This window comes from Microbacterium sp. NPDC089189 (assembly GCF_040685095.1).
GTDB lineage: Bacteria > Actinomycetota > Actinomycetes > Actinomycetales > Microbacteriaceae > Microbacterium.
Genome location: NZ_JBFBHG010000025.1, coordinates 1 through 50596, shown reverse-complemented (window position 1 = coordinate 50596; position 50596 = coordinate 1). Strand labels below are relative to the sequence as shown.

48 protein-coding genes are annotated in these 50596 nt (G+C 72.1%); 28 read left to right on the top strand and 20 right to left on the bottom strand.

Going from position 1 to position 50596, the window contains the following annotated elements; all coding sequences use genetic code 11:
- Positions 1 to 195 precede the first annotated feature (195 nt).
- The 12 genes from AB0N73_RS13685 (at position 196) to AB0N73_RS13630 (ending at position 12808) form a co-directional block, all read left to right on the top strand.
- Complete coding sequence (locus tag AB0N73_RS13685) at positions 196 to 594, top strand: hypothetical protein (RefSeq protein ID WP_363564377.1); 399 nt, start codon at positions 196 to 198, stop codon at positions 592 to 594.
- Positions 595 to 650: 56 nt separating this feature from the next.
- Positions 651 to 1871, top strand: a complete 1221-nt coding sequence (locus AB0N73_RS13680) for a S8/S53 family peptidase (protein WP_363564375.1) — start codon at positions 651 to 653, stop codon at positions 1869 to 1871.
- The gene (locus AB0N73_RS13675) at positions 1868 to 3205 is read left to right on the top strand and encodes a hypothetical protein (protein ID WP_363564373.1); all 1338 of its coding nucleotides are present in this window, start codon (positions 1868 to 1870) and stop codon (positions 3203 to 3205) included. Before AB0N73_RS13680 ends, AB0N73_RS13675 begins: the two co-directional genes overlap by 4 nt.
- A gap of 34 nt (positions 3206 to 3239) precedes the next feature.
- Positions 3240 to 3557 carry a WXG100 family type VII secretion target gene (locus AB0N73_RS13670; RefSeq protein WP_363564371.1) on the top strand — a complete coding sequence of 106 codons (318 nt, stop codon included), beginning with the start codon at positions 3240 to 3242 and terminating at the stop codon, positions 3555 to 3557.
- 2 nt (positions 3558 to 3559) lie between these two features.
- A complete protein-coding gene (locus AB0N73_RS13665; protein WP_363564369.1) occupies positions 3560 to 3850 on the top strand; it encodes a WXG100 family type VII secretion target in 291 nt (96 codons plus the stop codon).
- 178 nt (positions 3851 to 4028) lie between these two features.
- Positions 4029 to 5399, top strand: a complete 1371-nt coding sequence (locus AB0N73_RS13660) for a hypothetical protein (RefSeq protein WP_363564367.1) — start codon at positions 4029 to 4031, stop codon at positions 5397 to 5399.
- Positions 5396 to 6478, top strand: coding sequence for an RDD family protein (locus tag AB0N73_RS13655; RefSeq protein ID WP_363564365.1), 1083 nt, complete (start codon positions 5396 to 5398; stop codon positions 6476 to 6478). Before AB0N73_RS13660 ends, AB0N73_RS13655 begins: the two co-directional genes overlap by 4 nt.
- 47 nt (positions 6479 to 6525) lie before the next feature.
- Complete coding sequence (gene eccCa / locus AB0N73_RS13650) at positions 6526 to 10452, top strand: type VII secretion protein EccCa (protein ID WP_363564363.1); 3927 nt, start codon at positions 6526 to 6528, stop codon at positions 10450 to 10452.
- Between the two features lie 215 nt (positions 10453 to 10667).
- Complete coding sequence (locus AB0N73_RS13645) at positions 10668 to 10958, top strand: WXG100 family type VII secretion target (protein ID WP_363564361.1); 291 nt, start codon at positions 10668 to 10670, stop codon at positions 10956 to 10958.
- Positions 10955 to 11698 carry a hypothetical protein gene (locus AB0N73_RS13640; protein WP_363564359.1) on the top strand — a complete coding sequence of 248 codons (744 nt, stop codon included), beginning with the start codon at positions 10955 to 10957 and terminating at the stop codon, positions 11696 to 11698. The genes AB0N73_RS13645 and AB0N73_RS13640 overlap by 4 nt, the downstream gene beginning before the upstream one ends.
- Entirely contained in the window at positions 11695 to 12012 is a 318-nt protein-coding gene (locus tag AB0N73_RS13635) for a hypothetical protein (protein ID WP_363564357.1), read from the top strand. Before AB0N73_RS13640 ends, AB0N73_RS13635 begins: the two co-directional genes overlap by 4 nt.
- Positions 12013 to 12058: 46 nt before the next feature.
- Positions 12059 to 12808, top strand: coding sequence for a hypothetical protein (locus tag AB0N73_RS13630; RefSeq protein WP_363564355.1), 750 nt, complete (start codon positions 12059 to 12061; stop codon positions 12806 to 12808).
- A 15-nt stretch (positions 12809 to 12823) separates the two neighbouring features.
- On the opposite strand, the gene AB0N73_RS13625 is transcribed toward AB0N73_RS13630, so the two are convergent.
- Positions 12824 to 13252, bottom strand: coding sequence for a DUF1801 domain-containing protein (locus tag AB0N73_RS13625; protein WP_363564353.1), 429 nt, complete (start codon positions 13250 to 13252; stop codon positions 12824 to 12826).
- A gap of 147 nt (positions 13253 to 13399) precedes the next feature.
- On the opposite strand from AB0N73_RS13625, the gene AB0N73_RS13620 reads away from it, so the two are divergent.
- Positions 13400 to 14401 (top strand): hypothetical protein, encoded by a 1002-nt coding sequence (locus AB0N73_RS13620; RefSeq protein ID WP_363564351.1) that lies wholly within the window; start codon positions 13400 to 13402, stop codon positions 14399 to 14401.
- 4 nt (positions 14402 to 14405) lie between these two features.
- Here AB0N73_RS13620 and AB0N73_RS13615 read toward each other — a convergent pair whose 3' ends face one another.
- Positions 14406 to 15104, bottom strand: a complete 699-nt coding sequence (locus AB0N73_RS13615; protein ID WP_363564349.1) for a GNAT family N-acetyltransferase — start codon at positions 15102 to 15104, stop codon at positions 14406 to 14408.
- Between the two features lie 44 nt (positions 15105 to 15148).
- Positions 15149 to 15928 (bottom strand): alpha/beta hydrolase, encoded by a 780-nt coding sequence (locus tag AB0N73_RS13610; protein ID WP_363564347.1) that lies wholly within the window; start codon positions 15926 to 15928, stop codon positions 15149 to 15151.
- Positions 15929 to 15976: 48 nt separating this feature from the next.
- On the opposite strand from AB0N73_RS13610, the gene AB0N73_RS13605 reads away from it, so the two are divergent.
- From AB0N73_RS13605 to AB0N73_RS13595, 3 genes are read left to right on the top strand one after another with little or no spacing between them, the layout of a single operon-like run.
- A complete protein-coding gene (locus tag AB0N73_RS13605) occupies positions 15977 to 17293 on the top strand; it encodes a condensation domain-containing protein (protein ID WP_363564345.1) in 1317 nt (438 codons plus the stop codon).
- Positions 17294 to 17344: 51 nt separating this feature from the next.
- Positions 17345 to 18748 (top strand): MFS transporter, encoded by a 1404-nt coding sequence (locus AB0N73_RS13600; protein WP_363564379.1) that lies wholly within the window; start codon positions 17345 to 17347, stop codon positions 18746 to 18748.
- A gap of 23 nt (positions 18749 to 18771) precedes the next feature.
- A complete protein-coding gene (locus AB0N73_RS13595; protein WP_363564343.1) occupies positions 18772 to 20253 on the top strand; it encodes an oligopeptide:H+ symporter in 1482 nt (493 codons plus the stop codon).
- 136 nt (positions 20254 to 20389) lie between these two features.
- On the opposite strand, the gene AB0N73_RS13590 is transcribed toward AB0N73_RS13595, so the two are convergent.
- The 9 genes from AB0N73_RS13590 to AB0N73_RS13550 form a co-directional block, all read right to left on the bottom strand.
- Positions 20390 to 21565, bottom strand: coding sequence for a thiolase family protein (locus AB0N73_RS13590; RefSeq protein WP_363564341.1), 1176 nt, complete (start codon positions 21563 to 21565; stop codon positions 20390 to 20392).
- A complete protein-coding gene (locus tag AB0N73_RS13585) occupies positions 21562 to 22242 on the bottom strand; it encodes a 3-oxoacid CoA-transferase subunit B (RefSeq protein WP_363564339.1) in 681 nt (226 codons plus the stop codon). Before AB0N73_RS13585 ends, AB0N73_RS13590 begins: the two co-directional genes overlap by 4 nt.
- Positions 22239 to 22988, bottom strand: a complete 750-nt coding sequence (locus AB0N73_RS13580) for a 3-oxoacid CoA-transferase subunit A (RefSeq protein WP_363564337.1) — start codon at positions 22986 to 22988, stop codon at positions 22239 to 22241. Before AB0N73_RS13580 ends, AB0N73_RS13585 begins: the two co-directional genes overlap by 4 nt.
- Before the next feature lie 125 nt (positions 22989 to 23113).
- Complete coding sequence (gene pcaC / locus AB0N73_RS13575; protein ID WP_363564335.1) at positions 23114 to 23512, bottom strand: 4-carboxymuconolactone decarboxylase; 399 nt, start codon at positions 23510 to 23512, stop codon at positions 23114 to 23116.
- Positions 23509 to 24300 (bottom strand): alpha/beta fold hydrolase, encoded by a 792-nt coding sequence (locus AB0N73_RS13570; protein WP_363564333.1) that lies wholly within the window; start codon positions 24298 to 24300, stop codon positions 23509 to 23511. Before AB0N73_RS13570 ends, pcaC begins: the two co-directional genes overlap by 4 nt.
- Positions 24297 to 25697: a lyase family protein gene (locus tag AB0N73_RS13565; protein WP_363564331.1), complete on the bottom strand. Its 1401-nt coding sequence runs from the start codon at positions 25695 to 25697 to the stop codon at positions 24297 to 24299. Before AB0N73_RS13565 ends, AB0N73_RS13570 begins: the two co-directional genes overlap by 4 nt.
- The gene (gene pcaG, locus AB0N73_RS13560; protein ID WP_363564329.1) at positions 25687 to 26271 is read right to left on the bottom strand and encodes a protocatechuate 3,4-dioxygenase subunit alpha; all 585 of its coding nucleotides are present in this window, start codon (positions 26269 to 26271) and stop codon (positions 25687 to 25689) included. Before pcaG ends, AB0N73_RS13565 begins: the two co-directional genes overlap by 11 nt.
- Positions 26271 to 27089: a protocatechuate 3,4-dioxygenase subunit beta gene (gene pcaH / locus AB0N73_RS13555; RefSeq protein ID WP_363564327.1), complete on the bottom strand. Its 819-nt coding sequence runs from the start codon at positions 27087 to 27089 to the stop codon at positions 26271 to 26273. Before pcaH ends, pcaG begins: the two co-directional genes overlap by 1 nt.
- Positions 27090 to 27167: 78 nt before the next feature.
- The gene (locus AB0N73_RS13550; RefSeq protein ID WP_363564325.1) at positions 27168 to 27935 is read right to left on the bottom strand and encodes an IclR family transcriptional regulator; all 768 of its coding nucleotides are present in this window, start codon (positions 27933 to 27935) and stop codon (positions 27168 to 27170) included.
- Positions 27936 to 28090: 155 nt separating this feature from the next.
- Between AB0N73_RS13550 and AB0N73_RS13545 the strand changes: the two genes are divergently transcribed.
- The 3 genes from AB0N73_RS13545 to AB0N73_RS13535 all read left to right on the top strand — a co-directional run bounded on the left by AB0N73_RS13545 (position 28091) and on the right by AB0N73_RS13535 (position 31509).
- On the top strand, positions 28091 to 28843 hold the full coding sequence (locus AB0N73_RS13545) for an IclR family transcriptional regulator (RefSeq protein WP_363564323.1): 753 nt from the start codon (positions 28091 to 28093) through the stop codon (positions 28841 to 28843).
- A 107-nt stretch (positions 28844 to 28950) separates the two neighbouring features.
- Positions 28951 to 30138: a 4-hydroxybenzoate 3-monooxygenase gene (locus AB0N73_RS13540; protein WP_363564321.1), complete on the top strand. Its 1188-nt coding sequence runs from the start codon at positions 28951 to 28953 to the stop codon at positions 30136 to 30138.
- Between the two features lie 57 nt (positions 30139 to 30195).
- Positions 30196 to 31509, top strand: a complete 1314-nt coding sequence (locus AB0N73_RS13535; RefSeq protein ID WP_363564319.1) for an MFS transporter — start codon at positions 30196 to 30198, stop codon at positions 31507 to 31509.
- A gap of 13 nt (positions 31510 to 31522) precedes the next feature.
- Here AB0N73_RS13535 and AB0N73_RS13530 read toward each other — a convergent pair whose 3' ends face one another.
- Positions 31523 to 31984, bottom strand: a complete 462-nt coding sequence (locus AB0N73_RS13530; protein WP_363564317.1) for a MarR family winged helix-turn-helix transcriptional regulator — start codon at positions 31982 to 31984, stop codon at positions 31523 to 31525.
- Positions 31985 to 32075: 91 nt separating this feature from the next.
- Here AB0N73_RS13530 and AB0N73_RS13525 point away from each other — a divergent pair, with 91 nt between their 5' ends.
- From AB0N73_RS13525 to AB0N73_RS13505, 5 genes are read left to right on the top strand one after another with little or no spacing between them, the layout of a single operon-like run.
- On the top strand, positions 32076 to 33002 hold the full coding sequence (locus tag AB0N73_RS13525) for an SDR family NAD(P)-dependent oxidoreductase (RefSeq protein ID WP_363564315.1): 927 nt from the start codon (positions 32076 to 32078) through the stop codon (positions 33000 to 33002).
- A 59-nt stretch (positions 33003 to 33061) separates the two neighbouring features.
- On the top strand, positions 33062 to 33949 hold the full coding sequence (locus AB0N73_RS13520) for an amidohydrolase family protein (protein ID WP_363564313.1): 888 nt from the start codon (positions 33062 to 33064) through the stop codon (positions 33947 to 33949).
- A complete protein-coding gene (locus AB0N73_RS13515; protein ID WP_363564311.1) occupies positions 33946 to 35148 on the top strand; it encodes an acyl-CoA dehydrogenase family protein in 1203 nt (400 codons plus the stop codon). The genes AB0N73_RS13520 and AB0N73_RS13515 overlap by 4 nt, the downstream gene beginning before the upstream one ends.
- A 21-nt stretch (positions 35149 to 35169) precedes the next feature.
- Complete coding sequence (locus AB0N73_RS13510) at positions 35170 to 35622, top strand: MaoC family dehydratase (protein WP_363564309.1); 453 nt, start codon at positions 35170 to 35172, stop codon at positions 35620 to 35622.
- 40 nt (positions 35623 to 35662) lie between these two features.
- Positions 35663 to 37186 carry a long-chain fatty acid--CoA ligase gene (locus tag AB0N73_RS13505; protein WP_363564307.1) on the top strand — a complete coding sequence of 508 codons (1524 nt, stop codon included), beginning with the start codon at positions 35663 to 35665 and terminating at the stop codon, positions 37184 to 37186.
- 42 nt (positions 37187 to 37228) lie between these two features.
- On the opposite strand, the gene AB0N73_RS13500 is transcribed toward AB0N73_RS13505, so the two are convergent.
- From AB0N73_RS13500 to AB0N73_RS13470, 7 genes are all read right to left on the bottom strand, one after another.
- Positions 37229 to 38071 (bottom strand): PaaX family transcriptional regulator C-terminal domain-containing protein, encoded by an 843-nt coding sequence (locus AB0N73_RS13500; RefSeq protein ID WP_363564305.1) that lies wholly within the window; start codon positions 38069 to 38071, stop codon positions 37229 to 37231.
- A 7-nt stretch (positions 38072 to 38078) separates the two neighbouring features.
- A complete protein-coding gene (locus AB0N73_RS13495) occupies positions 38079 to 38879 on the bottom strand; it encodes an ABC transporter ATP-binding protein (RefSeq protein ID WP_363564303.1) in 801 nt (266 codons plus the stop codon).
- Positions 38872 to 39696, bottom strand: coding sequence for an ABC transporter permease (locus AB0N73_RS13490; RefSeq protein WP_363564301.1), 825 nt, complete (start codon positions 39694 to 39696; stop codon positions 38872 to 38874). The genes AB0N73_RS13495 and AB0N73_RS13490 overlap by 8 nt, the downstream gene beginning before the upstream one ends.
- Entirely contained in the window at positions 39693 to 40535 is an 843-nt protein-coding gene (locus tag AB0N73_RS13485; RefSeq protein WP_363564299.1) for an ABC transporter permease, read from the bottom strand. Before AB0N73_RS13485 ends, AB0N73_RS13490 begins: the two co-directional genes overlap by 4 nt.
- A gap of 74 nt (positions 40536 to 40609) precedes the next feature.
- Positions 40610 to 41593 carry an ABC transporter substrate-binding protein gene (locus tag AB0N73_RS13480; RefSeq protein ID WP_363564298.1) on the bottom strand — a complete coding sequence of 328 codons (984 nt, stop codon included), beginning with the start codon at positions 41591 to 41593 and terminating at the stop codon, positions 40610 to 40612.
- Between the two features lie 218 nt (positions 41594 to 41811).
- On the bottom strand, positions 41812 to 43437 hold the full coding sequence (locus AB0N73_RS13475; protein WP_363564296.1) for an FAD-binding oxidoreductase: 1626 nt from the start codon (positions 43435 to 43437) through the stop codon (positions 41812 to 41814).
- A 134-nt stretch (positions 43438 to 43571) separates the two neighbouring features.
- Positions 43572 to 44573 carry an AraC family transcriptional regulator gene (locus AB0N73_RS13470; protein ID WP_363564294.1) on the bottom strand — a complete coding sequence of 334 codons (1002 nt, stop codon included), beginning with the start codon at positions 44571 to 44573 and terminating at the stop codon, positions 43572 to 43574.
- A 191-nt stretch (positions 44574 to 44764) separates the two neighbouring features.
- Between AB0N73_RS13470 and AB0N73_RS13465 the strand changes: the two genes are divergently transcribed.
- The 4 genes from AB0N73_RS13465 (at position 44765) to AB0N73_RS13450 (ending at position 50453) form a co-directional block, all read left to right on the top strand.
- The gene (locus AB0N73_RS13465; protein WP_363564292.1) at positions 44765 to 46996 is read left to right on the top strand and encodes a LuxR C-terminal-related transcriptional regulator; all 2232 of its coding nucleotides are present in this window, start codon (positions 44765 to 44767) and stop codon (positions 46994 to 46996) included.
- 123 nt (positions 46997 to 47119) lie between these two features.
- On the top strand, positions 47120 to 47863 hold the full coding sequence (locus AB0N73_RS13460) for an alpha/beta hydrolase (protein WP_363564290.1): 744 nt from the start codon (positions 47120 to 47122) through the stop codon (positions 47861 to 47863).
- On the top strand, positions 47860 to 49356 hold the full coding sequence (locus AB0N73_RS13455) for an aldehyde dehydrogenase family protein (protein ID WP_363564288.1): 1497 nt from the start codon (positions 47860 to 47862) through the stop codon (positions 49354 to 49356). The genes AB0N73_RS13460 and AB0N73_RS13455 overlap by 4 nt, the downstream gene beginning before the upstream one ends.
- Complete coding sequence (locus AB0N73_RS13450; protein ID WP_363564286.1) at positions 49353 to 50453, top strand: NAD(P)-dependent alcohol dehydrogenase; 1101 nt, start codon at positions 49353 to 49355, stop codon at positions 50451 to 50453. The genes AB0N73_RS13455 and AB0N73_RS13450 overlap by 4 nt, the downstream gene beginning before the upstream one ends.
- The last annotated feature ends 143 nt before the right edge of the window (positions 50454 to 50596 follow it).

Here is a 50596-nt window from a genome sequence, read left to right as displayed (position 1 = left end):
CCTCGAACAGATCTCCTCCAAGACCGAAGAGATCTCCCAGGGCTACGTCTCCACCGACAAGTCCGCCGCAGGACGCTTCGCACTCTAAACACCACACCGCGCCTTCGCTGAAGGCACGGCTGCGGGTCGGGACGGCATCGCCGCCCCGACCCGCAGCACCCACATCACGACACACCGCACGACCACGGGGGAATCATGGGCCTTGGCGCAGAGATCGGGTTCACGCTCGGCATCCTCACCCAGAACATCAACCTGCTGCTCGAGCAGGCCGGGGCACTGCCCGACCCCGCGGACGTGCAGCGCGCCGAGGGCGCCTCCACGGAGCCTGCCCAGTCGGCCATGCGCGAGCGCCTGCGGATCATCGCACGGGGCATCGCACAGAACACCGAGACGGTGCGTGCGCTCGTGGAGACCAACAGCACCGCCTTCCAGCAGGCCGCAGCCATGCACGTCGAGAACGAGGACGCCGGCTCGCTGCAGAGCCGTCAGGAGGACGCCTTCGTCGAGGGCATCCTCGCGGCGCCCGCCCCGGCCGCCCCCACACCCCCACCGACGCCTGCTCCCGGCACCGGTGGCGCGCCGACGGCATGGTGACGCGGCCCTCGCGCGTCGCCCCACGCTCCCGACGCCTTCTTCTCCTCTCGGCCCTCGTGACCGCCGGCCTGGTCTCGGCCGTGCCGGCGTCCGCCGCCACCACCGCCGACGGCAACTGGTGGTACACGGCGTACGGCGTCGACGCCGTACACGCCGAGGGCTGGACGGGCGACGGCGTGACGATCGCCGTCATCGATGGCCAGATCAACCCGGACCTCCCGGATTTCGCCGACGCCGACATCACCGTCTCCGACACCACCGGCTGCACGAACATCCCTGCCGAAACGACCGAGTACAGCCTGTCGTCGTCGCACGGCTCGACGTCGGTGGGCCTGCTCGTGGCCAACGGCACCGGGCCGAGCGGCCTGCGGGGCATCGTGCCCGACGCCCGCATCATCTTCTACTCGAACCCCACTGAAGAGGCGTGCGACCCCAATCCCGCGATCGCGGCCGCCGACAGCGACCCCGCCATGTGGATGATCGGTCAGGCCCTCGACGACGGCGCCGACATCATCAGCGTCTCGCAGAATGGCGGCAGCCCGGACGGCAGCGCGACGGTCGCGCGCGCGATCGCGGAACAGGTGCCGATCGTGGCGGGTGTGACCAACGACGCATTGAACCAAGGCGGCGGCGTGCCCGCCTCGCTGCGCGGGGTCGTCTCGGTCAACGCCGTCGACGCGAACCAGCGGTTCCTGACGACGTCGACCGGTCTCGAGAACGCCGTCTTCGACACCACCATCGTCGCGCCCGGCAACGGCGTCGCCGTCCTCGGCGCGAACGGCAGCTGGGACGAGTTCGAGCTGGCCGACGGCTCGTCGCACGCCACACCGCTCGTCGCCGGCATCCTCGCCGCCGCGATGCAGAAGTACCCCGACGCGACCGGCAATCAGCTGCTCCAGTCACTGGCACGCAACACCGGGCCCGAGGACCACGAGCTCGCCTACGACGAACGCGGCGGCTACGGCTACGGCGTCGCATCGCTGCAGCACGTGCTGCGCACCGATCCCTCGGGCTACCCCGACGAGAACATCTTCCTCGAGCACGGTGCCGAGGTTCCGGACGACGAGGCGTTGGCGGCGGCCATGGCCGCGGTCGAGGCGACGCCTCCGGCCTCCGACGCCCCGGATGCTCCCGACCCGGGCGCCGCGGATGACGGCATCGCCGGCATCGTCCTCGTCGTCTCGATCGTCGGCATCGTCATTCTCGCGGCCGTCATCATCCTGACGATCGTGCTGGTACGGAGAAGCAAGAACGCACACCGAGAGGGGCAGTCATGAGCGACTGGGAACAGCGTCTGCGCAATCTGGCGGAGGGCGAGGCGTGGTACCTGCCCGCCCTCTACAACGTCACCACCGCGATGAACCAGCTGCGGTCGCTTCTCGATCGGGTCTCGAGCGAGACCGGACTGGTCGGGACGACGGATGAGGCTGCGACGATCAGCCTCCAAACGGTGAAAGCGTCGATCGATGAGCAGATCCGATATCTCGAGAACGACCTGCCCACGGCGATCACGAACGCGAACAACGTGCGCGAGAGCGCGCACCGGGAGCTCGCGGCACTCGGCAGCGGCGAGCTGAGCTCCGAGCAGCGCGCCCTGATCCGGGGGGCCGCGGCAGGTGCCGTCATCCCGTTCGGCCCGTTCTCGATCGTCGCCGGCGAGGGGGCGATCGCTCTCGCCGACTGGTACATGGGCAACCAGCGCGACGACCAGGCCCGTGACGCCGTCGAGCGCGTGAGTGACGAGTACGACATCGCTCGCCAGTCTCTGCCGAAGCCGCCGGAACTGTACATCCGCGACGGAGGAGACGACGCCCCCGGCGAACCCTCCTCTCCGTCGACGCCGTCGTATCCCGGCGGTCCCGGTGGCACGGACGGCGGACCCAGCTTCCAGCAGTACCCCGACTTCGACATGCCCCCGGCGGGACCTCCCGGTGGCGGCACCGGTGGTGTCGTTCCGACGTACCCCGGCCCGGGCGGGAACGGCATCTTCATCCCCGGCGGCCCCGGTGTTCTCCCCGGCGGTCCCGGCATCATCCTCAACCCCGACGGGCCGACGGACGGCGGCGTGCCGTCGTTGCCGGGTGGACCGGGCGTGGGCACGCTGCCCGGCGGCCCCGGCGGCGCGGGCGGCATCGGTATCGGCGGCTCCGGTGGCGGGGGCCTGGGCGGCGGGATGACCAGCGGCCTGGTCGCCGGCGGTGCGGGCGCGGCTCTGGGCGGTCTGGGCAAGGCGGCGGCCGGCGGTGGTCTCGGGCGCCTCGGCGGCGCCGGCGGCCTCGGTGGTCTGGGCGGTGCGGGCGGCGCCGGCGGTGCGGGCGGTCTTCGCGCGGGCGGCCTGGGCGGCGGTCTCACCGCCAACGCCGGCGGTGCCGCGGGCGGTCTGCTCGGCAAGGGCGGCACGGGCGTCGGAGTCGGTGCGGCCGGCGAAGCCGGCGGGTCGCGCGGCCCGGCCGGCATGATGGGCGGCGGTGGCGGTGCGCCCGCGGGCGGCGGCGGTCGGAACGAGAAGAAGGGTCGCGGCCTGGGCGGGCCGGTGGCTCCGAAGCTCGAGGACGACGCCGATTTCGGTCCCCGGTCGGAGAACGCCGGTTCCGGCGGACGCGACGAATGACCACGATGATTCTTTCGATCAGTGAGGGGCTCTCATGAGCGATCAGATCTCCGCAGAAGAGGGCGCACTGCGCCGAGGGGCGGAAGCCGTCTCGAACACGCACTTCGACATCGCCGACGCGACGCGACGCGTCGGGGCCGAGCTCGAGCAGATCCAGGCGATCTGGCGCGGGGACGCGTCGCGCTCCTACACCGAGATGGTCCACACCTGGACGGCGGGTGCGCACCGCATCAACCAGACTCTCGTGCATCTGGAAGAGGCCCTGCGTTCCACGGAGCGGTCGCAGGCTGCACTCGAAGAGCAGCACCAGTCCACCATCGGCGGGCTCGGCGCGATCATGGGAGGACAGTGACCATGGCAGACCTCAGCGTCTCCCCCGCAGCACTCAGCGCATCCGCCGCAGAACTGCGCCGCGAATCGCAGCGCATCGAGATCGCACTGCGCACCCTCGAACAGGAAGCCAACCGCCTCCGCGGCACCTGGGACGGCGCCGCACGCGTCGCCTACGACAACGCGCAACGCGAATGGTCGCTCACCTTCGAACAGATGAAGAGCGTCCTGGCCACCATCGCCGGCGCCACCGAGAACATCGCCACCAACTACGTCGAAACCGACCGCAACTCCGCCAAACTCTTCCGCCGCTAGGTCGCGGCGGCACCGCGTGTACACCCCTCCGGGGACGTTCATGCCGAGGCTGCGCGAAACGATACGCTGACGGAACGCGACGAGGTGGGGGACCGGACAGATCCATGGCTAACGCACACGGTGGGCTGCGGCGACGAGTGCCGCCGGTAGCACCCCGCGCGGAGGCGACAGCACGATCATGACGACGGACACCATCGACCGACGCCGGCTCGCCATCCTCGACGGCGACGCGCGCCACGACCTCGTCGTCCCGATCGACGCCACCCTCGCGGACGCACTCACCGTGCTCGGCATCCGTCAGGAGGTCGGGCGCGACGTGCTGCTCGAGGTCGACGGCCGCGAGGTGAGCCCGCTCGTCCGCGTCGACGAGCTCGCCGACGGCACCGTGCTCGCCCTCGTCGATCTCTCGCAGCGCCTCACCCCGCAGGGGCGTCGGGGCCGACGCCGCGAGGGACGCGGCGAGGCTCCGGGGGCCTGGTGGATGCTGGGCGGCGTGGGATTGCTCCTCGCGGTCCTCTCGCTCTTCGTGCCGGAGGCGTTCGACCCGTCGACCCGCATCGCCGTCGCCGTGATCGTCGGTCTCGGCGCAGTGGCCGCGGGCCTCCTGGTCGCCGCGCGCGCGACGCCCGCCCGCCCCGGCGCCGACGCGGAACTCGTCGCGGTCCTCCTGCTCGCCTTCGCCGCCGGAACTGCCGTGATCCCCGTCCTCCCCGCGGCGACCACCGTGCTGCAGGTCTTCGTGGGCCTTCTCGCCGCGAGCGTGATCGCCGCCCTCCTGGCCCTCGTCGGCCGGCCCGCCGGCATCCACGCGCGACTCAGCGCCGCCACGACCCTGCTGCTGGTGCTCGCGGGCGTCTGGGCACTGGCTCTCGTTCTGGGTCTTCCCCCCACCGCCCCGGCGGCCGTCACCCTGGGGCTGGCCCCGGTCGCGCTGCGCGTGCTGCTCGCCACGCTGGTGGACGTGCCCCCCGGCATGTTCATCGACTACGCGCAGTACCAGACCACGCGGTGGAGCGTGCGCCAGCAGCTGCCGGAGGAGATCAACTCGATCGCGGCGACCGATGCGCGCAATCTCGTCGCCCGCTCGACCGGTCGGCTCGTGGCCGGAACGTTCATCCTCACCGTCGCGGTCGTCCTCTGCGCCCCCCTGGCCATCCCGGACTTCGGCGCGTCCGATCCGCTCGTGTTCTCGGCGCGCATCGCGCTGGCGGCGACCGTCGTCCTCGCTCTGCTGCTCGGCGCGCGAAAGTTCTCGACGCCGCTGCTGCGGTGGCTCCCCCGCATCGCCGCCGCGGCGATCGTCGTCGTCACGGTCCTCGCCGCGACCCGTGACGCCGGCGCCGTGGAGCTCACCGTCATCGCCGGTATCTGCCTCGCCGTCGGCGCTCTCGCCGCGCTCGTCATCATCCCCGCCTCGCGCGGCGCGAACTCCCTGCGGTGGTCGCGCCTCGGCGACGTCTTCGAATGGATCGCCATCGCTCTCTCGCTGCCTGCGGGCCTTCTCGCCGCCGATACCGTCGACATCCTGCGTGGGATGATGGGCGCATGAGTCTGCCGCCGCAGTTTCGGGGCGAACCCGCCGGCGTCGGTGCTCGACTGGCCGCGTTCACGATCGACATCGCGATCGTCGCGTCGGTGACCGCCGCCGCATGGATCCTCAGCAGCTCGGCCGTCTTCGGCGTGCTCCTCGGCGTCGAAGCGGTCCTCGGTCTGTGGATCCTTCAGGCCCGCACCGGGGTCAGCCCCGGCAAGGCGCTCATGGGCCTGCGCGTCGCCCGGACCGACGCACCGTACTCGCCCGGCGCCGGACGCAGCTTCGTCCGCGGCTCGCTCGTCGCCCTCGGCGGACTCGTCTTCGCGGCCGGAGCGTGGGTGGTCGAGGGCTCGGCCGCCGGCGACCGCTCCGGCGCCCGGCGTTCCTGGGCCGACCGCGCGGCGCAGACCGTCGTCGTCGCCGTCCCGCGACGCCCCGCATCCGAGCGGTTCGCCCGCGCGCAGCGGGGCGGCGGCGCATCCGACGTGATGGCCGTCCCCTCCCCCACCGTCGTCGCGCGTCCCTGGTCTCCCGCACCCGTGTCGGCGGAGAAGGGCCGGGGCCCCGTCCCGCCGCCGCTGCCCCCCGAGCCCGCAGCGGTCGCCGCTGCCGCCGCACCGGTCGCCGCCGCCTGGGGCGAACCGGCATCCGCCTCTCCCGCCGCATCGGCCGACGGCAACACCGATCAGCCGGCCCGCCCGACGGGAGCCGTGCCGTTCCAGCCGGCCGCCGAAGAGCCGCTGTCGGGCGAGCTACTGCTGATCTTCGACACCGGCCAGCGCGCGCAGCTGCCGCTGCCCGTCGCCGTGAACCTCGGCCGCAACCCCGAGCAGACCGAGCCGACCGACGCCCTGGTGACCGTCCGCGACCCCGACTCGAGCGTGTCGAAGACCCACCTGCGCCTCGAGTACGACCGCGGCGGGGTCTGGGTCACGGACGCGGGTTCCACCAACGGCACCGACCTCGTGGACGAGGACGGCCGCAGTCAGACGCTTCATCCGCACGCCCGCACCTTCGTCGACGACGACACGCGTATCCGCATGGGAAACCGCGTGTTCACCGTCAGCCGCCTGATCGGAGATCCCTCCTCGTGAGCAAGGGACCACGCCTGGCACCCCCCACCGTCCCCAGCGGACGGATCGTGGTGCAACCACCGCCGGAGCTCGTGCCGAACGAGGGCGGCAGCAGCATGCTGACCTCGCTTCTGCCGATGCTCGGCAGTGTGGGCGCGATCGTGATGGTGACGATCTCGAACGCGGGCCCGACCGGGTTCATCACGGGCGGCATGTTCCTGCTCTCCTCACTCGGCTTCGTGGCCGTGAACGGATGGCGCCAGCGCGCGCAGCGGAACGCCCAGGTGCTCGGCAACCGTCGCGAGTACCTCGCATACCTGGGCGAGCTGCGGGAGACCGTCCGCGTCGCCGCTCGCAAACAGCGCCGCCACGGCGCCTGGGTGACTCCGTCGCCCTCCGCACTCCCGTTCATCGCCGAGGAGCGCACGCGCGTGTGGGAGCGCCAGCCCGGCGACGAGGGGTTCCTGCTCACCCGCATCGGCACCTCCGACCAGCCGCTGTGCATCTCGCTCGAGGCCCCCGACCTGCCGCCGCTCGCGCAGCTCGACCCGGTCGCGGCCTCCGCCGCGCACCGCTTCATGCTGACGCACGAGATGCAGCCGGCGCTCCCCCTGGGCCTCACCCTCACGGACTACGCCAAGATCGAGCTCGTCGGCCCCGACGAGGAGGCCGTGCGTGCTCTGGCGCGCGCCCTCGTGGTGGGAGCGGCGACCCTGCAGGATCCCGAGGACGTCGTCGTGGCGATCCTCGCGGGTGAGGCGCAGCTGCCCGCCTGGGAGTGGGCGAAGTGGCTGCCGCACGCCCTGTCGAGCCGCGCGAGCGACAAGCTCGGCCAGGCCCGCATGATCGCGTCGTCGCTCGACGACCTCGAGGACCTTCTTCCCGCGGGGCTCCGAGAGCGCCCGCGTTTCGTCCGCGGCAGCGGCGGTGTCACACCGCACGTGCTGCTCGTGGTCGACGGCGTGCGCCTGCCGATGGGCGACCCCGTGGTCGGCGGCGACGGCATGCAGGGGGTGACCGTGCTCGAGATGCCGACCCGGTGGTCGGAGCTCGAGAACCCCGACGTCATCCGCATCGCCCTGCCGCCCGCCGAGTCGAGCGACCGCCAGGCGGAGCTGATCGATCTCACCGAGGGGTCGAGCCACTTCCTGCCCGACACCACCTCCATCGCCGAGGCCGAGGCGACCGCCCGCCGGCTGATGCCGCTGTATTCCAACCCGGCGGCTCTGGCCGACACGGGCAGTCAGACCCAGGGCCAGCGGGAGCTCGTCGAGCTGCTCGGTCAGCCCGACGTCCGCGAGATCGACTTCGACCGCGCGTGGTCGGGCCGCCTCGAGCGCGACCGCCTGCGAGTGCCGATCGGTCAGGACACCTCTGGCGCCCCGCTCGTCCTCGACCTCAAGGAAGCCGCCCAGCAGGGCATGGGTCCGCACGGCGTCATGATCGGCGCCACCGGCTCGGGTAAGTCCGAGGTGCTGCGCACCCTCGTGCTCGCGCTCGCGCTCAGCCACTCGCCCGAGCAGCTCAACTTCGTGCTCGTCGACTTCAAGGGTGGGGCGACCTTCGCCGGCATGGCCGGGATGCCGCACGTCTCGGCGATCATCACGAACCTCGGCAGCGAGCTCGCCCTCGTCGACCGCTTCCAGGACGCCCTCCAGGGTGAGGTCGTGCGCCGCCAGGAGCTGCTGCGCGCGGCCGGCAACTTCGCCAACGTGTTCGACTACGAGAAGGCGCGCAAGGGCGGTCGGACCGATCTGGCCCCGCTCCCGGCGCTCCTGATCGTCGCCGACGAGTTCTCCGAGCTGCTGGCGGCGAAGCCCGAGTTCGTGGAGAGCTTCATCAACATCGGTCGCGTCGGCCGTTCGCTGCAGGTGCATCTGCTGCTCGCCTCGCAGCGGCTGGAGGAGGGGAAGCTCCGCGGCCTCGACACCTACCTGTCGTACCGCATCGGTCTGCGCACCTTCTCGGCCGCGGAGTCCCGCACGATCATCGGCACCCCCGATGCCTACACGCTCCCGCAGGAGCCCGGTGTGGGCTACCTGAAGGCCGACACCGACAATCTCGTCCAGTTCAAGGCCGCCTACGTGTCGGGGACGCCGAAGACGCGCATCCGCGGCGCCATCGGCGAGGCCGGCGCGGGCCAGAGCGACGAGGCCGCGCGCATCGAGGTCTTCACCGCCGCCCCGCAGCCCCTCGAGTTCGAAGAGGTGCCGGACGACTCGTCGCGCGACGAGGTCCCGCAGCCCAGCGAGGAGCGTTCGACGTTCCAGATCGCCGTGGAGCGCATGAAGGGCTACGGGCCGCCCGCCCACCAGGTGTGGCTGCCGCCGCTCGCCGACCCCGCCTCGCTCGACGAGCTGATGCCGGACATCGCCGAGGACCCGACGCTCGGCCTCGTCTCGCCCGGATGGCGGCGGGTGGGCAACCTCACCGTGCCGCTCGGCATCGTGGACGTGCCGCTCGAGCAGCGGCGCGAGAACCTGGTGGTCTCGCTCGGCGGCGCCGCCGGTCACGTCGCGATCGTCGGCAGCCCGCTGAGCGGAAAATCGACCCTCGCCCGCACGCTCGTGTCGGCGCTCGCGCTGACCGCGACCCCCCTCGAGCTGCAGTTCTACGTGCTCGACTTCGGCGGCGGCACGTTCACGGGCCTGCAGAAGCACCCGCACATCGCCGGCGTCGCGACCCGCACCGAGGCCGAGGCGGTGCGACGCACGGTGGCCGAGGTCGAGTCGATCATCGACGACCGCGAGCGATACTTCCGCCAGAACGGTATCGACTCGATCGACACCTACCGGCTGCGGCGCAGCCAGGGACTCGTCGACGACGGCTACGGCGACGTCTTCCTCGTCGTCGACGGGTGGGCGACGCTGCGCAGCGAGTACGAGGCGCTCGAGACGCGGGTGCAGACGATCGCGGCGCGCGGTCTGAGCTTCGGCGTGCACGTCGTCGTCACCGCCAACCGCTGGCTCGAGATCCGCGCGAGCCTGAAGGACCTCATCCAGACCCGCCTCGAGCTGCGCTTGGGCGACCCCTCCGACTCGGAGATCGACCGCAAGCAGGCCGCGAACGTCCCGGCCGGTCAGCCGGGCCGCGGCCTCAGCGCGAAGCGTCTGCAGATGCTCGGCGCACTCCCCCGCATCGACGGCTCCGGCGACGCCGGCGCCCTCGTCGACGGGATCGACGCCATGATCGCCCGGGTCAACGCCGCCTGGCAGGGACCCGCCGGACCCAAGCTCCGTCTCCTGCCGGAGCTCATCGGCCTCGATGCCGTCCGCGCGCAGGCGGGGGCCGACGACCGCCGCATCCTGCTCGGCGTCGACGAGGCGAAGCTGTCGCCCTTCGGCATCGACCCGAACAAGGAGGCGCACCTCTACCTGTACGGCGATTCGGGCACCGGCAAGTCCGCGTTCCTGCGCGGCATCGTCCAGGAGATCACGCGCCTGTACGGGCCGAGCGAAGCCAAGATCTTCGCCGTCGACTACCGCCGTTCCCTGTTGGGCGACATCCCCAAGGACTATCTCGGCGCGTATCTCACCTCGCACGAGCCGGCCGCGAGCGGGATGGCGGAGCTGTCGGCGTTCTTCTCCAGCCGCATCCCCGGCCCGGATGTGACGCCCGAGCAGCTGCGCGAGCGCAGCTGGTGGAAGGGCGCCGAGGGCTTCGTGCTGATCGACGACTACGACCTCGTCGCGACGAGCCAGGGAAACCCCATCGCGGTCCTGCAGCCTCTGCTCGCCCAGGCGAGCGACGTGGGTCTGCACGTCATCCTCACGCGCCGCAGCGGTGGCGCGAGCCGAGCGGCCTACGACCCGATCATCCAGCGCTTCACCGACCTGGGCGCGACGGGCATCCTGCTCGGCGGCAGCCCGGAGGAGGGTCCGCTGATCGGCCGCATCAAGGCCGCGCCCGCCGCGCCGGGTCGGGCCCAGGTCGTGAGCCGCGAGCACGGGCTCGTCGCCGCGCAGCTCGTCTTCGCCCCGCCGCACCACCTCTGATCACGACGCGGGAGCATCCGACGGCCGGCGCCCGCGCGTCGGCCGCCGGGCCACAGGACTTGTCCACAGGATGACGCACCTCCGGGTGCGCGATGCCGCCGCCTCCTAGGCTGAAGTCGGGGGAACGGTCCTCGCCTCGGCGAGATACCGACCACTCGGTCGCACCGCGGTCGGGACTGCCATCATCGGCACCCCTGCGGCCGAAAGGACTCACGATGGCGGACCTGTCCGTATCCGGCGAGGGATTGGTGCAGCTGCGCGACGCCCTCGCCCGCACCAGCCGCTCGCTCTCCGCGACGCTCGCCGAGCTGGATGAGCGCGTGGCAGTTCTGCGCTCGGCGTGGTCGGGAGACGCATCCGACGCCTACGACCGGGCGCAGCGGGAGTGGACGAGGAGCCTCGACGAGCTCGCGCGCATCGTCCAGGAGTACTCGGATCGTCTCGCCGAGATCGACGCCCGCTACCGACAGGCGAGCGAGACCATCGGAAAGAAGATCTGGCGATGAGCGGTGCCGGGGGTCGATTCGCCGACGTCGCCGATGCGATCGCGGGGCTGCGTCACGCCGTCGCGTCGATGCAGGCGCAGTGGCCGGCCGGGGAGACGTTCGACGGAGAAGACGCCTCCGGTGCGCTGAGCGTGACGATCTCCTCCGCGGGCGACGTGATCGCCGTGCGCTTGAGTTCCGACTGGGACCGCCGCCTGGAGCTCCGGGAGCTGGCTCGGGCCGTCAACCAGGCCGCCGGCAACGCGTCGGCCCGCCTGGCCGAGGACTGGATCGACCGGGCAGCGCCCAGCGAGATCCCGCTCGGTCCGCGTCCGAGCGCACAGCCCGACCCGTCGCTCTCGCAGTACCGCGCGCGGGTGCCCGCGCCGACGTCGCGGGAGGATCTCGAGACGAAGTTCGCCCTCGCCGCAGCCGCCCGCGCCGAGTACCGCCGCTACCGCGACGGCCTGGCGGAGCTGTCGCGACGCGATCGCTTCACCAGCCCCGCCCGCATCTTCGAGGTGCTGCGCTCGCGCACCACCCTGCTCGCGCTCGAGACCGACCGCGACCGCGTCGTCTTCCAGACACCCGAGGTCATCGCCGACGACATCACCGCGGCGCTGGCCGAGATCCGCCGACGCGCGGCCGACGACCAACGTCGACTCGACGAGTCGATGCCGGCGCTGACCGAGGTTCGTGAACACACCGCACGCCGACTCGCCGCACTCCGCGGCGGACGCCAGGAGGAGGCCCGCGCATGAGCGATCAGATCGATTTCTCCGTCATCTTCGACCACTTCGTGAAGGATGCCGCCAAGTGGCGCGACATCGGCGCGGTGGTGGACGGCGCACGTCAGACCGGAAGCGGCGTCGAGACCGTGCCGACAGCGGTGACCGACGGCATCTCGTACGCCGCGGGCTTCAGCACCCAGTACAACACCCTCGCCGCGTGGACCGTGGCCTACCTGCAGGACGGTCGCGACGCCATGGAGGCGATCGCCGTGGCCCTCGAGGACACCCGGACCGAGTACCTCGACAGCGACGAGTACGCCCAGTGGAAGTCGCAGAACCCGTGATGACCCGCACGACAAGCCCGATGACGAGCGCAGACGAGGAGACATCATGACGGTGAGCGAGTCGGAGTTCGACGAGAACGTCCAGGACATCTCGGACAAGTCGGAGGAGATGGGCAACGGCATCAACGACTGCATCGAGAAGTTCAACAACAACGACTGGGGCATGTGCGCCGACGACGATCTGATCGAGAAGATCGGCGACGCCATGGACCGGCTCGAGAAGGTCTGGAGCGATCTCGCGATCGAGATGGCCCAGCTCGCATCCCCGGGATGGCCGTTCTGGTTCCTCGACGCGAAGGACTCGTGGCTGAGCGTGAAGTCCGACCTCTCCGGGCAGCTCGTGTTCGTGCAGGGCGCGGCGGCGTCGTCGTTCCCCGCATCCGGGTCATGGGTCGGCGAGGAGGGCGCTGTCTACCGCGACATGCCGGGCGTGCAGGCCGACGCGATCAGCGGGGTGGTCGGCTACGCCGGCTCGTTCGCGACGCACCTGGGCGACCACGGCCTGCAGATCATCGACTTCTGGGTCGACCTCGCGATGGCGTTCATCGACTACGCGCAGCTCGTCGCCACCAGCGTCGGCAACTTCCTCTCGGCCGATCCGACCAAGTGGCTCAACATCGTGTCGGAGATCATCAACACGATCAGCGACCTCGTCGAGTTCGTGCAGGGCATCATCACGCTCGTGACCGACAAGTGGATCGAGACGAAGGGCCAGATGCACGCCCTCGAGAACGACCTGGCCAACCTGACCGGCAGCGTCGCCGGGAAATGGCCGACGATCGCGCTCCTGTCGTAACCGGGCGGGCGCGCTTCAGTCGAGGACGGTGAGGATGCCGTACGACGTCTCGGCCGAGAGCGCCCGCCGGTACGACGCGTCCAGGATGCGGCGGAGCACGGCCTCATCCACGGTCGCGACATCGGGGATGTAGACGCACCCGACGCCGGTCGAATGGGTGCCGAGCTCGGCCAGGGCCTCACGGTGGGCCTCGACGCCGTCCAGCAGATAGAGCGTCAGCGCCCGCTTGCGCGGTGCGAAGCCGATGAGCGGAGAGTCTCCCTCGGTGCCGGCGGGATACCGGTAGTGGCACGCGCCGTACCCGATGATCCCGCCCGTCCAGAGTTCCGCCTCGCGTCCGGTGACGTCGGCGAGGAGGCGCGCCACGAGCGCCGCGTCGCGTTTGCGCGCGACGGGTGTCACCTGTGCGAGGGCGGCGTCGACGTCGGCTCCGGTGCGCTGCATAGGCCCAGCATGACAGCCGGGGCCCCGTCCCGCAGCAGACGGCGACGCGGGAGGTCGCGTGGCGCGCCGCCGGAGCGCTCTCCACAGCCGCGGCGAGACGCTGTCGCGGGGCGCGGAGCCGACCTATGCTCGATCGCGGGGGGACAGATGACACTGCCGCACACCACCACGACCGCGTCGACCGCCCGAGGGCGCGCGCGCCGTCGGCGAGCGGGCCGCGTCCTCATCGCTGCGGGGATCGGGGCGGCCCTGCTGCTGACCGCCTGCGCCCCGCGCGGCGACGGCTCCGACGGTGGATCCTCCCCGGACGACGCCGAGACCACCCTGATGACGTTCCTCCGGGCACTGGCCGACGGCGAGCTCTCCACGGCGCTCGCGATGTCGACCTGGCAGGAGTCGGACTTCGCCTGCCGGTCGTTGACCGCGGACCTCGAGCTCGACTCCTCGATCGCCGCCCCCGAGATCGACGCGATCACGGTCGACGGCGACCGCGCCGACGCCGAGGTCACCTACCGGCTGCCCTCGGAGGTCACCGAGCAGATCTCGCTCGAGCGCGTCGACGACCGATGGCTGGTCGTTCCTCCCGAGGGCTGGCGCATCGAGGTGGGCTTCGATGGGCCCACCGTGGCCGATGTGATGATCGAGGACGACTGCGCGCTCCCGGTGCGGGACGGACGCGCGGAATCGATCGCGTGGCCGGGAAACTACACGATGACGGTGGTCGACCCCTCCGGCGTGACCGAGCGCTGGGAGGAGCTGCTGTATCGCGTGCCGGATGGACAGCACATCGGGACCGACGACCCCGCCGCTCTCCCCGCGGTGCCGGAGCTCGCCGTCAACGTGCTGCAGTCGGAGATCGGATCACTGCTCACCGCGGCCCTGGACGACTGCGTGGCGTCCGGGCTCACCGGGCCGACGTGTCCGCCCGAGCTCCGCGGCGCCACGCCCACGGGGGCTGCTCCGGGAACCGGCTACGTGTTCCTCGATCGCGTGTGGACCGACGACGACGAGACGTGGCGCTTCGCCACACAGCCCGGCACCCTCGACGTCGTGCGAGACGGACAACCCGTCACCGCCTCGTTCGTGTACCAGGGCACGCTCGGCGTCGACGCATCCGGCGAGCTGACGATCGCCGTCGACCAGGGCTGAAAGCTCAGGGCCGCGGTACGAGCAGGTAACCCCGCGCCACGTCGAAACCGGCGATCACGAGCCCCTGCGAGAGGTACCCGCCCAGCTCGTCGCGCACGACCCGCCGCCACGTCGCCGCCTCGACGGGCGCCGTGAGACGGAGGGCCTCGATGTCGGCGGGCACGGTCACCACGGCCGCGACGTCCGACTCGTCGGGTGCGGGCAGCGGCGGCGCCGCGAGCTCCCACGACACCAGGATGCGGTCGGTCTCGTCACCGCGGTTCACGCCGTCGTCCATGCTGCCGTAGTGGTCGACGAGGTAGTCGACCACGCGCGTGCCGAGCACCGACAGGTTGAGGTGCGCGTTGCGCGCGACCAGGGGATCGAACGTCCACGTGATGCGCCCGACGCCCCGCGCCAGCGCCCACTCCTGCTGGTGGCGTTTGAGCAGACGACCGAGCCCCGCACCGCGGTACTCGGCGAGCACGCCCGTGATGTGCGAGTGCATCGACCGCGCGGCGGGCTCGGCGAAGAAGGCGACGGAGGCTCCGACCATCCGGTCGCCCACGAAGAGCCCGGCCGTGTAGGAACCCGTGTGCGACAACGCCCGCAGCAGGTTGGGCGCGATGCCGGAGCGGTCGCCGCCCCAGACCTCCGCCAGCACCTCGGACGCGGTGTGCGCATCGGCGGCGGTCTCGAGCATGCGGATCGAGGGGGCGCTCATGCCCCCAGTCTCGCACCGACGCACGGCGACGGCGCGGGCACGGATCAGCCGCGGGTGACCACGTGCTCGGCGAACAGCCCCGGCCACGCCATGACGCCGTACGGGCTCCGCGCGACGATCAGACGGCTGCCGTCGATCAGCTCGCGCAGCGTCCGCGCGGTCTTGAGCGGATGCGTCCGGTCGCCCGTCCACGCCAGCACGAGCGTGCGCGCGGCGATCCGCGCCACCTTCTTCTTGCGCGGCAGATCGGTGGACGCGGCCCCCCGCAGCACGATCGGCAGGAGCTCAGGGGGAATCGCGGGCCGCGTCTCGGGGGCATCGGCGAGCGCGGGCGGCACGGGGGCCGTGTCCCCCAGCGCGAGGAACGCGGCCAGTCCGCCGCGCTCGACGAGGTCCGCGTTCGCACGGTAGAGGTCCCCCTGCGCGCGACGCCGCTTCCAGGCGGTGGGCGGGGTCACGAGGGTGAGGCTCGCGAAGCGTCCCGGATCGGCGACGGCCGCGTGCAGCAGCGTCCCCGCCCCCATCGAGGGACCGACGCCGTGCACCCGCTCCCCCGGAGCCACGTGATCGAGCAGCGCCAGCAGATCGCGGGCGAGCGCATCCCAGCCGTAGTCGGCCTCGCGGTGCGTGCCGCTCGATCGGCCGTGCGCGCGGGCGTCGTAACGGAGCACGCGATGACCGCGCAGGGCCCGGCCCAGATCGAGACCCAGCTGCGCGTCGCGCGCGCGGCTCGAGGTCAGCCCGTGCAGTTGCACGACGAGGGGCCCGGAATCGCCGGTGACGTCGTAATCGAGCGTCGCGCCGCGCACCTGCAACGAAGGCATCCGGGGCCGTCCTCTCTCGGAAATCAGCGCCCCCTAGACTACGGCGCGATGCGCCTCACCAATGTCTCCCAGTTGTCGCTGCCGCCCGGGGCGCTGCACAGCTACGCGGTGCGCCTGCGGGCGACCGACCGAGAGGTGCGGGTCTCGTTCGACCAGGGTCGCCACGTGGGCGAGGGGGATCGCCCCGGATCGTGGATGGCGATGTCGTTCCGTCTCCCCGGCGCCTCGCGCGCGAGGCTCGGCCCCGCGTGGGACGCCGTCATCGCGCGGCACGGGACGCTCCGCACGGTCTTCGCGCCGGGCGCCGACGGCGTGGCGCTCTTCGACGCGGAACCGGAGCCCGGGGTGTGGCAGCAGCATCCGGTCGCCACCACGACCGCCGCCGCCCTCCGCCAGGTGCTCGACGAGACCTGCCGGCCGTACGCGCCCGGGTCGTACCGGCTGTGCCTGGTCGAGGCCGAGGAGGGGGCGCCGGTCGTCGTGATCGGATCCGATCACGCGCACGTCGACATGTGGTCGCTGCTCGTGCTGGCGCGCGACCTCCGCGCGGCGCTCGGCGACGATCCGGCACCCGAGCCGCAGACGCCGGCCGCGCCCTTCGCGGAGCACACGGCGGCGCTCGAGGGGCGGGATGCGGCGCCCGCCGACGTCCTCGACGAATGGCACCGCCTGCTCGATGCGGGCGAGGGGGCCATGCCCCGCTTCCCGCTCCCCCTCGGCGACCTCTCGCCGGTTCCCGCCGAGGTCGTCGAGGTGCGCGACGTGCTCGACGCGGCCGGCGTCGAGGCGCTCTCGGCGGCCGCCGATGCGGCGGGCGTACGGGTGACCGCCCTGGCCCTGGCCGCTGTCACCGCCGCCACCCGGCGCGTGGCCGCGGCTCCCCTCCGGGCGGTGTTCCCGGTGCACAGCCGGCACGAGCCGCGATGGTCCGACGCCGTGGGCTGGTTCATCACCAACGCCGTCATCGAGTGCGAGGAGGCGGACCCGGTCGCGTGCGCCGCCGACATCCGCCGAGCGCTGCGGCTGGGGTCCCACCCGCTCGCGCCGATCTTCGCTCCGCTCGGGGGCTGGCCGAGCGTTCCCGGCATGTTCGCCATCTCGTGGCTCGACACCCGCCGACTGCCGGTCGCCGTTCCCGCCGACGCCGAGGCGCACTGGGTGTCGGCGGCGATCCGCACCGACGGCGTCATGATCTGGTTCGTCATCAACGACACGGGCCTGCATCTGCGCTGCCGCTACCCCGACACCCCCGCATCCCGGGCATCGCTCGCCGTCTGGCTCGACGCGGTCGACGGGGACCTCCGGCAGGCGGCGCGCCCCGCATCCGGGGCACCGGCCGCCCTCGCCCCCGCGCGCCGGGGATAGCCTGGAGGGATGGCCGAACGGGACGAGCGCGCACGACGACGGCTCACCCGGATGCCGTCGCAGGCCGCCATCGTGGCCGTGCTGGCTGTTGCGGGCCTCGCCTCGTCGTTCATGTTCACCCTGGTCGTCCCGATCCAGGCGAAGCTGCCCGAACTGCTCGACGCCAGCCGTGAGGACACCGCCTGGGTGGTGACCTCGACGCTGCTCGCCTCGGCCGTCATCACCCCGATCGCCGGGCGCCTCGGCGACATGTACGGCAAGCGGCGGATCGTCCTGGTGCTGCTCGGCGTGCTCGTGCTGGGCTCGGTCATCGCCGCGCTCTCGCAGGGCATCGCGGGGGTGGTCGTCGGCCGCACCCTGCAGGGAGCGGTGACGGGCGTCATCCCCCTCGGCATCTCGATCCTGCGCGACGTGCTGCACGAGGACCGCGTGGATGGGGCGATCGCCCTGATCAGCGCGACGCTCGGCGTGGGCGGCGCGGTGGGCCTTCCCATCAGCGCACTGGTCACCGAGAACGCGGACTGGCACGTGCTGTTCTGGGTCGCCGGCGCGCTCGGCGCCGTGGTCTTCCTGCTCGTGCTGTGGATCGTGCCGGTCAGCGTGCTGCGCACCGCCGGCCGGTTCGACTACGTCGGCGCGGCCGGGCTCGCGGTCGGGCTCGTGGGGGTGCTGCTGGCGGTGTCGCGCGGCAACGAGTGGGGCTGGAGCGCGCCCGCCACGCTCGCGTGCGGCCTCGGCGGTGTCGTCGTGCTGCTCGTGTGGGGGTGGTACGAGCTGCGCATCGACCAGCCGCTGCTGGATCTGCGGGTCGCCGCGCGCCCGGCCGTCCTGCTCACCAACCTCGCCTCGGTGGGGATCGGCTTCGCCCTGTTCGCCTCGAACGTGGTGTTCCCGCAGATGCTGGAGCTCCCCGTGTCGACGGGCGCGGGCTTCGGGCTGTCGCTGCTCGCGGCGTCGCTCATCGTCATGCCGTCGGGGCTGGTCATGATGGTCATCTCGCCCTTCTCGGCCCGCCTCGCGCGCTCGATCGGGCCCAAGCTCCTGCTCGTCATCGGCGCGATCTCGCTCATCGCCGCCTACGGCTTCACGCTGCTGTTCGCGAGCGAGGTGTGGCAGATCCTCGTCGCCAACATCGTCATCGGCGTCGGCATCGGCTTCGGCTACGCCGCGATGCCGATGCTCATCATGCGGTCGGTGCCGCCGTCGGAGACGGGCGCATCGAACGGCCTGAACGCGCTGTTCCGCTCGCTGGGAACCAGCACCGCGGCGGCGATCATCGGCGCGGTCCTGGCCACCATGTCGATCGAGGTCGACGGGATGACGGCGCCCACATCCGACGCGTTCCAGGTGTCGTTCGTGCTGGGCGGCGCCGCCGCCGCGGTGGCGCTCGTGCTCGCCCTCTTCATCCCGAGCCGCCGCGATCCGCACGAGGCGCGTCCAGCGCTGCCGGAGTAACGCTCCTCCACTACGGTGTCCTCATGGCTGAGGCACCACGCGGCACGTCGACGACCGACACACCCTCCGACGGGGACACCCGGTTCTTCGGCCAGCCGTGGGCGCTGGCGCACGTCTTCGGCGTCGAGATGTGGGAGCGCTTCAGCTTCTACGGCATGCAGGGGATCCTGCTGATCTACCTGTACTACAGCGTCGACCAGGGGGGCCTCGGCGTCGACAAGGCCATCGCGACCGGCATCGTGGGCGCCTACGGCGGGGCGGTCTACCTGTCGACGATCCTGGGCGCGTGGATCGCCGATCGACTGCTCGGCGCCGAACGCGTGCTCTTCGCGAGCGCCATCGTCATCATGGCGGGGCACATCGCCCTCGCCGTGCTCCCCGGGTTCCTGGGGGTCGGCGTCGGTCTCGTGCTCGTGGCGATCGGCTCCGGCGGGCTGAAGGCCAATGCGACCTCGGTCGTCGGCTCGCTGTACTCGACGGAGGACACCCGACGCGACGGCGGCTTCTCGCTCTTCTACCTGGGCATCAACCTGGGCGCGTTCGCGGGCGCGCTGCTCACCGGGCTGCTGCAGAGCACGCTCGGCTTCCACTGGGGCTTCGGTCTGGCGGCCGTCGGCATGGGGGTCGGCCTCATCCAGTACGCGATCGGACGCCGCGGGCTCCCCGCATCCGCCCGGGTCGTCCCCAACCCGTTGCCGACCAACCGCTACGCCCTGTGGATCGGCATCGCGATCGCGGGTGTCGTGCTCATCGCCGTCGCGGTTCTCGTGGGCGTCATCCGCGCCGACAACCTCGCCGTCGTGGTGATCGTCGTCACCGTCGTCGCCGCGATCGCCTACTTCGCCGTCATCCTGTCGTCCAGGCGTATCGCGCCGATCGAGCGCTCGCGCGTCTACGGGTTCATCCCGCTGTTCGTCGTGAGCGTCGGGTTCTGGTCGCTGTACCAGCAGCAGTTCACCGTGCTGACGATCTACTCCGACCAGCGCCTGAACCGCGACCTGTTCGGGTGGGAGATGCCCGTCTCGTGGGTGCAGTCCATCAACCCGGTCTTCATCATCATCCTCTCCGGCGTCTTCGCCGCGATCTGGACGAAGCTCGGCCGCCGGCAACCGAGCACCCCGGTGAAGTTCTCGCTGGGCGCGATCGTCATGGGCGCCGCGTTCCTGCTCTTCCTGATCTGGGCCAACGGCGGCCAGAACACGACGCCGCTCCTCGCGATCATCGGCATCCTCTTCGTCTTCACCGTGGCGGAGCTGTTCATCTCGCCCATCGGGCTCTCGGTGTCGACCAAGCTCGGGCCGAACATCTTCCACACGCAGATGGTGGCGCTCTTCTTCCTCTCGGTCGCCCTCGGCACGGCGATCGCGGGCGAGCTCGGCACGCTCTACGACCCGCAGAACGAGGTGCCCTACTTCTCGATCCTGGGTGTCATCGCGATCGCGCTGGGCGTGGCCCTGCTGCTGTGCGTCAAGCCCGTGCTCGCCCTCATGAAGGGCGTGCGCTGACCCCACGGGCCGCGCGTGCTTCCGCCCCGCGTGTTCTCGGAGAATCGCTCGTTTCTCGGAGGATGCGGCGCGCGCACTCCGAGAAACGGTGTGATCTCCGAGAACGGACGGGAACGCGCGGGCGGATGGGGCGGGCTCAGCGTTCGAGGACGACCGCCAGCCCCTGCCCGACGCCGATGCAGAGCGCGACGACCGCGACGCCGCCGCCGCGACGGGCCAGCTCGTGGGCCGCGTGCCCCAGGACGCGACCGCCCGACGCCCCCAGCGGGTGCCCGATGGCCAGCGCGCCGCCGTGGATGTTGACCTTCTCGGGGTCGAGGTCGGGCCACCCCGCGATGCACGCGAGCGACTGCGACGCGAACGCCTCGTTGAGCTCCACCACATCCACATCGGCCCAGGTGCGCCCCGCCCGCGCCAACGCCTTGTTGGCCGCTTCGATGGGAGCGATAGGGAAGACGTCGGGGTCGACGCCGTGCGTGGCACGTCCGGCGATGCGGGCGAGCGGTTCACCCGGGAGCGCCCCCTCGGCGCCGACGAGCACCGCGGAGGCGCCGTCGTTGATGCCCGACGAGTTGCCCGCGGTGACCGAGCCCGCGCCGTCGCTCGCGAAGAGGGGCTTCAGACCCGCCAGCTTCTCGATCGACGAGTCCGCGCGGATGCCCTCGTCACGGGCCAGTTCGGCGCCCGGCACCTGGACGATCTCGCTGTCGTAGACGCCATCCGCCCAGGCCTGGGCCGCGAGGCGGTGCGAGCGCACGGCGAAGGCGTCCTGCTCCTCGCGCGACAGCCCCCACTCGCGGGCGATCTTCTCGGCCGACTCGCCGTTGCTGATGGTCCACCCCGTCGGCAGCGCGCGGTTGGTCATGCGCCAGCCGATCGCCGTGTTCCAGAGCGTCTGGTTGCCGACGGCCGGCCAGGGCTTGGGCGACTTCTCGACGACGAACGGGGCACGACTCATCGACTCCACGCCGCCCGCGAGCACGATGTCGGCGTCGCCGGTCTCGACCGCGCGCGCGGCCTGGATGACCGCCTCGAGCGACGAGGCGCACAGCCGGTTGACGGTGACACCGGTGACGCTCGTGGGGAATCCGGCCAGCAGCGCGCCGAACCGCGCCACGTTGCGGTTGTCCTCGCCGGCCTGGTTGGCGTCGCCGAAGATGACGTCGCCGATCCGCGCCGGATCGATGCCGGTGCGCTCGACCGCGGCCTTCATGACGACGGCGGCGAGGTCGTCGGGACGGACGCCGGCGAGCGCGCCCCCGGCCCGGCCGAAGGGCGTGCGGACGGCGTCGTAGACGAAGCTGGCGGTCATGCGCGGTTCCCTTCGGTGCCGGATGCGGCCGCATCCGAGGAGTCGATGAGGTCGAGCCCGGTGAGCTCGCGGAGTTCGTCGAGCGTCGTGTCGCCGAACAGCTCGCGAACGGCGAAGCCGTCGGCCGTCACGTCGAACACGGCATGGTCGGTGTAGACACGCGACACGCAGCCGACGCCGGTGAGCGGGTAGGTGCACGCGGCGACGAGCTTGGACTCGCCCTGCTTGGTGAGCAGGTCCGTCATCACGTAGACGTCCTTCGCACCGATCGCGAGGTCCATGGCCCCGCCGACGGCGGGGATCGCGCCCGGCTCCCCCGTCGACCAGTTGGCGAGGTCACCGCTCTGCGAGACCTGGAAGGCCCCGAGCACGCAGACGTCGAGGTGCCCGCCGCGCATCATGGCGAACGAGTCCGCATGGTGGAAGTAGGCCGCGCCCGGCAACGCCGTCACCGCCTGCTTGCCCGCGTTGATGAGATCGGGGTCGACCCGGGACGCCTCGGGGGCCGGCCCCATCCCGAGCAGACCGTTCTCGGTGTGCAGCACGATCTCGAGGCCGTCCGGCAGGTGATCGGCGACGAGCGTCGGCGCGCCGATGCCGAGGTTCACGTACGCCCCCTCGGGGATGTCGGCGGCGATGCGGCGCGCCAGGTCGACGCGCGAGAGTCGAGTGGTCATGATGCTCCTTCTGCCGCCGCGGCGACCGGGCGGCCTTCGAGGTCCACCCCTCCGACGAAGACGCCGTCGTCCAGCCAGCGTCGCTCCCCCACCGCCACGACGCGGTCCACGAAGATGCCCGGCGTGACGACCGTCTCCGGGTCGAGCGCACCGAGGGGCACGATCTCGTCGACCTGCGCAATGGTCGTCGTCGCGGCGGTCGCCATGATCGGCCCGAAGTTGCGGGCCGTCTCGCGGTAGACGAGGTTCCCCCACCGATCGCCGGCACGTGCGCTGATGAGGGCGACATCGGCGCGGATGGGGTACTCGAGCACGTAGCGGCGACCGTCGATCACCCGCTCCTCCTTGCCCTCGGCGAGCTGGGTGCCCACGCCCGTGGGCGAGAAGAAGGCGCCGACGCCGGCGCCGGCCGCACGGATGCGCTCGGCGAGGTTGCCCTGCGGCACGACCTCGAGCTCGATCTCGCCCGCGCGGTAGAGGCCGTCGAAGACCCAGGAGTCCGCCTGCCGCGGGAACGAGCAGATGATCCGGCGCACGCGCTTCTCGGCGAGCAACGCCGCGAGGCCGACGTCGCCGTTGCCGGCGTTGTTGCTGACGATCGTCAGCCCGGAGGCGCCCTGGGCGATGAGGGCGTCGATCAACTCGACGGGCTGACCGGCGCGGCCGAAGCCGCCGATCAGGATGGTGGCGCCGTCGGGGATGCCGGCGAGCGCCGACTCCACGTCGGGCACGGTCTTGTCGATCATCCGCACTCCTTCGTCGATGTTCGCTCTGCGAACGCATGTACGTATAACGCACATGCTACGCCGACCACCGCGCGCGCACCACCCCCGGAGCAGGCCCGCTGCCCGGTCGGCGGAAGCACGCCGGGTCAGTCCTCGGCGAAGACGTCCTTCGCGATACGGAACGCCGTGTTGGCCGCCGGGACGCCGCAGTAGATCGCCGACTGCAGGATCACCTCGACGATCTCGTCCTGCGTGAGCCCGTTGCGGACGGCCGCCCGCAGGTGCATCGCGAGCTCCTCGTGGTGGCCGAGCGCGATGAGCGCGGTCAGCACCGCGATCGAGCGGTCCCGACGCGCCAGGCCGGGGCGCGACCAGATGTCTCCCCAGGCGTAGCGGGTGATGAGGTCCTGGAAGTCGGCGGTCAGCGGCACGGTGCCCGCGACCGCCCGGTCGACGTGGGCGTCGCCGAGCACCTCGCGGCGCACGCTCATGCCCTGCGTGTAGCGCTCGCCGTCGGCGAGGCCCTCACCGTCCGGCCGGGTCATCGCGTCACCCCCGAACGCAAACCGTCGAAGAAGTCGAGGAGCAGCGCCGCGGTCGCCGCGGGCTGCTCGGCGGGCGGGAGGTGCGCCGCCCCCGCGATCCTGGCGACCCGGCCGTCGGCGACACCCTCCGCGATCTCGACCGACTTCGCCTCCGGCGCGACATGATCGAACTCCCCCCACGCGGCGAGCACGGGACGCCGGATCTCCCCCAGCCGATCGCGCACGTCGTAGGCGGCGAGGGCCTCGCAGCAGAGCGCGTAGCCCTCGTCGTCGGCCTCGCGGAGCACGTGCAGCAGTCGTCCGCTGAGCTCGGGCTCCCGCTCGATCGAGCCGGGGGCGAACCACCGCTCCGCCGACGGGATGATGAGCGTCGACGTCGACTGGGCGCGCACCTGCGCGGCGCGCTGGGCCCACGCCGTCGGCTCGCCGAGCAGGGCTCCGGAGGCGAGGATCGCGGCCGCATCCACCAGGTCGGGGTGCCGGAGGGCGAGTTCGAGCCCGGTCGCGCCGCCCAGCGACACACCGGCGTAGAGGATGCTGCTCTCGCCCGCCTCGCGCACGCGGGAGGCCACGGCATCCGCGAGATCGGCGACGGTGAACGCGGCGTCGGGGGCGGGGGCGGCGCCGTGGCCCGGCAGGTCCCAGGCGGCGACGCGGTACCGCTCCCGCAGCAGCGGCACGGTGGTCTCCCACAGGATCGTCGAGGTGCCCAGCGACGGGCCCAGCACGATCAGCGGCGCCCCGGCGGGGCCGTGGATGTCGCTCAGCGCGATGGCGGGTGCGGTCATGTCTCCTCCGGGGTCGTCGGGCCGGCGGCACGGACGGCACGGTCGACGAGCGCGGCCGCCGCGCCCGTGTAGTTCGCGGGATCGAGCAGTGCATCGACGCCGTCGCTCGGATGCGGCGCGCCCGGCGCCCGATCGACGGCGGCCTCGAGGGCGTCGACGACGAGCTGACGCAGGTCGCCCCCGGCGCCGGCGGCCGACACGATGCGGGCGACCTCGTCGGCGCCCAGCACCGGCGCGAGCACGATCGAGAGCCGTTCGGCGATGATCAGCGGATCGGCACGGAGGATCTCGGCCGCACGCACAGGAAAGGCGCGCAGCCCCTCCGCCAGCGACGCCGCCGAGCCGCTCGCCCCGAGCGCGAGGCGCAGCAGGTCGCGCAGGGTGGGCCACTCGGCGTGCCACGCGCCGTCGGGGCGCTCGTCGACCGCGAGGGCCGCCGCGAGGTGCAGGGTCGCCGCGAGCTGCGGCGCCCGCAGGGCGGCGGAGCGCACCAGCACGGATGCGGCGGGGTTCTGCTTCTGCGGCATGGCGCTGGAGCCGCCGCCGGTGCCCTCGGCGAACTCGCCGATCTCGGTGCGACTGCCGGTGGCGACGTCGCCGGCGAGCCTGCCGAGCGCGTCGACGACCTGCACGAGGGCGTCGCCCAGTTCCGTGACCGGCCAGCGCTCGACGTGCCACGGTGCGTCCGGCGTCGCGAGACCGACCTCGTCCGCGAAGGCCGCGGGCAGCGCCGCGGCCGCATCCGCCCCGCCGATCTCGACGAACGAGGCGAGTGTGCCGCCGGCTCCGCCGAGTTGGGCGGGAAGAGTGTCGAGCACGCCCGCGAGGCGCGCGCGGGCACGGGTGACACCGCGCAACCACGACGCCGCGCGGGCGCCGAGGGTCGTCGGCACCGCGTGTTGGGTGAGCGTGCGCGCGGCGCTGACGTCGTCGCGGTGCGCGCTCGCGAGCGCCGCGAGGGCGGCCTCCACGCGAGCGAGCGAGCGCACGATCTGCGCACCGGCGGCGCGCGAGGTCGTCATGAGCGCCGTGTCGAGGATGTCCTGGCTGGTCGCGCCGCGGTGCACCCAGATGCGCACCTCGCCCGGCACCCGCTCCTTGGCGGCGCGCACGAGCGGGATGACGGGATTGCCGCCGGCGACGGCGGCGCGTGCGATCGGGGCAGCGTCCAGCCAGCCCGGGTCGCCGGTCAGCGCCTCGCTGACAGCCGTGGCCGCCGCATCCGGCGCCACGCCCACGCGCGCCCAGGCGCGGGTCAGCGCGGCCTCGGCCCCGAGGAGCGCGGTCAGGACGGCGTCGTCCGCCACCAGGGCGTCGTGCCCGACGGTCACCGGCGAGAGCAGCCCGCCATCGATCGCGACGGGGGCGCCGCTGCCTGGCGGGACGTCAGAAGGCAAGGAACACGGTCTCCTTCTCGCCCTGCAGATGGATGTCGTGGCGCAGATCACCCTCGGGCGTGCGGGTCGCGACGAGCGTAGCGCGCTCGGCGGGCTCGAGCGAGGACAGCAGCGGGTCGGCGGCCAGTAGCTCCTCGTCGTCGGGCAGGTAGATGCGGGTGTGCAGCTTGTTCGGCAGGCCGCGCGCGTAGACGACGACCGCGAAGAACGGCGCCTTGCCGGGCTCCGCGCCGGGGTTGCGCGTCCAGAAGTCGTAGCCGCCGTCATCCGTCGTGAACGCGCGACCGAACCCGGTGAAGGTGTGGTCGTCACGGCGGAGCGAGCCCCGCGCACGGGCGGGTGTGCCGTCGGCGTTCGCTCCCCAGATCTCGATGCAGCAGTCGGGGATCGCCGCCCCCGCGCCGTCGTACACCGTGCCCGAGAGGACGATCGCGCCGGTGGAGTGCGGGAAGGCGACCTCGTGCATCTTGGGGTACTGCAGGCCGAACGCGAAGAACGGGCCGATGGTCTGACCCGCGGTCGGCGCCAGCGGGGCCTCGCCGCGCGCGCGGCGGGTGTCGGTCGTCTCGGACATCAGTGCTCCCCCTCCGACTCGAACCACGTCGCATCCGGCCCGTCGACGATGATGTCCCACCGGTAGCCCATCGAGAACTCGGGCACCGTGAGGTCGTGGTCGTAGGCGGCGATCAGACGATCGCGGTCCTTCTGGTCGCGGATCGTGTTGTAGATCGGGTCGAGGCCGAACAGTGGGTCGCCGGGGAAGTACATCTGCGTGATGATGCGCTGCGTGAACCCCGACCCGAACACCGAGAAGTGGATGTGGGCGGGGCGCCACGCGTTGATGTGGTTCTTCCACGGATACGGGCCCGGCTTGATCGTGGTGAACGAGTACTCGCCGGCATCGTTGGTGACCGTGCGGCCGGCACCGGTGAAGTTCGGGTCGAGCGGGGCGGGATGCTGGTCGCGCTGGTGGATGTAGCGGCCGGCGGCGTTGGCCTGCCAGATCTCCACCAGCTGGTTGGCGAGGGGGCGCCCCCAGCTGTCGAGCAGGCGACCGGTGACGGTCATGCGCTCGCCCTGCGGCTCGCCGGTGTGCTGGAGCGTGAGGTCCGACTCGATCGCGGCGACGTCGCGCTGACCGAAGGCGGGAGAGACGAGCTCGATCGTCTCGGGGTCGACCAGACGGGGGTTCTTCGTCGGGTGGCGCAGCACGCTCGAGCGGTACGGCGCGAAGTCGTACAGCGTCGCGGGGACGCGTTCGCCGGCGGCGTCGCGACGGGCGGCATCGGCGTGCGCCTCGGCGATCTCCGACGTGATCTGGCTCTGGGACGGCATGTCCGGTGAGGCCAGCAGCGACTCAGGAGCCGCGGCCGTGGACGGATGGGCGGTCATGAGCGTCTCCTTCGACGTTCGCGGGCGGGTCGTGACAGCGTCGCATCCTCCTGCGCGTGACTCCGCGTCCATTCTCACTCAGTGAGAATCACTGTGCCGCAGGGCGCGCGTCAGATCCTTCGCCGCCTGCACCACGAGCGGAGCCAGGCGGCGCTCGTCGTGCGCGTCGTCGAGGTGGGCGACGATGCCCAGCGCGGCCGGCGGCAGTCCGGGAACGGGACCGAGCGACGCGGCGACCGACAGGTTGCCGAGCGTCATCTCCTCGCGGGTCGACGCGTAGCCCCGGGCACGGGCGCGCTCCAGGTCGGCGCGCAGCACGGCGGGATCGGTGATCGACCGACGCGTCTCGGGCACGAGCGGATGCCGCAGGTAGGCGTCGAGCCACGCGTCGTCCCGGGCGGCGAGGATCGCTTTGCCGACGCCCGTGGTGTGCAGCGGATGCCGCCCGCCCGCACGGCCGAGCGTCGGCACCGAGGCGCGCCCGGTGATCCGACCCGCGAAGACGACCGCGGGCGCTCCCGGGCCGCTCTCGCTGAGCACCGCGAGGTGCACGTTCTCACCCGTCGCCTCGTACAGGCGCACCATGTGCGCGAGAGCGGTCTCGCGCAGGCGCAGGGCGAGCGGCGAGAGCTCGCCGATCTCCCACAGCGACGCGCCGACGGCGTACGCATGCCCCGCGGTGCGGTGCAGCATCCCCTCGTCGATCATCTGCTGGAGGAGGCGGTGCACGCTCGAGAGCGCCAGGCCCGTGCGTGCGGCGATCGCGGCGGCGGACAGCTCGGGGGCGTCCTCGTCGAAGGCGCGGAGGATCCGCATCGCCCGCCGCAGCACTCCCTCACCCGCCACCCCGCCCCCTTTCCCCGTTCCGTCCCGCCCGCCCGGCCGGCCACATCCGCCGAGCGCATATCCCGTGCGCGAGCGCACATCCTCGAAGATATGCGCTCGGCGACCGGATATGCGCTCGGCGGGAGGGCGGGCGGGGATGTGCGAGGGTGTGGGGCATGGCGAATTCGGCCAGCGGCGACTCGATGACCGAGCGCATCGTGCGCGTGCTCGACACGTTCACGGCGGAGCGCACGGTGCAGACGACGAGCGAGATCGGCCGGCGCGCGGGGCTGCCCTCATCCAGCGCCCATCGGATCGTCGACGAGCTCGTCGCCTCCGGCCTGCTCGAGCGCGACGAGGACCGCCGCATCAGCCTCGGGCTGCGCCTGTGGGAGCTGGCCCTGCGCGGCTCGAACGCCCTGCGGCTGCGCCAGGCCGCGCTGCCCCACATGGCCACGGTCCAGTCGGATGTGCGCGAGCACACGCAGCTCGCCGTGCTCGAGCAGGACGAGGCGCTCTTCCTCGAGCGCCTGTCCCACCCGGATGCCGGCGCCAACATCACCCGCATCGCCGGGCGCCTACCGCTGCACGCCTCCTCATCGGGCCTGGTGCTCCTCGCGTTCGCGCCGCACGAGCTCCGCGAGCGTGTGCTCGCCGCCCCGCTCGCCCCGCTCGCGTCCGGAACCATCACGGATGCGGCGGCGCTCCGCCGGGAGCTCGGCCACATCCGCACGCAGGGATGGGTCGTCGCCCCCGGCTCGGTCGAGTCGGTCTCCACGGGGGTGGCGGTGCCGGTCCGCGATCGCGGCCGGGTCGCCGCCGCGCTCTCGGTCGTGCTGCCGCGGGAGGCCGACCCGATGGGACCGCTCGCGGCACTGCGCGCCGCCGCATCCGCGATCGAGTCCGATCTGCGCGCCGATCGCCGCTGACCCCCGCCCTTCAACCGAAGCTCACCATGAATCCCGTTCAACGGGAAAGGGCGGCGGATGCGGGAGGGTGACGGCACACTGGCGGTATCGCCGTCGAAGGAGACGCCATGACCACCGAACGCACCCGCGTCGCCATCGTCGGAGCCGGGCCCGCGGGCCTGCTGCTGTCGCACCTGCTGGCCGCATCCGGCATCGAGTCGATCGTGCTGGACTCCCGCACCCGCGAAGAGATCGAGAACACGATCCGCGCCGGCATCCTGGAGCAGGGGACGGTGGATCTGCTGGTCGAGAGCGGCGCATCGACACGGGTGCTGCGCGACGGCAACCGCCACGACGGCATCGAGCTCCGCTTCGCGGGCGAGGGGCACCGCATCGACTTCCCCGCCCTCGTCGGCCGGAGCGTCTGGCTCTATCCGCAGCACGAGGTCCTGCGCGACCTCGTCGCGGCGCGCCTCGACGCCGGCCAGGATCTGCGCTTCGGCGCATCCGTCGAGGGGCTCGCCGACACCGGCACCGACCGTCCGCGCGTCATCGGCCGCACCGCCGACGGCACCCCGTTCGAGATCGAGGCCGACATGGTCGTCGGCGCCGACGGGTCGCGCAGCGTCATCCGCCCCGAGGTCACCGGCTCCTCGACCGGCGGCTACTTCCGCGAGTACCCGTTCGCCTGGTTCGGGATCCTGTGCGAGGCCCCGCCGAGCGCCGACGAGCTGATCTACAGCAACTCCGACAACGGCTTCGCTCTCATCAGCCAACGGAGCGCCACGGTGCAGCGCATGTACTTCCAGTGCGACCCGCAGACCGACCCGCAGGCGCTCGACGACGCAGAGATCTGGGAGGAGCTGCAGTCGCGCGTGCCCGGCACGACGCTCCGGGAGGGTCGCATCTTCCAGCGCGACGTGCTGCGGTTCCGCAGCTTCGTGGCGCACGAGCTGCGCCGCGGCCGCGTGGCGATCATCGGCGACGCGGCGCACACCGTGCCGCCGACGGGGGCGAAGGGCATGAACCTCGCCGTGGCGGATGTGGTGCTGTTGCACCGTGCGCTCGAGGCGCTGCTCCTCGACGCCGACGAGCGTGCGCTCGACGCCTTCCCCGAGACCGCCCTGCGTCGCATCTGGAAGGCCCAGCACTTCTCGTGGTGGATGACGAGCATGCTGCACGTCGCACCCGACGCGTCCGACTTCGACCGCCGCCGGCAGCTCGGCGAGCTGCGCTCGGTCGTCGAGTCCGAGGCCGGGCGCGCCTATCTGGCCGAGGCGTACACCGGCTGGCCGTTCGAGACCCGGCTCGGCTGAATCCGCCGCACCCACGCGAAGCGAGCACCCGCGCGAAGCGAGTAGAGTCCGGTGCTCGTGACCTCGAACGCCGAACCGCGCCCGCCGAGCCGCGGTGCGGCCGCGGCCCTCGCGGTCGTGGCGGTCGCCCTCATCGCCGCCAACATGCGCGCGACGATCACGGGCGTGGGGCCGCTGCTCGCCCAGATCGCCGACGACCTCGGCACCACGACGGCCGCCCTCGGCGCCCTGGCCGCCATCCCGCTGCTCACCTGGGCGATCGTCTCGCCGCTCACGCATGGGCTGTCGCGCCGGTTCGGGATGTCGCGCGTCGTGCTGTGCGCCCTGGTGCTGCTCGGCGCGGGCACCGCCTGGCGGTCGGCGCCCGGCTCCGACGCGAACCTCTGGGTCGGCACCGCCGTGATCGGCGCGGCCCTCGCGGTGGCGAACGTCCTCATGCCCGCGATCATCAAGCGGGACTTCGGGCGACGGGTTCCGCTCATGATGAGCGTCTACACGGCGCTCCTCGGCGGTGTCGGCGCGATCGCGTCGGCCGTCGTCGTGCCGGTGTCGGAGGCCGCGGGTGGCGGCGGCGACGGATGGCGCATCGCCCTGGCCTCCACGTCCGCCCTCCTCCCCTTCGCGATCGCGCTCTGGCTGTGGGTGATCCTGCGCCGCGGCGTAGACCCGCGCCCGGCCGCGCCCCGGAACACGGCCGCACCCCGAAGCGCCACCCCGCCCGAGACCCCGGCCCACGCCCCCTCCGCCGCTCGCCGCGGCTCCGGCATCTGGACCGACCCGCTCGCGTGGCTGGTCGCGGCTTACATGGGCGCGCAGTCGGCGTCGTTCTACATGCTCGTGACGTGGCTGGCCCCGCTCGCCGCCTCGTACGGCAAGGGCGCGGTCGCCGCCGGCATCGACGTGGCGCTGTTCCAGATCCTCGGCGTGATCGGTTCGTTCGCCGTGGCCTTCGCCCTGCAGGGGCGCCTGCGCCGCTGGGTGCCGGCCGCGCTGCCGCTGCTCGCGATCGCCGCCGCGGTCGGCATCATGACGGTGCCCGCCGCGCTGACGCTGTGGGTGATCCTGGCGGGCCTGTCGGCCGGCGCCTCGCTGAGCATGTCGCTCACGCTCATGGCCGAGCGGGCGCGGGATCCCGCGACGTCGTCCGCGCTGTCGGGCATGTCGCAGTCGGTCGGATACCTGATCGCCGCACTCGGGCCGGTCGCGTTCGGCGCCCTGCACGCGATCGACGGCGGGTGGATGCTGTCGCTCCTGCTCCTGATCGCGGTGCTCGTCGCGCAGGTCGTCGTCGGGGTCGCCGTCGGGCGCGAGCGGTTCGTGCTCGACGCCCGCACGCCTCGGGCACCCCGCACCCCGCGACGCCGCGGCTGACGACCGAGCGGGCTCAGTCCGGGAAGGCGATGCGCCGCAGGAGCGCGGCGAGCTGCGCGCGATCGTGCGCGTCGAGCCCGGCGTGGAGGTCGTGCTCCGCCGCCGCGGCGGCGGCGACGGCCTGCTGGTGCAGCGCCCTGCCCTCATCGGTGACGACCACGACGTTGGCGCGGCGATCCGAGGGGTCGGGGCGGCGCTCGACGAGGCCGCGCCGCTGCAGGTCGTCGACGAGCGCCACGACCTGACTCGGGTCCAGACGCAGGAACTCGGCGAGCTCGCGCTGCGTCGGCCGGGCGCCGTCGTCGGCGGCGAGCGCCAGCACCGAGTAGGAGCGCACCCGGAGCCCGAGGGGCGCGAGCGCGGAGTTGCCGGCCGCGAGCGAGAGCGCGTTGGCCCGGGCGAGCAGGAAGCTGAGGTCGTCGGCGAGCGCCGCCGTCGCGAGCGCGTCCGGCGCGGTTCCCTCGGGGATCGCCATGCCGAGAGCGTAGCAAATCGTGTCGAGAACAATAATTGACATTCTCAACGAGTTAGCGGTTCAATGGGGATCACCAACGAAGGAGTCCCCCATGTCTCTCGACGGCAAAGTCGCCATCGTCACCGGATCAGGCCGCGGCCTGGGCCTCGCCTACGCACAGGAACTCGCTCGTCAGGGCGCATCCGTGGTCATCAACGACGTGGATGCCGACACCGCGGCGGCCGCCGTCGCCACGATCGAGGACGCGGGCGGCTCCGCCGTCGCCGTCGTCGCCCCGGTCGGCCCGACCACGACCGCGCAAGAACTGGTCCGCACCGCCGTCGAGCGCTTCGGGCGCCTCGACATCCTCGTCACGAACGCCGGCGTCCTGCGCGACACCGTGCTGTGGAAGATGAGCGACGACGACTTCGACACCGTGATCGGCGTGCACCTGCGCGGCACGTTCACGTGCGTTCGCGAGGCCGCCACGTACATGCGCGCCAACGAGATCGCGGGCCGGATCATCTGCATCGGCTCGCCCACCGGTCAGCGCGGCAACTTCGGTCAGACCAACTACGCCGCCGCGAAGGCCGGCATCGTCGGGATGGTGCGCACCTGGGCGCTCGAGCTCAAGAAGGCGGGCATCACGGCCAACGCCGTCATCCCCGTCGCCGCGACCGCGATGACGGCGACCGTGCCGTACTTCGCAGCGGCCGTCGAGGCGGATGCGGCCGGCGAACCGATGCCGGAGTTCTACCGCCACGGCCTCGGCTTCGGCACGTCGGACGACGTATCGGGCCTCATCGCCTACCTGGCCTCCGATGCCGCGAGCGGCGTCTCGGGTCAGGCCATCGGCGTCGGCGGCGACCGCATCCAGCTCTGGTCGCACCCCGAGCCCGTCGTCACGGCCTACCACGAGGGCGGATGGAGCACCGAGGCCCTCGAGGCCGAGTTCCCCGCGACGATCGGCGAGAGCCTGCAGTCGGTGGGCGAGCGGTTCCCCGCCCTGCCGGACGAGCTGCAGCGCCCCCGCCCCTGAGACCCGGCGGGCCCGCCCTCACGCGGGTCCGCCGCACCACATCCGCCCGAGGAGGAGCGATGTCCCCGCGGTACGAGCCGGCAATCGATCTCGACCAGATCCAGGCGATCGACGTGCATGTGCACATCGAGGTCGACGCGCACGGGCACAGTTCGCTGCCCGACGACCTGGCGGAGGCCGCGTCCGCGTACTTCAGCGCCGACGTCGAGCGCCCCGACCTCGACGCGGTCGCCGCCTACTACCGCGAGCGGAAGATGGCCGCCGTGGTGTTCACGGTCGACGCGCAGACCGCGCTGGCGCACGCGCCGCTCTCGAGCGAAGAGGTCGCGGAGGGCGCGGCGCGCAACAACGACGTCCTCATCCCGTTCGGCTCGGTCGACCCGCGTCGCGGAGCGGCGGCCGTCGAACAGGCCCGGCGCCTCATCGGCGACCACGGTGTGCGGGGATTCAAGTTCCACCCCACCGTGCAGGGCTTCGACCCGAGCGATGAGGCGTGGTTCCCTCTCTACGAGGTGCTGCAGGAGGCGGGCGTCGTCGCGCTGTTCCACACCGGGCAGACCGGCATCGGCGCGGGGATGCGCGGCGGGCGCGGCTTCCGGCTCGCGCTGTCGAACCCGATGCTGCTCGACAGTGTCGCCGCGGAGCACCCCGACCTGCAGATCATCATGGCCCACCCCTCCGTGCCGTGGCAGGACGAGGCCATCTCGGTCGCCACCCACAAGCACAACACCTGGATCGACCTCTCGGGCTGGAGCCCCAGGTACTTCCCGCCGCAGCTCGTGCGTGCGGCGAACTCGTTCCTGAAGAAGCGCATCCTGTTCGGCTCGGACTTCCCGCTGCTGACGCCGGACCGCTGGCTGCGCGACGTCGCGGAGACCGACCTCAAGCCCGAGGTCATGCCGGGCATCCTCAAGGACAACGCGGCACGCCTGCTGGGGCTCACGTGAGCGGCGCCGCACCCGCGATCGCGTCGGGCGGCGCGTTCGGCGCCGACCCGCTCGGATTCGCCGACGCCCATCTGAGCGAGGCGGCGCGGTCCACGCTGACCGCGCTCGACGCGGTCGTACAAGAGCGCGTCCGGCCGTTCCTGACGCAGGCGTGGGAGAACGCGGTCATGCCCACGGGGGTGCTCGACGCACTCATCCCCCTCTCGCTGATGACTCCGCCCGAGGTCGACGCGGATGAGGCGGCATCGTCGATTTTCTCCGGCTTCCGCACCTTCGTGCTCGCGCGCACCGACGCCTCGGTCGCCACCGCCTACAACGCGCAGTCCGGGCTCTTCCGCACCGCCGTGCGGTTGGGCGGGTCGGCGGCGCAGGCGGCCGAGCTGGATCCCCGCATCACCGACTTCTCGCTGCGCGGTGCGTTCGCGCTCACCGAGGCCCACCACGGGTCCGACATCGCCGGGGGCCTCGCCACCACGGCGCACCGGGTCGGCGACGAGTGGGTCATCGACGGCGACAAGCGGTGGATCGGCGGCGCCGACACGGCCGACGTGATCGTGGTCTTCGCCCGCGACACCGCCGACGACCAGGTGAAGGCGTTCCTCGTCCCCCGCGACGCCCGGGGCGTGTCGCTCCGTCGGATCGCGGGCAAGGTGTCGCTGCGCCCGATGCAGAACTTCGACATCGGGCTGACCGGTGTGCGCGTGGCCGAATCCGCCCGGCTGCAGCGCGTCGAATCGTGGCGCGACGTGGCGCGGATCCTCCGCGCTCTCCGCTCGGATGTCGCCTGGATCGCCACCGGCATCCAGTCCGGCGCACTCGAGGCGGCGGTGCGCTACGTCGGCGAGCGCCGGCAGTTCGGGCGCCCCGTAGGCGGATTCCAGCTCGTGCAGGAGAAGCTGGCGCGCATGCTCGGCAACCTGACCTCGTCGTTCGGCATCGCGACGCGGCTCTCCGCCGAGCAGGATGCCGGGGTGTACCGGGACGAGAGCTCCGCGCTCGCCAAGATGCAGACCGCACGTCTCGCGCGCGAGACCGTCGCCCTGGCCCGCGAGGTGCAGGGCGGCAACGGCATCCTGCTCGACCACGACGCGGCCCGGTTCTTCGCCGATGCCGAGGCCGTCTACTCCTACGAGGGCACGCACGAGATGACCTCGCTCATCGTCGGACGCGCCCTGACCGGCATCTCCGCCTTCGCCTGACCACCCCCGAAAGGACCCCTCATGACCACGATCGCCGCCTACGCGGACGCCGCGACCCTCGCCGGAACCGACCTCGGCTGGACCGACTGGATCGAGGTGACGCAGGATCGCGTGAACCTGTTCGCCGACGCCACCGACGACCACCAGTGGATCCACGTCGACCCCGAGCGGGCGAAGGACGGGCCGTTCGGCGCCCCCATCGCCCACGGATTCCTGTCGCTGTCGCTGACCGTGAAGTTCTGGTCGGAGCTGTTCGACCTCGAGGGCGTCACGACCCGGGTCAACTACGGCCTGGACAAGGTGCGGTTCGTGTCTCCGGTGAAGGTCAGCGCGCGCATCCGCGGCGGCGCCGTCATCGCCGAGGTCACCGAGGTGCCGGGCGGCTACCAGTTCGCCGTCGACCAGACCATCGAGATCGACGGGGCCGCCAAGCCCGCCGTCGTCGCCCGAGGCCTGTACCGCTTCTACGCCTGACCCCACCCCCGTACGACCTCGACGAAGAGGAGGCGCGACGATGCGCGATCACGGACTCGGCTCCTGGCTGACCAAACGACGACTGAAGAGCCCCGACAAGACGGCGCTGATCTTCGGCGACGGCCAGACGCTCACCTACCGCGCGTTCGCGGACGCCGCCGACCGCGTGGCCACGGTGCTGCGCGAGCGCGGCGTGCGCCAGGGCGACAGCGTCGCCTACCTCGGCGAGAACAGCCCGGAGTTCCTCGAGGTCCTCTTCGGGTGCGCACGCCTGGGGGCGGTGTTCGTGCCGGTGAACACCCGCCTGGCGGCCCGCGAGATCGAGCACATCCTGGTCGACGCCGGCACCCGCGTGCTCATCCACGACCCCGAGTTCGCCGAGCGGGTCACGTCGGGGGTGGAAGCGGCGCAGATCGCCGACGTGATCCTCACCGGTCCCGGGATCTCGTTCCACCCCGGACTCGATGTGCTGCTCGAGGGCGCGGCGGTCAACGCCGAGACGGCCGCGGTGACCCTCGACGACCCGGCCGCGATCGTCTACACGTCCGGCACGACCGGGCGGGCCAAGGGCGCCGTCCTCACCCACGGCAACCTCACCTGGGTGTCGCTCAACTGCATCGTCGACTACGACGTCGTCTCGACCGACGTGGCCCTGATGATCTCGCCGCTGTTCCACGTGGCATCCCTCGGCATGGGGGCCCTCCCTGTCCTCCTCAAGGGCGCGACCCTCGTGCTCGAGAAGGGATTCGAGCCGGGACGTGCCCTCGATCTCATCGAGCGGCACGGGGTCAGCATGCTCAGCGGCGTGCCCACCACGTACCAGCTGCTCGCCGATCACCCCGCGTGGGCGAGCACCGACCTCTCGAGCCTGCAGAAGCTCACCTGCGGCGGGTCGGCGGTGCCCACCCGAATCCTCAACGCCTTCGAGGAGCGCGGCCTGTCGTTCTCGCAGGGGTACGGCATGACCGAGACGTCGCCGGGTGCCACCTCCCTCGCCCCGACGATGACCCGCGAGAAGCAGGGCAGCGTGGGGCTCCCGCATTTCTTCACCGACATCCGCGTCACCGATGCGGAGGGACATGTCGTGGCTCCCGGCGTCGTCGGCGAGATCGAGGTCGCCGGACCCAACGTGTTCCCGGGCTATCACGGCCTGGCCGACGCGACCGCGGCCGCCTTCACCGACGACGGATGGTTCCGCTCGGGAGATCTCGGCTACCTCGACGACGACGGGTACCTCTTCATCTCCGACCGCCTGAAGGACATGATCATCTCCGGCGGCGAGAACATCTATCCCGCCGAGGTCGAGAACCTCATCAACGACATCCGCGACATCTCGGGCGTCGCCGTCATCGGCGTGCCGGACGAGCGCTGGGGAGAGGTGCCGTGGGCGGTCGTCACCGTGCGCGAGGGCGCCGAGGTGACGACCGAGTCGGTGCGCGCCGAGCTCGACGGCGTGCTGGCCCGGTACAAGCTGCCCAAGAACGTCGTGGTCGTCGAGGACCTGCCGCGCACCGCATCCGGCAAGATCCGCAAGGCCGACCTCCGCAGCCGTTTCGGACGGTGAGCGGGGCCGGCCGCCGAGCGGAGGGCGGTCGGCGCGCGACGCTCAGCGGCCGGCGAGCCGGGTGAGGACGTCGCGGGCCGGATCGATCAGCTCGCTCCGGCGGGCGCGATACGCGTCGATGGAGCGCGGGGCGGGCCAGTCGGCATCCATGAACTCCGCGGGAAGTCTCGGGTCGGCTCGCAGCAGCGCCAGCCAGTCCGAGACGAGCATCGTGAGCGCCGACAGCGGCGGCACCGAGGCGGCGAGCACGTCGGGGTCGTCCCACGCGGCCAGGAACCGGTCATGGTCGTCCCGCAGGGCGTCGAGGTCCCACGCCCCGCGCACCGACGGCGCGAGGGGGAACTCAGGCAGGTCCCGCGCACGGAACGCCACGACGCACTGCGCGGGAAGCTCGTCGCGCAGCGGTTCGAGCGCGCCGGCGAGGTCGACCTCGCCGGGCGCGACCCACAGGCCGTCGCGCACCGGGGCGAATCCCTCCCAGGTGAGCGCGGCACGGAGCCGGTGCCGCAGCGTCCGCTGCCCCTCGGGCACCGAGAACGTCACGAGCGTCCACCCGAGCCCCTGGGGCGAGAACGGATGCGGCGAGTGCACGCGCTCGGCGGCCTCGCGCAGCACGTCGCGGGCGTGATCGGTGAGGCCGTACTCGACCTCGCGCCCCACGCGCCCCCGGGTGAGGAACCCCCGCAGCACCATGCGGTCGAGCCCGGCACGGGCGGTGGGCCCGGCGATGCCGGCGTCGCCGAGGACGTCGATGTAGACGCCCGCGCGCAGCGGGATGTCGATCCCCAGGTCGAGCTGCTCGCCGAGCAGCGCCAGCAGCAGCTGGCGCGGGTTGCGGGCGCCCAGCCCGTCGATCTCGGGCGGCAGGGGATGCGCGGTGGTCACAGGACGATCATCCGACGGGACGCACGGCCTCGCCGCGTTTAGCGCGCTGAATCTGCTCGTAGACGTGCGTGCGCAGCTCGGTGAAGCGCGGCAGCGCGCGCGTCGTGATCTGGTCGCGCTCGGGCGCGAGGTCGATCGCGAGATCCTCCTGCACCCAGGTCGGCGACTTCGAGAGCACGACGACGCGTTCGCCGAGATAGACCGACTCGTCGATGTCGTGCGTGACGAACAGGATCGACATCCCCCGCTCCAGGTGCAGCCGGCGGACGAGGTCCTCGAGGTCGGCGCGGGTCTGCGCGTCGACGGCCGCGAAGGGCTCGTCCATGATGAGCACCTCGGGCTGGTAGGCCACGGCGCGGGCGATCGCCACGCGCTGCTGCATGCCGCCCGAGAGCTGCCAGGGGTAGCTGCCCGCCGCGTGGTCGAGCCCGACCGCCGTGAGCGCGTCGTCGATCAGGCGCGTGCGTTCCGCCTTCGACAGGTTCTTGTGCTTGAGCGGCAGCTCGACGTTGCCGCGCACGGTCAGCCACGGGTAGAGGCTGCGGCCGTACTCCTGGAAGACCAGCGCCATGTTGGGCGGCGGACCGGTCACCTGCTTGCCGTCGAGTTCGACCGAGCCGGATGTGGGCTTGAGGAGTCCGGCGATGCACTTGAGCAGCGTGGTCTTGCCGCATCCCGACGGTCCCACGATGCACACGAGCTCGCCGCGGCGCATCGTGAAGCCGATGTCGCCGATCGCCTCGACGTCGCCCGTGGACGACTCGTACACCTTCTTCAGGCGTTCCACCTTCAACAACGTGTCAGGCACGCTCGACCTCCTTGATTCCGTGGTACCAGCGCAGCACGCGCCGCTCGACGATGCCGAAGACGACGGCGAGCAGCACACCGATGAGTCCCAGCAGCACCACGCCGCTCCACATCTCGGCGATCAGGTAGTTGCGCTGGAAGTAGGCGATCTGGAATCCCAGACCGGATGACGAGAAGAACATCTCCGAGATGACCATCATGATGAGGGCCACCGAGAGGGTCTGCCGCACGCCCGCCATGATGCGGGGGCTCGCGGCGGGCAGCACGAGCGAGAACAACCGCTGCGACCGGGTGAGCGAGAACGACCGTGCCGTCTCGGTCATGATCGCGTCGGTCGCTCGCACGCCCTCGACCGTGTTGAGCAGCACCGGCCAGAGCGAGCCGAACACGATGACGATGACCTTCATCTGGTCGGTGACGCCGAGCAGCGCGACGAACACCGGGATGAGCACCGGCGGCGGAACCGCCCGGAAGAACTCGAGCATGGGCTCGAGGAGCTCGCGCAGCCAGCGGGTGAGCCCGATGACGGTTCCCGCCGCCACCCCCACCACGATCGACAGCACGATCGCGAGCACGAGGCGGCCAAGGCTCGGCAGCACGTCGCTGACGAAGACCGGGCCGATCCAGGTCGACACGAAGGCGTCGAGGATCGTGAGCGGGCCGGGGAAGAACTTGGCGGGAGCGAGCGTGCCCCAGATCGCCCAGGCGACGAGGAGGATCAGCGGCAGACCGATCGCGTAGGCGGTGTGGGAGCCGATCTTCGCCCAGACCCGTGATCGCGCGCGCGGCACCCGGACGGTGCTCGTGTAGAGGGTCACAGCACTTCCTCCCCTCGGACCGACTGATGCCAGGCGAGCGACCGGCGCTCGATGAAGCGGAACACGAGGTTGACGATCACGCCGAGCACGCCCGTGACGATGACGATGGCGTAGACGGTGGTCATGTTGCCGATGTTGTAGGCCTGGAAGATGACCTGGCCGAGGCCGGGGTTGCCGATCGTCATCTCGGCGGTGATGGCGAGGATGAGGGCGACGGACGCCGAGAGCCGCAGGCCCGTCATGAGGTAGGGCAGGGCGGTGGGCAGCACGAGGTTGCGCAGCCGCGAGCCGCGGGTCAGGCCGTAGCTGCGCGCCGTGTCGCGGGCGACCGTGTCGATGTCGGCGACGCCGTACAGCACCTGCACGAACACCTGCCAGAAGCTCGCGTAGACGATGATCACGAGCGCGGCCTGCATCTGGATGCCGTAGGTCAGGATCGCGAGCGGGATGAGGGCGACCGAGGGGATCGGGCGCAGGAACTCGACCGTGGAATGGGTCGCGCGGCGCAGCACCGGCACGAGGCCGACGACCCCGCCGAGCACGACGCCGAGGACGGTGGCCAGGGCGAGGCCGATGGCCCAGGCGGTCATGGTGCGCCCGACGTTGCGCCAGAACTCGAGGTCGGAGACCATCGTGCCCAACTGCGCGAACGTGTCGAGGGCGGACGGCAGCGAGCGGGCGCTCACGACGCCGGTCACCGAGACGATCTGCCAGGTGGCGAGGAAGCCGAGGATCCCGAGGGCGCCGAGCGCGGTCTTGCGAACGGTGCGGGCGGCGTGCGCGCGGCGCCGTGGTCGCGACGGGGTCGCGACGATCATGGGGGCGTCAGCCGTGGCCATGGAGGACCTTCCGAGAAAGCGGCGGGGGCGGAACGGATGCCGCGGCGCGAGCGCGCGGCATCCGTTCCGTCATGTCACTGCGGCTGGATCAGCGAGGCGAAGTCGGGCTCCGCGTCGATGTAGGCGTACTCCACGGCGAGCGCCGCCAGGGTCTCGATGCCGGCGTCGCCGAGGTCGGGCGTGAAGTTCGGCAGCGTGATGGCGGCCGCGGCGGCCTCGGGGATGTCGAGGTTCGTGGCGATCGCCTGCCGCACCGCGTCCTCGTTGTCGGTCGCGTACTGCAGCGCCTCGGCCATGGCGGCGGCGTAGTCGGCCACGAGGTCGGGATCGCTGTCGAGGGTCTCCTGCGTGGTGAAGTTCGTCAGCACCGTCAGACCCGGGATCGTGGCCTGGTAGGGCGAGACGACGTCGACGCCGCCCGCGCTCACGATGAGACCGCGGAAGGGGTCGGGCACCCAGCCCGCGTCGATGTTGCCGGCCTCGAGCTGCGCCTGCACGTCGGGGAACGCGACCTCGACGAACTCGATCGTCGAGGAGTCGCCACCCGCGTCGTCGACGGCCTTGCGGATGGTGAGGTCACCGGCGGCGCCGATGCTGTTGACCGAGACGCGCTTGCCGGCCAGGTCGGCGGCGCTCGTGATGCCCGAGGCCTCGAGGGCGACGACGGAGTTCACATCGGTGCCCTCGGCCAGGCTCGAGGCGTAGTTGCTGAAGATCACGACGCCGAGATCCTGCAGCGCCGCGCGGATCGGACCCATGGGCTGTCCGATCGCGAAATCGATGTCGCCGCTGAGCAGGGCGGGGATGGCCTGGGCGCCGCCCTGAGCGGGCACCACCTCGACCTCGAGGCCGTGCTCTTCGAAGATGCCGGCGTCGATGGCGGCCCACAGCGCGCCGGTCTCGGCGATGGGCAGGGCGGCGACGCGGACGGAGCGCAGTTCTCCGCCGGCGTCGGGGTCGCCCGATGTCGGAGCGGTGGGGGCGGCGGAGTCGGTGCAACCGGACAGCACGAGGGCCGCGGCGGCGGCGAGAGCGAGTGCGGCAAGGGTCTTCTTCATCGAAGTGCCTCTCAATGACGGGTGAGCAGGACGTCGGCACCCCACGGCGTCGTCACGCTCGGGCGATGCTGCGCCCGTACGCGTCGGCACCGCGATGTGCTGACTCCGCCATCGTGCGCGACCCGCACCTCGATGTCAAGACTTTCGTGACGATCGTCACCAATCCGTTTACTTTGCGCCGGGCGTCCCCCATCCGTTGATCGTCACGAAGATCGCCGTCAGAGGCCGCGGCCCCGCAGACGCGCCGGCCAGATGCCGGCCTTGCCCGGATTCAGGATGCCGTTGGGGTCGAGCGCGTCCTTGATCCGCTCGTTGAAGCGGCGCTGCGCGTTGTCGTTCCACGAGTAGGTGTCGGCGACGTGGTCGGCCCAGGCGTGGTGCGCGCGGTACTCGCCGTACCCGTACGAGGCCGCCTCGTCGATCAGGTCGTGCACGAGCTGCAGCGTCTCGTCCCGCTGAGCGGCGTCGGTCTTCGTGTACAGCAGCAGGCTGATGTGATGCATCTCGCGCAGGCCCACGACGAACTGCGCCGCATAGTCCTTGCGCGCCGCGTCGGCGCGGGCCTTCACCATCCGGAACTGGCGCAGCGCGTCGTCGCCGTCCGGGGCGGAGATCGGCGAGAAGCCCATGTGCGCCCCGTCCGGCAGCCAGTTGAGCAGGTTCGCCTCCTCGATCGTCGGAATGCCGGTGTTGATCCGGTGTCGATCGTGGAGCGTGTGCGCCCCGCGATCCTCCTCCGTGTGCGGGCGGGTCTTCGTCGTCGAGAACCGGGATCCGGGGATCGCCCCGAACGCGCCCTCGATCATCCCGAGGTACTGCTCGATCACGGGCGGCGGACCGTAGACGGTGCCGTACATGTTCCAGTACCCGAGACCCAGCTCGGACTTCATCCGCTCCACCACCTCGTCGGGGATCGGGGTGTCATCCGCGTGCCAGTCGGCGCGCGCGGACACCTGCGCCGCGTCGAGGAAGATGTTGCGCAGCACCGGCACGTTCTGCAGCGGTGCCATGTTGATGCGCAGCGGCAGCATCGTGTCGATGATCGCGCCGAGGTCCTCGGCGTGCTCGAACGTGATCTGGAACGTCTCGGCGGCGGGCGGGGCTCCCATCAGCTGCACGCCCATCTTCGTGACGATCCCGAAGTTGGACTGCTCGAAGAGGTTGTCGGGCTGCGGACCGAAGCTCGGCGCGAACAGCTGCCAGGTGTTGCTGCCGGGCATGCCGCCCATCCCGGTGCGCAGCACGTCGCCGTCGGGCAGGACGATCTCCATCCCCGATTTCCAGGCGGAGTGGTTGCCGTAGGGGGTGTAGCCGACCCCGCGGTCGAGCGTGTTGCCGACGATGCTGCCCCACGACAGGTCGGGCCCGTCGATCCAGAGGTCGTAGCCCTTCTCCTGGATGGCGGCGTAGAGCTCGAAGTACGTCACGCCCGGCTCGATGAGCGCGTACGCGTACTTCTCGTTGAGCTCGAGCACGCGGTTGAGCCGGCGGCCCACGTGCACCACGATGCTGCCCGCCACGCGCGGCGCGGCGCCGCCGTAGCCCAGGTTCTTGCCCGTCGAGATCGCGTGCAGGGGGATGAGGTGCTCGTTGGCGATGCGCACGATGCGCTGCACATCGTCGGTCGAGCCGGGGTACACCACGGCGCTGGCGGTGAACGAGAGGTCGCCGGTCACCGGGAACTCGTCGTCGTAGCGCGCGACCCGGGCAGGGTCGATCTCGACCCACTCGGCGCCGAGGGCGGTCTCCAGAGCGGCGATCGCCGCGTCGAACGACGCGGCGGAGACATCGGGGGGCAGCACTCTGGCCGTCTCGGAGGGGCGGGGTGCGGGGGATGCGGTCATGGCGAACTCCTCGTCGAGTCTGCGAAACAGCGGCGCCGTCTCGGCACCGCCGGCCCGGGAACGGGTCGTCTCGACGATGGACCCGCATCCGGACCACGGCAACGAGGCCGTCGCGAAACGGATATCCCGCCCGGTCAGCCGCGGCGCAGGGTGTCCGAGGGCGATTCGCCGAAACGGCGCCGATAGTCGGCGGCGAAACGCCCGTGGTGCGCGAACCCGCACCGATCGGCGATCTGCGCGACCGAGGTCTCGCCGGCGGCGCTCTCGAGCTCGCGACGCGCGAGGGTCAGTCGCCGCTCGCGGAGGTAGGCGAGCGGCGTCGTGTCGAGCGTGCGACGGAACCCGACCTGCAGCGCGCGCACGCTGACCCCCACCGCGGCCGCCAGATCGGCCACGGTCATCGACACCACCGTCGGCGACGAGTCGATGTGCGCGACGGCTCGGCGGATGGAGCCGGGCCCGGCTGCCACGGCCGGGTGCGCCAGCTCGTCGCGGAAGGCGTGCGGGGAGGCGACGAGGAGTCCCGCCATCAGCGCATCGTGCAGGCTGTCGACGACGACGGCGTCGGAGCTCAGCCCCGGCGGACTCCACAGCCGGCGGGCGAGCAGCTGCACGATGGCGAACCAGTCCCGCGCGGCGGGCGTGGTGAGCGGGAACTCCAGTGCGAACTCGATGGGCGCTCCCCCGAGGCGCCGGCCCAGCAGGGCCTCGAGCCGGGCCTCGAGCGCGGCGGCGTCGATCTTGATCCCGAGCACCCGTGTGGGCGTCTCGAAGCCCTCGAAGCCGTGCGGATGCAGCCCGTACTGCGCCGCACGCCGACCGGTCGCCACCATCTCCGCGCCCGGGCGGCCGGTGCGCAGCGCTCCGCTGAGCGGGATGTTGATCTGGTAGCCGTCGGGCACGGAGCCCGAGGTGACGCGCGCCCCGGCGCTGTACTGCAGCAGTCCGAGCGTGACAGCGCCGGCGCGGTACGAGGTCAGCGAGAGCCGCGGTGGACGATCGGCGGCGAGGGGCCGGAGCGTGTGGCGGTGGAAGACCTGCGCGCCGATCACCATCGCCTCCTCCATCGAGGCGTTCTGCACCGCGACGGCCGGGGGGACCGTCGATCCGGCGGTGACGTCGGCGTCGGTCCGCATGCTCCCTGGACTACCACCCGCCGCTCCCGCCGACAAGGGCGGGCCGCCGCGCGGCGGCCGATTGTCCGAAATACGCATCGTCGCGGCACGCCGGTCGTCGTGTGTGATGTCCCCCCGGGGCGTGAGATCACCGAATCGCACCCGCCGGATGCGTGGGCATGCATAATCGACGGCAGGACGAAGGGGTCTGGATGCTCACCGAATCGCGCAGCGAGTTCGTCGGCCGCCGGGCCGAGCTCGCCACGATCGGCGCACTGCTGGGCGAGGCACGGCTGCTGACGCTCACGGGCGTCGGCGGGGTCGGCAAGACGCGCCTCGCCCTGCGCGCGGTCAACGAGTACGCGCGCACCCACGACGTGCTGACGTGGTTCGTCGCGTTCGACACCCTGCAGGATGCGCGCCGGGTCCCCCTGACGGTCGCGCGCGCGCTGCCGCTCGGGGAGCAGTCGTCGCGCGATCCCCTCGACGTCCTCGTCGACCTGCTCTCCGACACCCCCGCCATCGTCGTCTTCGACAACTGCGAGCACCTGATCGACGCCGTGTCCGCGTTCGCGGACGAGCTGCTGGACGCGGTGCCGGGTCTCACGATCGTCGCCACGAGCCGGCGCCGACTGGATGTGGACGGCGAACAGGTCTTCGCCGTCCCGCCGCTCTCGCTGGCCGAGGAGACCACGGCCCCCTCCGACGCCGTCGCACTCCTGCTGTCACGAGCACGCGCCGCGGACGCGTCGTTCGAGCTCGCCCCGCAGGAGCGCCCCGTCGCGGCCGAGCTCTGCCGCGCCCTCGACGGCCTGCCGCTGGCGATCGAGCTGGCGGCGACCCGACTGCGCTCGCTCCCGCTGACCGAGCTGACCGGCAGGCTCTCGTCCCGGTTCACGCTTCTGCGGGCCGCGTCCCGTTCCGCGGTGGCCCGCCAGCGCACGCTGCGCGCCGTCGTGGACTGGAGCTACGAGCTGTGCACCCCGGAGCAACGAGCGCTCTGGGAGGCGATGAGCGTGTTCCGGGGCCGGTTCGATCTGGCCGCCGCGGCCGCCGTGGCCGATGCGCCCGAGACGGAGGTCGTCGACATCCTCGACGACCTCGTCGCCCAGTCCGTCGTCGAGGCCGACCGCGAGAGCGGACGATTCCGCATGCTCGAGACCATCCGGGCGTACGGGCGGGAGCGCGCCGAGGAGAACGGCACGTGGCCGTCGCTGCAGCGTCGGCACCTCGACCACTACCGGCGCCTCGCCGACCGCTTCCACCGCGAGTGGTACGGCCCGCATCAGCGCCGAATCATCGCCGCACAACGCGCCGACAGGGCGGAGCTGCACGCCGCGCTCGCCACCGCCACAGCCGTCGACACCGATGCCGCGCTCGACCTGTTCGCCAACCTCCGCTACCACTGGGGCGTGAGCGGCCTGCTCCCCGAGGGGCGCGCGTGGGCGACGCGCGTGCTGAGCCTGCCCGGCGGAGCGCCGGTGGTGCGCACGCGCGCATCGCTCACGGCCGCCTGGCTGTGCCTGCTGCAGGGCGACCTCGACGAGGCCGACGCGCTGCTATCCGAGGCCGAGCGACTCGCCCCGCGCACGCCGGCCGACGACGCGGCGCTGTTCTCGATCGAGGTGAACCGGTGGCGGGGCTCGCACGCGCTGTTCTCGGGCGATCCCGACCGCGCGACGGGGTACTTCGCGCGCTCGATCCGCCTCGCCACGGATGCCGGTCGCCCGGAGGAGGCCCTGCTCGCGCAGTTCCAGCTCACGACCGCGCGCTGCCATCTGGGCGAGCGCGGGGCCGGCGCCTCGGCGCACGAGGCACTCCGTCACGCCGAGGCCATCGGTGAGATGTGGATGCGCTCCCTCGCGATGTGGTCGCTCGCCCTGGCCGCGTTCTGCGACGGTGCGCTGGACGAGGCCGAGGCCTACGGCCGATCCGCGCTGACCGCGGACGACGGCATCGACGACCCGATCGGGGACTGCCTCGCCCTCGAGATCCTGAGCTGGATCGACGCCGCCCGCGTGCCGACCGAGCGCTCCGCCGTGCTGCTGGGCGCCGCCCGCAGCCGCTGGCGGCGCGTCGGCTCCGACATCTCACGCCTCGGCCCCCACCTCACGGCGCACCACGACCGGTGCCTCGCACGCGTGCGCTCCTCGCTCGGCGGCCGCGCGTTCGACCGGGCCGTCGCCGCCGGCGAACAGCTCTCGCCCGCCGAGGCGGTGTCGTTCGCCGCGTCGGCGACCGGCCCCACGATCCTCAGCGACCGGGAATCGCAGGTGGCCGCCGGCATCCACGCGGGGCTCAGCAACCGCGAGATCGCCGAACGCCTGGTGCTCTCGGTGCGCACCGTCGACACCCACGTGCAGCGCATCCTCACCAAGCTCGGCGTCGGGTCGCGCGCACAGATCGCGGCGTGGTTCGAGGCGACCGTCGCCTCGGCCCGCTGAGGCGAGGTTACGTAGTCCTACGGATACCGCCCTCCGGCGGCGCGTCCGAGACTGGCGGGGACATCGTCGTCACCGGAGCCGTCCACCGTCGGCCGTCTCCGCGGATCAAGGAAGCCCCGCACCATGAGCGCTGCACTGCACATCGTCCTCGTCCACGGCGCCTGGGTGGGCGGATGGGAGTTCGCCCCCGTCGTCCCCGCGCTGGAGGGGCGCGGATTCACCGTCGAGACCGTCGAGCTGCCCTCGACCGGATCGACCGACTCGCTGGCCGCGGATGCTGCCGCCGTCACCGAGGCGCTCGACCGCGCATCGACGCCCGTCCTGCTGGTGGGGCACTCCTACGGCGGCGTTCCGGTGACCCAGGCGGGTGCGCATCCCGCGGTCGTGGGTCTCGTCTACGTCGCCGCCTTCGCGCTCGACGAGGGCCAGAGCGTGCGGAGCGCCCTCGGCGGCGAGTTCCCGCCGGGATGGCACCGGGAGGACGGTCAGATCCTGCTCGGCGCGACGCGCGAGGAGCGGATCGGGATCGTGGCCGCCGACCTGCCGCCGGGTGCTCCGCGCGCCGCCGCCGAGCAGGTGGCCGACATGTTCCGACCGCAGTCGCTCACCGCGCTGTCCGACCCGCTCACCGAGGTCGCCTGGCGCACGACGCCGAGCTGGTACGTGCTCACCGAGAACGACGTCCTCGTCCCGCCCGGCCTGCAGGAGTCCTTCGCCACGCGCGCGGGTGCCGACGTCATCCGCGTCGCCACCGGGCACGCCCCCTTCCAGGAGGACCCCGCCGGATTCGTCGACGTCATCGTCGGCATCGCCGCCCCCCTGCGTTCATCCCTTCCGTCCGCCGATCCCATCCAGGAGCGATCATGACCCTCACCGACCCCGCCCCCACGACCACCGAGGGCGGCCTGCCCGCCGGTCGCCTGTTCATCGACGGCCAGTGGCGCGAGGCGTCCGACGGCGGACGCACCGACGTCATCGGCCCCGCCACCGGGCGGGTCATCACGACCGTCGCCCGCGCCACCACCGACGACGTCGACGCCGCCGTCGCCGCCGCCCGACGCGCCTTCGACTCCGGCATCTGGTCGGGGCTGTCGAGCCGCGAGCGCGCCCGCATCCTGCAGCGTGCGTACGACCTCATGCGCGAGCGCACCGAGGACCTGGCCCAGGCCGAGAGCGCGGACGTGGGCAAGCCGATCACCCTCGCCCGCGTGGTCGACGTCAACAACGCCGCCGAGCTGTACGAGTTCTACGCCAGCCTCGGCCACCACCTCGACGGCGAGGTGCGCGAGACCACCGGCAACACCCACGCGTACGTGAAGCGCGAACCCCTCGGCGTCGTCGCCGCCATCACGCCGTTCAACTTCCCACTGATCCTCTCGAGCTCGAAGATCGCCCCCGCCCTCATCGCCGGCAACACGATCGTCCACAAGCCGGCGGGCGACACCCCCCTCTCGGCGCTCGTGATGGCCGAGATCCTGCGGGACGCGGGGGTGCCGGACGGCGTCTTCAACGTGGTCACCGGCTCGGGCGCCGTGCTCGGCGACCACCTCGTCGGCCACCCGGACGTCGACAAGGTCGCCTTCACCGGATCCACCGAGATCGGCGCGCACGCCGCATCGGTGGCGAGCCTCGCCCTCACGCCGTTCACCGCGGAGCTCGGCGGCAACGCCGCCAACATCCTGTTCGCCGACGCCGACCTCGACACCGCGGTCCACACCGTGATCTCGGCCTTCGTCTTCAACTCCGGGCAGTTCTGCATGGCGGGACCCCGCCTCCTCGTCGAGCGCCCGCTGTACGACGTGGTCCTCGGCATTCTCGCCGACGCCCTGCCGCACGTGCCGTTCGGCGACCCGACCGACCCCGACACCGTGATCGGCCCGCTCGCCAGCGCCACCCAGCTCGAGAAGGTCGCCGCGATGGTCGAGCGCGCCCGCGCCGCCGGCGCCCGCATCGTGACCGGCGGCGAGCGCGTCGATCTCGACGGCGGCTTCTACTACCGCCCCACCGTCATCGCCGACGTGCCCAACGACGCCGAGATCGTGGCCGAGGAGGTGTTCGGGCCGGTGCTCACGGTGCAGCCGTTCGACACCGAGGACGAGGCCGTCGCGCTGGCGAACTCCACCCGGTACGGCCTGGCCTCCGGCATCCAGACCGTTGACCTCGCGAAGGCGCACCGCGTCGCCGCGCAGCTGCAGGCCGGCATCACCTGGGTGAACGGCTGGGCGCTGCTGGATCCGTCGGTGCCGTTCGGCGGCGTGAAGGCCTCGGGATGGGGGCGCGAGAACGGCCCCGAGGCGATGGCCTCGTACCAGCGGTCGCACTCGATCGTCTTCAACCTCGACACGGCGGCGACGCGATGACCGCCGGTCGCGCCGCGGTGCTCGACCACGGCGCCCTGCACGTCCGCGACGTCGCCTACGACGATCCCGGGGCGGGCGAGGTGCTCGTGCGCCTCGTCGCGTCGGGGCTCTGCCACACCGATCTCGGCGTGATCGCCGGGGGCATCCCGTTCCCCGCCCCCGGTATCATCGGCCACGAGGGCGCGGGGGTGGTGGAGAAGACCGGTCCCGGTGTCACGGGCGTCGCCGCCGGCGACAAGGTGCTGCTGAGCTTCACCTCGTGCGGCGCGTGCGATTCGTGCCGGTCGGAGCACCCGGCCTACTGCGCCACCTGGCTGCCGCGCAATCTGCTCGGCGATCTGCGCGAGCCCGGATCGGGCGCGGTGCACGGCACCGACGGCGACCCCATCGCCGCGCACTTCTTCGGACAGTCCTCGTTCGGCACGTTCGCCCTGGCCGACGAGAGGTCGGTCATCCGGGTCGACCCGGCGACCGATCTCGGGGTGCTGGCGCCGCTCGGCTGCGGCGTCCTCACGGGCTTCGGGTCGATGTGGAACGTCCTGCGTCCCGGCGCCGACGACGTCGTGGCCGTCTACGGCACGGGCGCGGTCGGGCTCTCGGGCATCATCGCGGCCGCCGCACGCGGCCCCCAGATGCTGGTGGCGATCGACCTCGTCCACGACCGGCTCACGCTGGCGCGGGAGCTGGGGGCGACCCACACGATCAACGCGGCGACCGATGACGTCGGCGCCCGCCTCGCGGAGATCACCGGCGGCCACGGCGTGGATCTCTCCTTCGACACGACCGGCAGCCCGAAGGTGGCGCGCGGGGCGCTCGACGCGGCGGCCGTACGCGGCACGGTGCTCGTGTGCGGTGCGCCGCCGCCGGGCACCGAGATCCCGGTCGACATCCAGGGCATCCTCACCGGCAAGGTGCTGCGCGGGGTCACGATGGGAGACGCGGACCCGCGCACCCTCATCCCGCAGCTCGTGGCCCTGCACGCCGCGGGTGGGCTGCCGCTCGAGAAACTGGAGCGCCGCTACGCACTCGACGACATCCAGCAGGCCGCCGACGACATGCATCACGGCCGCACGGTGAAACCCGTCATCGTGTTCTGACCCCGCCGGGTGTCCGCACCCCCGATCCCGGGCCCCCCGACCCGCCCCGCGATCCCGGACACCCGGCGGACCCGCGAGACAGCACTTTCGCGCCGAGACGGTGGGTTTAACCCGCTGTCTCGGCGCCGGAGTGCTGTCTCGCG

Bases quoted from the DNA above. Each gene is read 5' to 3' on its own strand.
- AB0N73_RS13600 (WP_363564379.1), top strand. From the start codon at position 17,345: ATGCCGTCGCAGGCCGCCATCGTGGCCGTGCTGGCTGTTGCGGGCCTC.
- AB0N73_RS13540 (WP_363564321.1), top strand. From the start codon at position 28,951: ATGACCACCGAACGCACCCGCGTCGCCATCGTCGGAGCCGGGCCCGCG.
- pcaC (WP_363564335.1), bottom strand. From the start codon at position 23,512: ATGACCCGGCCGGACGGTGAGGGCCTCGCCGACGGCGAGCGCTACACG.
- AB0N73_RS13545 (WP_363564323.1), top strand. From the start codon at position 28,091: ATGGCGAATTCGGCCAGCGGCGACTCGATGACCGAGCGCATCGTGCGC.
- AB0N73_RS13585 (WP_363564339.1), bottom strand. From the start codon at position 22,242: ATGACCACTCGACTCTCGCGCGTCGACCTGGCGCGCCGCATCGCCGCC.
- AB0N73_RS13595 (WP_363564343.1), top strand. From the start codon at position 18,772: ATGGCTGAGGCACCACGCGGCACGTCGACGACCGACACACCCTCCGAC.
- AB0N73_RS13665 (WP_363564369.1), top strand. From the start codon at position 3,560: ATGGCAGACCTCAGCGTCTCCCCCGCAGCACTCAGCGCATCCGCCGCA.
- AB0N73_RS13465 (WP_363564292.1), top strand. From the start codon at position 44,765: ATGCTCACCGAATCGCGCAGCGAGTTCGTCGGCCGCCGGGCCGAGCTC.
- AB0N73_RS13610 (WP_363564347.1), bottom strand. From the start codon at position 15,928: ATGCCTTCGTTGCAGGTGCGCGGCGCGACGCTCGATTACGACGTCACC.
- AB0N73_RS13455 (WP_363564288.1), top strand. From the start codon at position 47,860: ATGACCCTCACCGACCCCGCCCCCACGACCACCGAGGGCGGCCTGCCC.
- AB0N73_RS13605 (WP_363564345.1), top strand. From the start codon at position 15,977: ATGCGCCTCACCAATGTCTCCCAGTTGTCGCTGCCGCCCGGGGCGCTG.
- AB0N73_RS13590 (WP_363564341.1), bottom strand. From the start codon at position 21,565: ATGACCGCCAGCTTCGTCTACGACGCCGTCCGCACGCCCTTCGGCCGG.
- AB0N73_RS13655 (WP_363564365.1), top strand. From the start codon at position 5,396: ATGAGTCTGCCGCCGCAGTTTCGGGGCGAACCCGCCGGCGTCGGTGCT.
- AB0N73_RS13675 (WP_363564373.1), top strand. From the start codon at position 1,868: ATGAGCGACTGGGAACAGCGTCTGCGCAATCTGGCGGAGGGCGAGGCG.
- pcaG (WP_363564329.1), bottom strand. From the start codon at position 26,271: ATGTCCGAGACGACCGACACCCGCCGCGCGCGCGGCGAGGCCCCGCTG.
- AB0N73_RS13615 (WP_363564349.1), bottom strand. From the start codon at position 15,104: ATGAGCGCCCCCTCGATCCGCATGCTCGAGACCGCCGCCGATGCGCAC.
- AB0N73_RS13505 (WP_363564307.1), top strand. From the start codon at position 35,663: ATGCGCGATCACGGACTCGGCTCCTGGCTGACCAAACGACGACTGAAG.
- pcaH (WP_363564327.1), bottom strand. From the start codon at position 27,089: ATGACCGCCCATCCGTCCACGGCCGCGGCTCCTGAGTCGCTGCTGGCC.
- AB0N73_RS13570 (WP_363564333.1), bottom strand. From the start codon at position 24,300: ATGACCGCACCCGCCATCGCGCTGAGCGACATCCACGGCCCCGCCGGG.
- AB0N73_RS13470 (WP_363564294.1), bottom strand. From the start codon at position 44,573: ATGCGGACCGACGCCGACGTCACCGCCGGATCGACGGTCCCCCCGGCC.
- AB0N73_RS13635 (WP_363564357.1), top strand. From the start codon at position 11,695: ATGAGCGATCAGATCGATTTCTCCGTCATCTTCGACCACTTCGTGAAG.
- AB0N73_RS13685 (WP_363564377.1), top strand. From the start codon at position 196: ATGGGCCTTGGCGCAGAGATCGGGTTCACGCTCGGCATCCTCACCCAG.
- AB0N73_RS13630 (WP_363564355.1), top strand. From the start codon at position 12,059: ATGACGGTGAGCGAGTCGGAGTTCGACGAGAACGTCCAGGACATCTCG.
- AB0N73_RS13510 (WP_363564309.1), top strand. From the start codon at position 35,170: ATGACCACGATCGCCGCCTACGCGGACGCCGCGACCCTCGCCGGAACC.
- AB0N73_RS13670 (WP_363564371.1), top strand. From the start codon at position 3,240: ATGAGCGATCAGATCTCCGCAGAAGAGGGCGCACTGCGCCGAGGGGCG.
- AB0N73_RS13485 (WP_363564299.1), bottom strand. From the start codon at position 40,535: ATGGCCACGGCTGACGCCCCCATGATCGTCGCGACCCCGTCGCGACCA.
- AB0N73_RS13625 (WP_363564353.1), bottom strand. From the start codon at position 13,252: ATGCAGCGCACCGGAGCCGACGTCGACGCCGCCCTCGCACAGGTGACA.
- AB0N73_RS13640 (WP_363564359.1), top strand. From the start codon at position 10,955: ATGAGCGGTGCCGGGGGTCGATTCGCCGACGTCGCCGATGCGATCGCG.
- AB0N73_RS13660 (WP_363564367.1), top strand. From the start codon at position 4,029: ATGACGACGGACACCATCGACCGACGCCGGCTCGCCATCCTCGACGGC.
- AB0N73_RS13520 (WP_363564313.1), top strand. From the start codon at position 33,062: ATGTCCCCGCGGTACGAGCCGGCAATCGATCTCGACCAGATCCAGGCG.
- AB0N73_RS13525 (WP_363564315.1), top strand. From the start codon at position 32,076: ATGTCTCTCGACGGCAAAGTCGCCATCGTCACCGGATCAGGCCGCGGC.
- AB0N73_RS13460 (WP_363564290.1), top strand. From the start codon at position 47,120: ATGAGCGCTGCACTGCACATCGTCCTCGTCCACGGCGCCTGGGTGGGC.
- AB0N73_RS13620 (WP_363564351.1), top strand. From the start codon at position 13,400: ATGACACTGCCGCACACCACCACGACCGCGTCGACCGCCCGAGGGCGC.
- AB0N73_RS13645 (WP_363564361.1), top strand. From the start codon at position 10,668: ATGGCGGACCTGTCCGTATCCGGCGAGGGATTGGTGCAGCTGCGCGAC.
- AB0N73_RS13580 (WP_363564337.1), bottom strand. From the start codon at position 22,988: ATGATCGACAAGACCGTGCCCGACGTGGAGTCGGCGCTCGCCGGCATC.
- AB0N73_RS13475 (WP_363564296.1), bottom strand. From the start codon at position 43,437: ATGACCGCATCCCCCGCACCCCGCCCCTCCGAGACGGCCAGAGTGCTG.
- AB0N73_RS13480 (WP_363564298.1), bottom strand. From the start codon at position 41,593: ATGAAGAAGACCCTTGCCGCACTCGCTCTCGCCGCCGCCGCGGCCCTC.
- AB0N73_RS13450 (WP_363564286.1), top strand. From the start codon at position 49,353: ATGACCGCCGGTCGCGCCGCGGTGCTCGACCACGGCGCCCTGCACGTC.
- AB0N73_RS13530 (WP_363564317.1), bottom strand. From the start codon at position 31,984: ATGGCGATCCCCGAGGGAACCGCGCCGGACGCGCTCGCGACGGCGGCG.